Raw genomic sequence first — 57671 nt, 5'->3', positions numbered from 1 at the left:
CGGTGACCTCCTGGAGGGAGGCGGCGGACGCGGGCGCCGGGGTGATCAGGACGGCGAGGAGGGCCGTCAGGACGGTGAGAAGGGTCACGGCTCTGGTCTGCGTCATGGGGAGGGACCGTAGAACCGTGAACAACCCGCCGGTATGGCGCCGGACAACACAACGAGGGCCCGGCGGGTGTGTGGCCGCCAGGCCCTCGTGTACATGGGAATTGTGGAGATGGCGGGAATCGAACCCGCGTCCAACGGTGCAGAATCAGGGCTTCTCCGTGTGCAGTCTGGTACGAGTTTCTCAGCCCTCCGGATCACCCAGACAAGTCCGGAACGGGCTCAGTCACTGTTAGATTTCCCTCTTCACCCCGTGACCGGGATCAAGGTTTAGTTCCCTAGCTGATGCCAGGATCCGGGTCGGGAACAGCCCCGGGCTGACACTTCGCAAGTCGCTACTTAGGCAGCGAGGGCGAAGGAATCGCGCTTGGTGTTGGCGATTATTGTTTGCGACATATGGTTTACGAGATCATTGCCGCTTCCTCGACACGCTTCCCCTGCTTCGACATCCGCTGTCGAAACCGATCATCCCCATGTTGATTTTTCAAACCGCGCACCCTCGGTGAGGTGCAGGTGCCATCGTACGTGACCAACGCACCGGCGTGCCACCGTATTCCTACTGGCCCCGCTCCCTCCGCTTCGCCGCCGCGATCGCCCGGTCCGACTCCCGCCGGTCCTGCTTCTCCCGCAGGGTCTGGCGCTTGTCGTACTCCTTCTTGCCCCGCGCGAGCGCGATCTCGGCCTTCGCCCGGCCGTCCTTGAAGTACAGCGCGAGCGGCACGATCGTGTGGCCCGTCTCGTCGGCCTTGACCGCCAGCTTGTCGATCTCCTCGCGGTGCAGCAGCAGCTTGCGCTTGCGGCGCGCGGAGTGGTTGGTCCAGGTGCCCTGGGCGTACTCCGGGATGTGGGCGTTGTGCAGCCACGCCTCACCGCCGTCGATGTGGACGAACCCGTCGACCAGCGACGCCCGGCCCTGGCGCAGCGACTTCACCTCGGTACCGCTGAGCACCAGCCCGGCCTCGTAGGTGTCGATGATCGCGTAGTCGTGCCGGGCCTTCTTGTTCTGCGCGACGATCTTGCGCTTGCCGCCCTTCTCGCCGTCCCTGGCCTTGGCGGCCGCCCCGCCCTGCTTGGGCTGGGCCTCCTTCGGTACGTACATTCCCTTGCTCATAGTGCCGCCATTTTCGCACTAGAGAGGGGGCCCGGTACCAGTGCTTATCCGCGCGGGGCGCGGACTACCGGTCGCCGAGCCCGCCGAGCACGGTCCGCGCCTGCTCCAGGGCCTGATCCTCGGTCTCCAGGTCGGGCGTGATGCCCCGCCCGTCGACCTCCCGCCCGGACGGCGTCCGGTAGTGCCCCACGGTCAGCTCGGCGACCGACCCGTCCGGCAGCCGGCTGGGCATCTGCACCGAGCCCTTGCCGAAGGTGCGGGAGCCCACCACGACCGCCCTGCCGCGGTCCTGGAGGGCGCCGGTGAGCAGCTCGGCCGCGCTCATCGTGCCGCCGTCGACCAGCGTGACCAGGGGGCGGGTGGTGTCGCCGCCGGGCTCGGCGTGCAGGGCGCGCTGCTCGCCGTCCACGTCGTAGGTGGCGACCAGGCCGCCGTCGAGGAAGGCGGAGGCGGCGGTGACGGCCTCGGTGACCAGGCCGCCGGAGTTCCCGCGCAGGTCGAGGATGATCCCGCCGCCGCCCGGGGCCTGCCGTGCCGCGGTGCGCACCGCGCTGCCGGAGCCCTTGGTGAAGGAGTCGATGCGGATGACCGTGACGCCGCCGGCGATCCGGCGGGCGGTGACGGAGTCCGTGGACAGCTCCGCGCGGCGCACGGTGAGGGTCCACGCGCGCGTGCCGCGCTCCATGCCGAGCCGGACCGTCGTACCGGCGGAGGCGTCGGTGGCGTCGCCGCGCAGTAAGGAGACGACCTCGGTGACGGGCCGCCCGTCGACCTTCTCGCCGTCGACACTGCGCAGCCGGTCACCGGCCCGGATCCCGGCGGTGGCGGCGGGCGACCCGGCGCGCACCTTGGTCACTTCGATACGGCCGTCCCGCTCGCGCCGCGCCCGCAGCCCGACACCGGTGTAGCGGCCGTCGAGGGCTTCCTCGAACTCCTCGTACTCGCCCGGGGAGTACACGGCGGCCCAGCGGTCCCCGCTGCGGCTGACGGCGCGCTCGGCGGCCTCCATGGGCGACTTGCCGTCGGCCATGGCCTCGGCGGCGGCCTCGGCGACCTGCTCGTGGCGGGCCGCGGTGGTCGAACGGACCGCTCCGGGGGCCGACTTCCGGTCGGGTCCGGGCAGCGATCCGGTGGCCGCTCCGGCGACCAGCACACTGGTGAACACCAATGTCAGGGCGGCCCCGCGGCGCATGCGGCGGGGCTGACAGAACAGGTCACGGCCTGACATGCCGGTGAGTCTAGGACAACGCAAGGGGCCGTACGGCCGGTTGACCGGACGGCCCCTCTTGGCAAGAGTCACACCTTCAGGTACTTGCGCAGCGCGAAGAACGCGGCCAACGCCGGCATCACGAAGCTCGTCGCGAGGATGAGCGGCAGGTACTTCAGCACCGCGTCCCAGCCGATGAAGTTGATCAGATTCAGCTTCTCGGACAGCGCGAGTCCGTGGTCGATGATGAAGTACCGCGCCACCACCAGGAATCCGCAGGCGACCGCGCCACCGATCAGCCCGGCGACCGCGGCCTCCATGATGAACGGCGCCTGGATGTAGAAGCCCGAGGCACCGACCAGGCGCATGATCCCGGTCTCGCGCCGCCGGCTGAACGCCGAGACGCGCACGGTGTTGACGATCAGCATCAGCGCGACCACCAGCATCAGCGCCATCACCGCGCGGGCGGCCCAGTTCATGCCGTTGAGCAGTTCGAAGAGGTTGTCGAGGATCCCCTTCTGGTCCTGCACCGACTGCACCCCGTCGCGCCCGTCGAAGGCGGTGGCGATGACCTGGTACTTCTCCGGGTCGGTGAGCTTGATCCGGTACGACTCCTGCATCTGGTCCGGCGTGAGGGAGCTGGCCAGCGGGGAGTCGCCGAACTGCTCCTTGTAGTGCTTGTACGCCTGGTCCTGGGACTCGTACGTCACCGTGTCGACGACCGTCATCTTCTTCAGGTCGGCGAGGATCTCCTTCTTCTGGTCCGAGGTCACCGCGCCCTTGGCGCAGTTGGGGTCGGACTCGGCGTCGCTCTTGTTGCAGAGGAAGACCGAGACGTTGACCTTGTCGTACCAGTAGCCCTTCATGGTGCTGACCTGGTCGCTCATCAGGAGCGACCCGCCGAACAGGGCGAGCGACAGGGCGACGGAGACGATGACGGCGAACGTCATCGTCAGATTGCGGCGGAGACCGACACCGATCTCGGACAGTACGAACTGGGCGCGCATGGCGTCTGCTTCAAGCCTTTCCGTGGAACTCGCTGCGGTCTCAGTGCTGGTAGCCGTAGACGCCGCGGGCCTGGTCGCGGACGAGGCGGCCCTTCTCCAGCTCGATGACGCGCTTGCGCATCTGGTCCACGATGTTCTGGTCGTGCGTCGCCATCACCACGGTCGTGCCGGTCCGGTTGATCCGGTCCAGCAGCTTCATGATGCCGACGGAGGTCTGCGGGTCGAGGTTGCCGGTGGGCTCGTCGGCGATCAGCAGCTTGGGCCGGTTGACGAAGGCCCGCGCGATGGCGACGCGCTGCTGCTCACCGCCGGACAGCTCGCCCGGCATGCGCTCCTCCTTGCCGCCGAGCCCGACGAGGTCGAGCACCTGCGGCACGGACTTGCGGATCTCCCCGCGTGACTTGCCGATCACCTCCTGCGCGAAGGCGACGTTCTCGGCGACCGTCTTGTTGGGCAGCAGCCGGAAGTCCTGGAAGACCGTGCCCAGCTGGCGCCGCATCTGCGGGACCTTCCAGTTGGACAGGCGCGCGAGGTCCTTGCCCAGAACGTGCACCTGGCCGTGGCTGCACCGCTCCTCGCGGAGGACCAGCCGCAGGAAGGTGGACTTTCCGGAGCCGGAGGACCCCACGAGGAACACGAACTCGCCCTTCTCCACTTCCAGGGAGACATCCCTGAGTGCGGGGCGGGTCTGCTTGGGGTAGACCTTGGATACGTTGTCGAATCGGATCACGGATGCACCACGGGTCGCCGGGGGTAGATGAGCGTGACCTTACGCGAGTCGGGTGCGGGGGCGCAGGCGCCGGTCAGGGTTGCACCACGGATGTGCGTATTTGTACCGGGCTCCGGCCGCCCCCTTTCCCGGCGCCCAGGCAGCCTCCGGAGGAACCTGGCACAGTAGGTGGGGGAACGTTCTGCGCTCCTGAGACGTTCTCCCCCTGGAACCACTCACAAGAAGGGCGAGGCGCATGACGTACGACCGGCTGGTGTGCGCGAACTGCGCGGCGCCCGTGAACGAGGGCCGCTGCCCGGTCTGCCGGGCGAACCGCGAACGGCTGCAGCAGGACAACCCGCTCGGGAACCTGACCCCGATGACGCTGATCGCACTGCTGGCGGTGCTGATCGCGGCGCTGGCGCTGCTGGCGCACCAGACCGCGTAGAGCGGCCTCGCACGACCTGCGCGAAGACATACGAGAAGACATACGAAGGGCCCGGAGCGTTGCTGCGCTCCGGGCCCTTCGTCACGCACTGTGAGCGCGGGCGGCTACCGTCAGGCAGCCGCACCGCCCCGGCCGCCCACCAGGCGCGGAAGCACCCGGAAGCCGACGCCACCGGCGATCATCGTGGCGGCGCCGATGATCAGGAAGGTGGTCTGCGCGGCACCGGTCTCGGCCAGCTCCTCACCACTGCCCTGGGCGGAGGTGTCGGAGGCGGTCTCCTCACCGGTGTCGGTCAGGGAGGAGGAACCCTCCTGCTGGGCGGAGTCACCGGAGCCGCCGTCGGGGTCGGTGTTGTCACCGCCAGCGTTGCCGCCGCCGTTTCCGTTGCCATTCCCGTTGCCGTTGCCGTTCCCGTTGCCCGGGTCCTCGGTCGGCTCGGCGGTGGGCTCCGGGTCCTCGGTCGGCTCCGTCGGCTCCACGGTGGGCTCCGGCGGGTCGGTCGGCTCCGGCTCCCCGGTGGGCTCGGTCGGGATGACGGTCGGCTCGGTGGTGGAGGGCTCCGGTTCCGGCTCCTCGGTGGTGGGCTCCGGGTCCGGCTCCGGCGTGACACAGATGCCGAGCAGGCCGCAGTCCTCGCCCGTGTCTGCGGCAGCGACGCCGGCGGCAGTGAGCGAAGCGCCGGCCGCGATCACGGCACCGGCCGCGATCCGCGCGACACGGATCCGCGTCTTCTTGGTCATGTGGTTGCTACCCCCAGTAGCTCATCGTCAGTGAGGCGGCGCTCGGGGGCGGTGATCGACGGAAGGAGCTGAACTCGAGCCCCCCGGTTCACATGCGCCCCGGAGATACGCATGCCACGCCGCACCCTTCCGATTTTTCAAAGCAACGTCAAGGCCGTTGCGTACGCGATGTCCTGGTACGGGTTCTTTGCCGGAGGAGAACGCCTGTGAGTGTGATGTAAAACCCAGACATCGGGCACAGAAAAGGCAACTGCCGCCCCGAAAGCGGCAGTTGCCTTGTCGACAAAACGCTTCGCTTACTTCTCCTGCTGCTTGCGCCAGCGAATTCCGGCCTCCAGGAAGCCGTCGATCTCACCGTCGAGCACGGCCTGCGGGTTGCCCACCTCGAACTCCGTCCGCAGGTCCTTGACCATCTGGTAGGGGTGCAGGACGTACGAACGCATCTGGTTGCCCCAGGAGTTGCCGCCGTCGCCCTTGAGGGCGTTCATCTTGGCCTGTTCCTCCTGGCGGCGCCGCTCCAGCAGCTTGGCCTGGAGGACGTTCATGGCGGTGGCCTTGTTCTGGATCTGCGACCGCTCGTTCTGGCAGGAGACGACGATGCCGGTGGGGAGGTGGGTGAGGCGCACCGCGGAGTCGGTGGTGTTCACGCCCTGGCCGCCGGGACCGGACGAGCGGTACACGTCGATGCGCAGCTCGGACTCGTCGATCTCGATGTGGTCGGTCTGCTCGACCACCGGAAGCACCTCGACGCCCGCGAAGGACGTCTGGCGGCGGCCCTGGTTGTCGAAGGGCGAGATCCGCACGAGGCGGTGCGTGCCCTGCTCGACGGAGAGCGTGCCGTAGGCGTACGGCACCTGTACGGAGAAGGTGGTCGACTTGATGCCGGCCTCTTCCGCGTACGAGGTCTCGATCAGCTCGGTCCTGTAGCCGTGCCGCTCCGCCCAGCGCAGGTACATGCGCTGCAGCTGCTCGGCGAAGTCGGCGGCGTCGACGCCACCGGCCTCGGCGCGGATGTTCACCAGCGCCTCGCGGGAGTCGTACTCCCCGCTGAGCAGGGTCCGGACCTCCATCTCGGCCAGCGCCTTCTTGACGGAGGTGAGCTCGGAATCGGCCTCGGCGCGAGTGTCCGGGTCGTCCTCCTCCTCGGCCATCTCGAAGAGCACGGCGAGATCGTCGATGCGACCGCGCAGGGTCTCGGCCTTCCGCACCTCGGCCTGGAGGTGGGAGAGCTTGCTGGTGATCTTCTGCGCCTCGTCCGGGTTGTCCCACAGGGACGGCGCGGCCGCCTGCTCCTCGAGCACGGCGATGTCTGCCCTCAGCTTGTCGAGGTCCAGAACGGCCTCGATCGACTCCATGGTCGAGGAGAGGGACTTGAGCTCTTCGGATACATCGACGACTGCCACGCTCCCAGCGTAACGGCTCCGTCGAGCACCGAGGGCCGGTGGCCGCCCGGCGCCCGTGCGACCGGCTCCGGCGGGCCGCCGAGGGCCGTCGCCTCGCGGTCAAGAAGTCCCGGGCGCCGAACTCCCGCGAGCCACCGCAGGCAGCCGCCTCGCGGTCAGGGAGTCTCCGGTGCCGAGTTCTCCATGTCGTCGCGCGGAGTGGCCCCCGGGTCGTCCCCCGACGTCGCCAGCCAGGTACCGGCGCCCGCCGCGGCCACCAGGGCCACCGCCGCCGCCCCCAGGGCCAGCCGGCGCCGCCGGGTCGCCGCGCGGTGCCGGGCCGAACCCGGGCGTGGGGCGCCCGAGGCGCGGGGCACCCGGGCCGTGCCGCGGGCGCCGCCCGCCAGCTCGTCCGGGCCCGGCACCCTCATCGACGTATGGGTGTCGCGGTTGGAGTCGGCCGGCTTCGCGCCCGGCACCAGGGGCACCGCGCCCCGGCGTACCGGACCCGAGGGCGCCGGGGCCTGCGGTGCCGTCTCCTCCTCGACCGGCTCGGTGTCGGGCTCGTCCACGTCCAGCGGCGGCATGCCCGTCAGCATCGGCAGCAGCTCGCGCAACCGCGCCCCCAGCTCCGAGGCGCGCAGCCGGGAGGCCGGCGCCTTCGCCAGGCACTGCACGATCAGCTGCCACAGCTCGTCCGGGATGCCGGGCAGCGGGGCGACCGTCTCCGTCACATGGCGGCGCAGCACCGCCCCGGGGTGGCCGCCGCCGAACGGCGTGAAGCCCGCCAGCAGCTCGTACAGCACCGTGGCCAGGGCGTAGATGTCCACCGACGCCCGCGGCGGCAGCCCCTCCACGATCTCCGGCGCCAGGTAGTCCGGCGTGCCGATGATCTTCGTGGCCCGGGTCCGCTTCGGGGAGTCGATCAGCTTGGCGACGCCGAAGTCGGTCAGGAGCGCGGGGTGCGCGCCGCCGGGGCCCAGCGGGCCCTGCATGTCCAGCAGGACGTTCTCCGGCTTCACGTCGCGGTGCACGACCCCGGCGGCGTGCGCCGCCGCGAGACCGTCCGCCACGTCCGCCACGATCGCCACCGCGGCCTCCGGCGCGAGCCGCTTGTCCCGGTCGAGGCGGGTGCGCAGATCGGTGCCCCGGACCAGGTCCATGACCAGCGCGAGGTCGTTGCCGTCGACGACCAGGTCGCGCACGGAGACGACCCGCGGGTGCTCGAGGCCGAGCAGCGCCGTGCGCTCCTGCACGAAGCGTCCGACGAGTTCCTGGTCGGACGCGAGATCCTCGCGCAGCAGCTTGATGGCGACGGGACCCTCGGGTCCCTCGCCCAGCCACACCGTGCCGGCGCTGCCCCGGCCCAGGATCTGGTGGGCGGTGTACCGGCTGCCGATCTTGCGTGCCAAGACTGCTCCTACAGACGCGTGTTGCCGACAAAACTACGCGTCCGGAGAGCCGGCCTTCACCGCGGAGGCGGAAATCACCCGCCGGGTGTCGACAAATCCACAGAGTCGCTACCGACCTCGCTACTGACCGGAGGACCCGCCGCTCAGCTCGCCGATCCATCCCGTCACCGTGGTGAACCAGTCCGTGAGCTGCTCCCAGTACCCCTTGCCCGTACCGATCCAGTCCTGCAGCGGGCTCAGCTCCCACACCAGCCATCCGGCCACGAACAGGATGACGAGCGTGAACAGGCAACCCTTGAGGCAGCCGAGACCGGGGATCCGCATCGGGTTGGCGCTGCGCTGCCGCGGCTGACGCGGCTCCCGCTGTGGCCGCTGGGGCTCGGGGGCGGGCGGCGGCGCGTACCGCTGCGGCTGCTGGGGGCGGGGCTGCTGCTGGGGTCGCGGCTGCTGCTGCGGGGCGTACTGCTGCGGCTGCTGCCCCTGCTGCGGATAGCCGTAACCGGGCTGCTGCTGGGGCCGGCGCTGCGGCGGCTGCTGCGGGCGCGCGACCTGCCGCTGGGGGCGGCGGCGCAGCGGGTCCTGGCTGGGGTCGAGGTACTGGACCTGCGTCTGCTCGTTACGGTCGCGCGCGGCCCGCAGCTGGTTCTGCCAGGGATGCGGATCCTCGGGCGAGGGACCCCCTTGCCCGCCCTGCGGGACGGGCGGCAGGACGGCGGTGGGGTCGGCGGCGCCGGACGGTCCCCCGGTGTGCGGCAGGACGCTGGTGGCGGCGTTCGGGTCGTAGCCTCCGGCGCCGTGCGGCAGCACCTGCGTGGGGTCGGCCGAGCCCGGGACCGGGGCGGGCGCCGGGTCGGGCGCGAGCAGCGCGGCGACGCCGTCGGCGGCGGCGATCTGCGCGGAGTTCGCGTGCACCCCGATGCCCTCGGCGACGACGCGCAGGCCGCGGGCGAGGTTCTCGGCGCTGGGGCGCCGGTCGGGGTCCTTGGACAGACAGCGCTCGATCACCGTCCACAGCGGGTCGGGGACCGTGGAGGGGCGGCGCGGCTCGGCGCTCAGGTGCTGGTGCAGGACTTCCAGGGCCGAGCCGCCGGAGAACGGGGGCCGGCCGGTGACCAGCTCGTACAGCAGGATGCCGGCGCCGTAGATGTCGACGGCGGAGGTCTGCGGGCGGCCCTCGGCGGACTCGGGCGCGACGTAGGCGGGCGTGCCGACGAACTCGTGGGTGCGGGTCAGGCCCGGGGAGTCGGCGAGGCGGGCGATGCCGAAGTCGGTGAGCATCGGGTGCATCCGGCCGCCGTCCTGCTTGAGCAGGACGTTCGCCGGCTTCAGGTCGCGGTGCACTACGCCGTCGGCGTGGCTCGCGGCGAGGGCGTCGGCGATCTGGGCGGTGAGCAGGGCGGCGGCGACCGGGGTGAGGGGGCCGTTCTCGCGCAGGTAGCGGTGCAGGTCGGGGCCGTCGACGAGGTCCATGACCAGCGCCAGCAGCTCGCCCTCGACGACCAGGTCACGGACCCGGACGATGTTCGGGTGGGTCAGCCGGAGCAGGACGGACCGCTCCCTGAGGAACCGCATGACGATGTCCGCGTCGCTGGCCAGCTCCTCCTTGAGGACCTTGATCGCGACGGTCTCCCCGGGCTGGCCCGGCACGGCCGCCTCGGCGCCCGCGGTCTCACGCTGGCGGGCTCGCCAGACGGTGCCCGTGGCGCCGCGTCCGAGCGGCTCCTCGAGCAGGTACTTGCTGCCGACTGGCCGCACGTCACGCGCTCCCTGCTGATTGCCTGAAAGTGTTGCGATGTTCCGACCCACTGTAGTGCCGGGCGGATCGAAGCAAAGGTTCGCAGGAAAGACGCTCGGGCCGTTCTGTTTGGTTGCCCGAGCCGTGCGTGACCGATCTCAAGTGATCGTGAGCGCGTCAGGTATCAGGCATTTTTGCGGGCAGAGCCGACCAATCAAGATCACTTGTCTGCGGGCGGCGGGCGTGTTGTCAGTGGCAGGTGCGAGGATGCCTTCCGTACTGGCCGATGTGCTCGTGTGGCGGTGGGGGAAGTCCGCGGTGGGGGGACCGCGGGGCGTCGTCCCCGTTCGCGGGTGCCCGCGCAGAAGGGACCGCTGACGGCGATGCAGATCCGGCTGACCGTCGTAGACCCGCTGGGCCCGCCCCCCGCCGCCGCGCGGGGCCGCGCCGCGAGCTGCGACGTGCTGGTCACGGCGCCCGCCGGCACCGCCCTGGCCGCGGTGGCGTCGGCGCTCGCCTCGGCGGTCTCGGCGGGCGAGGGCCCCGTGGTGGTGTACGCGGGCGCGGAGCGGCTCGACAGTGCACGCAGCACCCTGGGCGAGCCCCCGCTGATCGACGGCGCGGTCCTCTCCCTGGGCGCCCCCGCCGAGCCCGAGGCCCATCCCGAGTTCGACGACGCCCCGACCCAGCTCCATGTGGTGGCGGGCCCCGACGCGGGCGGCGTCCACCTCCTGCACGGCGGCCGGATCGAGGTCGGCCGCTCCGCCGACGCCGATGTGCCCCTCGACGACCCGGACGTCTCCCGGCTGCACTGCGCGGTCACGGTCGCCGACGACGGCCACGTCTCGGTCGCCGACCTCGGCTCCACCAACGGCACCACCCTGGACGGCGCCCGCGTGGGCACCCGCCCGGTCCGCCTCGCGCCGGGCGCGCTGCTGCGCATCGGCGAGTCGGCCCTGCGGCTCGCCCCGGCCGGCGGACCGGGGGCCCGGGTGGCGACGGTGCCGGACGGCGAGGGCCACATCCGCCTGTCCGGCGCCCACCCGCGCGGGGAGTCGACGCCGGGCGCCTACGAACCCACCGGGGAGACCCGGCACGGCTACGGCTCGGCCGCCTGGGGGGCGTCCTCGGCCACGCCGGGGGCGCAGCAGCACGGTCCGGTCGTGCCCGGTCAGGGCGGCGCGCCGCGACAGGGCGGTGCGCCCGGGCAGGGCGGTGCGCCCGGGCAGGGCGGTGCGCCCGGGCAGGGCGGTGCGCCCGGGCAGGGCGGTGCGCCCGGGCAGGGCAACGCACCCCGGCAAGGCAGCGCGTCCCGCACCGAGGACCGCGGGTCACGTGTCCCGGCTCCGCGCGGGGGTGACACCCACGGTGCGGGCTTCCCGGCGGATGGGGCCTCTCGCGGGGGCACTCCGGCGGACAGGCACCCTCGTGGGGGCACTCCGGCGGGCGGGCAGCCTCGGGTAGGCGCTCCGTCGGACGGCCGCCCTCGTGGGGGCGCTCCGGCAGACAGGTACCCTCGCGGGGGTGCTCCGGCCCCGGGTGACCGTCCGGCGGGCGGGCCCGGGCTCGGGGGGACGTACGCGTCCGGCGGCCGTGCCTTTGGGGACGGTAACCGCGCGGGCCTCTCGGCCGACGCCCACACCCGCGAGGCGCCCCGGGACGCGCTCGGCGGAACGTACGACCCCGACGGCCGCACCTCCGCGGACGGCCACCGCGCGGGCCGCGAGGCCCCCGGCTCCGCGCACAGCGACCGCGCAGGCCTCCCAGCGGAGGGCCACACCCGCGAGGTCCCCGGGGACGCGCTCGGTAGGACCCACACGTCCGGCAGCCGTACCTCCGCGGACAGCCACCGTGCGGGCCTTCCCGCGGACGGCCACCCCCGCGGGGGCGCTCCGGCTGACGCACGCGGCGAGACGTACGCGCCCGGCAGCCGCACCTCCGCGGACAGCCACCGCCCGGGCCGCGAGGCCCCCGGCTCCGCGTACAACGACCACGCAGGCCTCCCAGCCGACGGCCACCCGCGCGGGGGCGCTGCGGGCACGCCCGGGCTCGGCGGGACGTACACGCCCGATGGCCGTACCTCCGCAGACAGCCACCACGCGGGCCTCCCGGCCGACGCCCACACCCGCGAGGCCCCCCGGGACGCGCTCGGCGGGACGTACGCGCCCGGCAGCCGCACCTCCGCGGACAGCCACCGCCCGGGCCGCGAGGCCCCCGGCTCCGCGTACAACGACCGCGCAGGCCTCCCCACCGACGGCCACCCGCGCGGGGGCGCTCCGGCTGACGCACGCGGCGAGACGTATGCACCCGGCAGCCGCACCTCCCCGGACAGCCACCGGCCAGGCCTCCCGGCCGATACCGACGCGCTCGGCGGGACGTACGCGCCCGGCAGCCGCACCTCCCCGGACAGCCACCACGCGGGCCTCCCGGCCGACACCGACGCGCCCGGCAGCCGTACCTCCGCGGACGGCGACCACGCGGACCGCCGCGGCGGTGGCCGGAGAGGCGGGCCGGCGCGCGGCGCCGAGGGCCCGCAGGGCGGGCGCAGGCGTGGGGGGCTCGGCGCCTGGGCCCGGCGGCTGACCGGCGGACGCGGCGAACCGGCCCCGCCCGAAGCGGAGTCCTACGACGATCAGGGCCCCGAAGCGACCGAGCACCCGTCCGTCGCCGCCGCCCGGCTCCCGGAGACCTGGCCGGACCCCGCCGCCCTGCTGCTCACCGCCCTGGGCCCCGGGCCCCGTCTGTGGGAGCGCGGGCCGGACCACCCCGAGGCGCTCACAATCCGCCTCGGCACCGCCGACCGCCCGGCCCCCGACGGCGCCGGACTGCTGCCCGCCGTACCGGTGACCGCCGATCTGCGCGAGACCGGCGCCCTGGGCCTGGCCGGCCCGCGCGCCCGACTCACCGGCCTGGCCCGCGCGGTGGTGGCCCAGCTCGCCGCGCTGCACTCGCCGGACGCCCTGGAGATCGTGCTGATCAGCGCGGACCGCTCCCGCCCGCTGGAGGAGCGCGCCGCCGACTGGTCCTGGCTGGGCTGGCTCCCGCATCTGCGCCCGTCCCACGGCCAGGACTGCCGCCTGCTGCTGGCCCACGACCGCGAACAGGCCACGGCCCGCACGGACGAGTTGCTGCGCCGGCTCGACGACCACCCGAACCACGGCGAGCAGCCCTCCGCGCGCCCCGCCCACCGCCCCTCCTGGGCCCAGGACGACCCGGCGGCCCCCTTCCCCGGCCCGTACACCGTGGTCGTGGTGGACGGGGACCCCGGCGCCGCCGACGTCCGGGACGCCGTCGCACGGCTGGCGTCGGACGGCCCACGGGCCGGAATCCATGTGGTGTGCCTTGCCGAGACACCACCCGCCTCGCCCGCCTCTCCGGTCACCGAGACCTACCGGGCGGCCTGCGCGGCGGCACCGGTGTTCCGGGAGTGCGGCGCGGTCGCCCTGCTGAGCGGCGATGTGGCGACCGCGCTGCGGCTGATGCGGGTCGCCCGTGCCGCCGGGGCGGACGCCCACGCCGACCCGGCCCCCGCCGCCCCCGGCACCGTGGCGACCGTGGACGCCGTCTCGCTCGCCTGGGCCGAGCGGTTCGCCCGGGCCCTGGCACCGCTGCGGCCGGACGGCACCGTGGCGGAGCGGCAGCCGCGGGTCTCCGCCCCGCTGCCCCAAGCAGCGCGGCTGCTGGACGAGTTGGGCCTGGCCCGGGCCACCCCGGCTTCCCTGATGGCCCGTTGGGCGGACGCGGCCGACGACGCCGAGGCGCTCGGCGGACGCGCGTGCGTCGTGCTGGGCGCCGGTCCGCGCGGCCCGGTCTCCGCGGACCTCGCGGCCGACGGACCGCATCTGCTGATCGAGGGCCCCGCGGGCAGTGGCCGTACGGAGCTGCTGCGGGCGCTCATCGCCTCGCTCGCCGCCGCCGAGCGGCCCGACCGGCTGACCATGGTCCTGATGGACGGCCGGGACAGCGCGGGCGGCAGCGGCGGCGACGGACTGCGCGTGTGCACCGACGTCCCGCATGTCACCACCCACCTCACCGCCAACGACCCGGTCCGGATGCGGGAGTTCGCACAGTCCCTGAGCGCCGAGCTGAAACGGCGCGCCGAGCTGCTGGGCCGCTCGCACTTCACGGAGTGGCACGCGGGCCGGATGGTCTCGGGCCGCATGGTCGCCCAGCGCACGGGCACCGGCGCCGGCGGAGCCGCCGACCTGGACACCCCGCCCAGTTCCACGCTGCGGCTGCGCCCGGCGGCGGCCCGCCGGCAGACGGAGGCCGCACCGCCGCTGCCCCGCCTGGTCGTGGTCGTGGACGACCTCGACGCCCTGGTCTCCCCGGCCCTCGGCTCCCCCGGCCGGCCCGCCGCGGGCTCGGTCGTGCGCGCCCTGGAGGCGGTGGCCCGGGAGGGCGAGCGGCTCGGCGTCCACCTGGTGGCCGCGACGGGCGCGGACGGCCGTACCGCCGAGTCGGAGACGGCGCGCCGGGCCACCCTGCGGGTCACCCTCGACGCCCCGGCCACCGGTCCGGACGAACCGGCGCCCGGCCGCGGCCGGTTGGCCTGGGCGGACGGTCGAGTGACCGCCTTCCAGGGCGGCCGGGTCACCGGCCGCATCCCCCGCACCGCGACCCTGCGCCCCACGGTCGTCCCCCTGGAGTGGCACCGCATGGGCGACCCCCCGGCCCGCCGCCCGGTCCGCGAACTGGGCAACGGCCCGACCGACCTCGCCCTTCTGGCCAGCGCGCTGGAGCGAGCGGCGAAGGAGGTCTCGGCCGCCGAGGTGCCGTCGCTGCTCTAGGAGGAGTGGAGCCTCAGTCACGACGCGGTCACGATCGCCTACTTGACACCGCAGGCACTCTTGCCGACCTCCGGGACCCGGCGTAGACCAAACGAGAACAAGACAGCGCTCGAACGTTCGACGAGGCAACGAGGCAACGAGGCACGAAGAACGGGGCAGTGATGCGCACGAATCGCACCATCCGGATCGCCATGGCCACCGTCGGCGCGCTCGCGCTGGCCCTCACCGGCTGCGGCGGAGACGACGACGACAACGGCGACGGAGGAGGCGGCGGCGGAAAGGAGACCGGCGCCAATTCCACCGTCCAACTCCCCAAGCTCGACGGACAGACGCTCGAGGTCGCGGCCGTCTGGACCGGCCCCGAGCAGGAGAACTTCACCAAGGTGCTGGACGAGTTCGAGAAGCGCACCGGCGCCACGGTGAACTTCGTGCCCACCGGCAACAACACCTCCACCTTCCTCGGTACCAAGATCCAGGGCGGCCAGCCACCGGACGTGGCGTTCCTGCCGCAGGTCGGCGTGTTGCACCAGTTCGCCCAGAAGGGCTGGGCCAAGCCCCTCGGCAGCGAGACCCAGGCCCAGCTGGACAAGAACTTCTCCACGGGCTGGAAAGAACTCGGGGCCTACGAGGGCAAGCAGTACGGCGTCTACATGAAGGCCGCCAACAAGTCCCTCATCTGGTACAACACCGCCGCCTTCGAGGCCGCCGGCATCACCGAGGAGCCGAAGACCTGGAAGGACTTCCTGGCCACCGCCCAGACGCTCTCCGACGCCGGGTCCCCCGCCGTCTCCATCGGCGGCGCGGACGGCTGGACGCTGACCGACTGGTTCGAGAACATCTATCTCTCGCAGGCCGGCCCGGACAAGTACGACCAGCTGGCCAAGCACGAGATCAAGTGGACCGACCCCTCGGTCAAGGAGGCCCTGACCACGCTCGCCGAGCTGTGGGGCAAGGACGAGCTGATCGCGGGCGGCCGCTCGGGCGCGCTGCAGACGGAGTTCCCGAAGTCGGTCACCCAGACGTTCTCCGGTGACACCCCGGCCGCGATGGTCTTCGAGGGCGACTTCGTCACCGCGACCATCAACGCCGACACCGACGCGAAGATCGGCACGGACGCCAAGGTGTTCCCGTTCCCGGCGGTCGGCGACGAGTCGCCGGTGGTCAGCGGCGGTGACGTGGCCGTGGCGCTGAAGGACGGCAAGGGCGCGCAGGCACTGATGACGTTCCTGGCCTCGACCGACGCGGCCGAGATCTGGGCGGCGCAGGGCGGCTTCATCTCGCCCAACAAGGAGATGGACCAGGGGGCGTACAAGGACGACGTCACCCGGGACATCGCCAAGGCGCTGACCGCGGCGGGCGACGACTTCCGCTTCGACATGTCCGACCAGGCGCCGGCGGCGTTCGGCGGCACCCAGGGCATCGGCGAGTGGAAGAGGCTGCAGGACTTCCTGAAGAATCCCGGCGATGTGGCGGGCGCCCAGCAAAAGCTGGAGGCGGACGCCGCCAAGGCGTACAAGACCGGCTGACGGATGTCGGCCGTCGTGAACGAGAGTGCCGGCACCGCGCCGGCACCGCGCAAGGGCGTGACGGGCACCAAGGTGTGGGTGGCGGTGCTGTTCCTGCTGCCCGCCCTGGTGCTGCTCGGCGCGCTCGTGGTCTACCCGATCGGGTACTCGGTCTGGCGCAGCCTGTACGACGCGGGCGGGGACGGCTTCGTCGGCCTGGACAACTACGTCGACGTCTTCACGGACGACGCGACCCTGACCGCCGTACGCAACACGGCGATCTGGATGGCGGTCGCGCCCGCCGTGGTCACCGTGCTGGGACTGATCTTCGCCGTGCTCACCGAACGGGTGCGCTGGGGCACGGCGTTCAAGCTGATCATCTTCATGCCGATGGCGATCTCCATGCTCGCGGCCGGCATCATCTTCCGGCTGGTGTACCAGGCGGACCCGGACCAGGGCGTGGCGAACGCGATCGTGACCTCGGTGCACGACACCTTCGCCGACTCCTCCGTCTATCCGAAGGCCCGCCCGAACGCCCAGGTGAGCGATCTGAAGCCGTCCGGCGGCGGTGCGTTCACCACGACGGGCACGGTCGAGGCGGGCACCCCGGCGCTGCTCCCCCTCGTCGGTATCGCGCCCGACAAGGTGCCGGGCTCCCCCGAGGACGCCAGGGCGGCGACCGGTGACGGCGTCACCGGCACGGTCTGGCTGGACTTCAAGCTGGGTGGCGGCGGCGAGAAGGGCCAGGTCGACGCGGGCGAGAAGGCGCTGGAGGGCGTGAAGGTCGAGGCTGTCAAGGACGGCGAGGTGGTGGCCTCGGCGACCAGCGGCGCGGACGGCACCTTCACCCTGCCCGACTCCGCCGACGGCGCCCAACTACGTCTGCCGGGCTCGAACTTCGCGGCGGCCTACAACGGCGTCGACTGGCTCGGCCCGACCCTGGTGACCCCGGCGATCATCGGGGCGTACGTCTGGATGTGGGCGGGCTTCGCGATGGTGCTCATCGCGGCCGGGCTCGCCGGAGTCGACCGCAACCTGCTGGAGGCGGCGCGCGTCGACGGCGCCAACGAGTGGCAGGTGTTCCGCAGAATCACGGTGCCGATGCTGGCACCGGTCCTGGTCGTCGTCCTGATCACGCTGATGATCAACGTGATGAAGATCTTCGACCTGGTCTACATCATCGCCCCGCAGCCCACCCAGGACGAGGCCAACGTGCTGGCGCTGCAGCTGTTCCTGTCGTCGTTCGGCGGCGGGGGCAACTACGGCATGGGCAGCGCGATCGGCATCATCCTGCTGCTGCTCGTGATCCCGGTGATGATCGTCAACATCCGCCGGCTCAGGAAGGAGCGCGAGCGGTGACCGCACTCGATTCCCCCGTGCGCGGCAAGCGGTCGTGGGCCTCCCGGGTGGCGAGCGGCGCCGCCGGCGGGGCGCTGCGCGCGTTCCTGCTGCTGGTGGCGCTGTTCTGGCTGGTGCCGACCTTCGGGCTGCTGGTGTCCTCGTTCCGGGAGCCGACCGACATCGCCTCCTCGGGCTGGTGGCGGGTCTTCACGGCACCGGCCGAGCTCACCGCCGAGAGCTACAGCACCCTGCTGGAGAACGACGACATCACCAGCGCGCTGTTCAACACCGTGTGGATCACCGTCCCGGCGACCCTGCTCGTGGTGATCATCGGCGCGATGGCCGGGTACGCCTTCGCGTGGATGGACTTCAAGGGCCGCGACTGGTGGTTCATGGTGGTGATCGCGCTGCTGGTGGTGCCGGTGCAGGTGGCGCTGATCCCGCTGTCCGAACTCTTCGGCGAGCTGGGGATCTTCGGCTCGATCACCGGTGTGGTGCTGTTCCACGTGGCGTTCGGACTCCCGTTCGCGATCTTCCTGTTGCGCAACTTCTTCGCGGAGATCCCCAAGGAGCTGCTGGAGGCGGCGCGGCTGGACGGCGCCGGTGAGGCCCGGCTGTTCACGACGGTGGTGCTGCCGCTGGGCGCCCCGGCCATCGCGTCGCTGGGCATCTTCCAGTTCCTGTGGGTGTGGAACGACATGCTGGTGGCGCTGGTGTTCTCCGACTCCGGCTCCCAGCCGCTGACGGTCGCGCTCCAGCAGCAGGTACGGCAGTTCGGCAGCAATATCGAGGTGCTGGCGCCCGGCGCGTTCATCTCGATGGTGATCCCGCTGGCGGTGTTCTTCGCGTTCCAGCGGCAGTTCGTGTCCGGGGTCATGGCGGGCGCGGTGAAGTAGCCCGCGGTACAGGCGGATCGAGGGGCCGGCCGGGATTCACCGGGCGGCCCCTTCCCGTGCGGCCGGGCGTCCCCCGTATGCCGCAACGCCGCGTAACCAACTCACTCCATCGGCCGTTCCCGGGCCAGGCGTCGCGGGGCAGGCGGGAATGGTCAGGCAGGCCCTGGGGCCCACCCCCTCACCACCCGCACCGACCGATGGATGTCCCCCTTGCCCAGGTTCAGTGTCATCGTCCCCGCGTACAAGGTTCAGGCGCATCTCCACGCGTGCCTGGAATCGGTGCTCTCCCAGTCGTGTGCCGATCTGGAGCTGATCGCGGTGGACGACGCCTCGCCGGACGCCTGCGGTGCGATCATCGGTGAGTTCGCCGCCCGCGACCCCCGGGTACGGCCGGTGCGCCTGGCCCGCCGCCAGGGGCCGGGCCCCGCCCGCAACGCCGGGATGAGCGAGGCGACCGGCGACTGGCTGCTGTTCCTCGACGGCGGCGACACCCTGACCCCCGGCGCCCTCCAGGCCGTCGCCGACCGCCTGAAGGAGACCGGCGAACCCGACGTCCTGGTCCACGACCACGCCCGCGTCCTGCGGACCGGCGAGACGGTCCGCGACGCGGCCTGGGTCCAGCTCACCGAGCAGGGCCCGGCGCCCTTCCGACTCGAGGACCGCCCGAGCCTGCTGCGCCTGCCGGCGGTCGCCTGGAACAAGGTGTGCCGCCGGGAGTTCGTCGAGCGCGAGGGCCTGTCCTTCCCGCCCGGCTCCCACGAGGGCGCCCCCTGGGCGTACCCGGTGCTGATGACGGCGGAGTCGATCGCGACCCTCGACCGGGTGTGCGTGCACCACCGCCGGCGCCGCGAGGACGGCACGAGCCGCCGCCCCTTCGACGTCTTCGAGCAGTACGACCGCCTCTTCGCGTTCCTCGACGGCAGGCCCCGGCTCGCCCGGTGGCGGCCGGTGCTGTTCCGCGGCATGGTCGACCACCTGGCCGCCGTGTCCGCCCGCGTCGGCCGCCTCCCGCGCGGCAGCCGCGCCGAGTTCCTGCGGCTGGCCCGCGCCCACTGCCGCCGCCACCGCGCCCCGGGCGCCCCCGTCCGGCTGCGCGACCGCCCACGGCACGCCCTGGTCCGGCTGGGCCTGCACCGCACCTTCCGCGTCCTGCGCCTGGCCGCCGCCGGGCACCACCGGGCGGTCAAGTTCACCGCGAAGACCGCGGGCGCCCTGCGCTCCGCCGCCCTGCGCCTGCACTACCGCGTCCAGCTCCGCCTGCCCCTGCGCCGGGACCGGGCCGTGTTCTGCGCGTACGGCGGCCTGGGCCACGGCTGCAACCCGGGGGCCCTGGAGCGGGCGTTCCGCACCCACGCCCCGCACATCCGCACGGCCTGGATCGCGCACCCCGCGCACCACCACACCGTCCCGCCCGCCACCCGCCGCATCACCCCCGGTACGGCCGCCTACTGGACGGCGCTGGCCCGCTCCGCGTACCTGATCGACAACGCCGGCCTCGACCACCGGCTGGTCAAACGCCCCGGCCAGACCGTCGTCCAGACCCAGCACGGCACCCCGCTCAAGCACCTGGGCCTGGACCTGCGCGAACGCCCCGCGGCCGGCGCCGGCACGGACTTCGGCGCCCTCCTCGACACCGTGGGCACCTGGGACTACGTCGTCTCCGCCAACCGCCACTCCACCCTCGTCCAGGAACGCGTCCACCCCGGGACGTACAAGACGCTCGAATACGGCCAGCCGCGCAACGACGTGTTCCAGCAGGCCACTTCGGCGGACGTGACCCGGCTGCGCGAGACGCTCGGCATCCCCGAGAACGCGGTGGCGGTCCTGTACGCCCCGACCCACCGCGACTACCGCCGCACCCAGCGCGCCCCCTTGGACCTGGACCGGCTCGCGAGCCGCCTCGGCCCGCGCTTCGTGATCCTGGCCCGCGCACACCGCCGCCACGGCGGCCCGCTCGCCCCCGAGGCGACCTCGCCGCGGGTCATCGACGTCACCGCCCACCCGAGCGTGGAGTCCCTGTGCCTCGCCTCGGACGCGCTGCTCACCGACTACTCGTCGATCATGTTCGACTACGCCGGCCTGGACCGCCCGATCGTCTTGCACACCGAGGACCTGGAGGCGTACGAGGCCGCCCGCGGCACCTACTTCGACCTGCGCTCCTTCCCGCCGGGCGCACTCGCGCGCAGCGAGGACGAGCTGATCGACATCTTCACCACCGGCCACTGGCGCGGCTCCCGCTCCGCCCAGCTGCGCGCGGCGTTCCGCAGGCGCTTCTGTCCCTACGACGACGGCCGCGCCGCCGAGCGGGTCGTACGGCATGTGGTGTTCGGCGAGAAGGGCCTGCCGCCGGTCGTGCCGCTGGACGAGCGGCATCCGGTGCCGTCGGCGGCCGCGTCCCTCACCCGCTCCCCGCTCATCGCGTCACCGCGGCCCGAGTCACCCCTAACCCTCACCGACCGTCTCTGAACGCCGTTCTCATCCAGGGGAGTTCCCATGCCCTCCAGCCCGTCGCGGCCCACCCCGAGCCGGCCCCACACCTGGCGTCCGGCCGGGCGGCCCGGTGGCCGACGCGTCCCCGGCCGGCACGTGGCCTCATGAGGCCGCGCACCTGGGTCCTGCTCCTGGCCGCCCTGTTCGCCGCCCTGCAGCTGGCGAACGTCTCCGGGCGGGACACCCCCGACTCCAGGAACTACCTCTCCTACGCCCTCGGCCTGCGCGGCGACAGCAAGCGGGAGGCGGCCATGGCGACGATCGAGCACTACTGCGCGGGCAAGGCCGCGCTCGCGCACCGCGACCAGAACGTGCACGTGGTCCGCTTCCACCGCCCCGACCCCGCCCCGGCCGTGCTGGCCAGGTGCCGGGCAACGGAGTGGTCCGAGGTCGAGCAGCGGCTGGCGGCGGGCCACACGGCCGGTCACACCGTCCCCTTCGCCTCGGAACGCTTCATGCGGATCTTCGAGGCGCGACCTGGCTACCCGGTCTTCCTGGTGCCGTTCGTGACGGTGCTCGGCGCGACCTGGGGGCTGTGGGCGGCCGGGGTCACGGTGGCGGCGGGGGGCGGGGTGCTGGTGTTCCTGATCCTGCGCACCCTGTCGGTACCGCTCCCGCTCGCGCTGACCGGTCAGGGGCTGTACTACGTGCTGCCGTGCGGGGCGATCGCCATGCGGCCCATGACGGAGGGCCTGCTGATGGACCTGACGCTGGCGGCGGTGTGGGGCTGTGCGCTGGTGCTGCGGGGGCGGCGGGCGGGACTGGCGCTGATCGCGGGCGCGCTGGCCGCGCAGTTCACGGTGAAGCACTCGCAGGCGCTGTTCCTGGGGGTGTGTCTGGCGGGGGCGGGCGCGCTGGTCGCCGTGGCGCGCCGGCGGGCGGGGCGGGCGCCGGGCCGGGGCGTCGCGGCGATCGCGGGGCTCGGTCTGGGCGCGGCGGTGGGCTCGGTCGCCCTGGCGAAGCTGCTCGGCCACCCGTCGGCGTCCGAGAGCGTGCAGGATCTGCTGGCCGACCACTTCACCCGCCCCGACCGGGCCGACCCCTGGCCGGAGTTCCTCCAGCTGTCGCTGAACTTCTGGGCGGAGTGGCTGCGCCGGCAGTTCTGGGAGCCGCTGTTCCTGGCGGCGCTGGGCGCGGGGCTGTGGGGCGCGCTGCGCAGGCCGACGTTCGGCGCCTTCCTGATCGCGGCGGCGGCCACCGGCGTCCTGACCCAGGCCGGGCACCCGGACATCAACATCTGGGGCGGCCGGCTGATCGCCCTGGCCTGGCTGCTCCCGGTGGTCGGCGTGCCGCTGCTGCTGGAACACCTGCTGCGCGCCCAGGTGTCGCTGCCGGCCCAGGGGCACGCCGACCGGGCTCACTCCTTGCGGTGACGCGCCTACTCGATGACGAGGTCGACGTCTATGTTGCCGCGGGTGGCGTTGGAGTAGGGGCAGACCTGGTGGGCCTGCTCGACGAGCTTCCGGCCGGTCGCCTCGTCCACGGTGTCGGGCAGTTCGACGCGCAGGGTGACCTTCAGGCCGAACCCCTCGCCCAGCTTGCCGATGCCGACCTCGCCGGTGACGGCGGCGTCGGTGACGTCCACCTTGGCCCGGCGGCCGACCAGGCCGAGGGCGCTGGCGAAACAGGCGGCGTACCCGGCGGCGAAGAGCTGCTCGGGGTTGGTGCCCTGGCCGTTGCCCCCGAGCTCCACCGGCGGCGCCAGCTGGAGGTCGAGCGTGCCGTCGGAGCTGATGGCACGGCCCTCACGGCCGTGAGTGGCGGTGGCGACGGCGGTGTAGATCGCGTCCATGGATGAACCATCCCTGTTCGAGAAGTCGGGGCTCGCTGACGGGCTCAGTAGAGCACACAATTAAATTGTGCACAATTAAATGGCGGGCAGGAGCTACCCTGGACCCATGAACCGGACCGGGACACCCGCCACCGCGCCCCAGGAGGAATGGCTCCGCCTGGACCGCCAGATCTGCTTCTCCCTGCACGCGGCCGCACGCGCCTTCAACGGCGTCTACCGCGTGATCCTCAAGGACCTCGGGCTGACCTATCCGCAGTACCTGGTGCTGCTGGTGCTGTGGGAGCACGGCGATCTGCCCGTCAAGAAGCTGGGCGAGCACCTGCGGCTGGACTCCGGCACACTCTCCCCGCTGCTGAAGCGGCTGGAGAGCGCGGGCCTGGTCCGCCGGGAGCGCAGCGCGCGCGACGAGCGGTCGGTGCAGGTGCGGCTGACCGAGGAGGGCTCGGCCCTGCGCGAGCAGGCGCTCCAGGTGCCGCGCCGGATCGCCGCGGCCACCGGCTTCGACGTCGACGAGATCAACGCCCTGCGCTCCCGCCTGGACGACCTCACCAGCGCTCTCGACGAGGCGGCCCGGTCAGCGGCAGCACCGTAGCCGGGCGCCGCTCGTAGAGCCGCAGGGTCACGCCCCCGCGTACGTACTGCTCGCACGGGACGAAGTCCTCCCACATGGCCGCGATCTTGGCGCGCTCCCTGAGGTTGCGCGGGCGCCAGTCCGAGCGCAGCGTGTACGGCTCGGCCACCACCCACACCCGGTCCACCCCCGCGAGCCTGCGGCGCAGCTCATCGGCGTCGGTCTCCCGGCCGTACAGCGTCCCGGAAGCGGGTCCCGGCCGGCTGAGCGCGATGTCCCGGGCCTGCCGGAACCCCTCCGGGTAGGCCACCGCCGCCCGTCGGCCGATGGAGGGCACGAACAGCACCGCGTCGCCGCGGCGGATCTGGCCCGCGGCGAGGGCGGAGACGGCGGCGAGGTTGTCGGGCCGCCGCTCGGGGGCGCGTTCCTGGCGGTGCAGGGGCAGGTGGTGCACGAAGGCGACGAGGACGGCGAGGGCTCCGGCCAGCGGCACGTACGGCATCCGGCCCACGATCCAGGCTGCCAGCCGGTCGGCGCCGGCCGCGATCAGCAGCGGCGCCCCGGCCAGCGCGTACAGGACGTACCGGTCGTCGTACATCGGCCGGACCTGCGAGACCAGTATCAGCAGGGCCGGCGGCACCGCCATCAGCGGCACGGCCACGGCGGCCACCCGGCGGGCCGCGAGCCCCACGAGCATCAGCACCACGCCGGTCTCGAACACCACCCCCTTGGGCGCGAGGACGAAACCGCGCAGCACCCGCTCCACGCTGCCCCAGCCCGGCTCCGGCAGCCACTCCACCTGCCCCGACTGCGCCTGGGAGACCAGCACCAGCGGCAGCAGGACCAGTGCGGTGCCGGCCACCGCTCCGCCCCACCGGGCCCAGGTCCGCCGGTCCACTCCCGACACCGCCAGCGTCACCGCGTGCGCGCACAGCACCAGGACGGCGAACTCGTGCAGCAGGCAGGTCACGGCGACGACACCGGTGTACGCGAGCCAGGTCCGCCCGCCGTCCAGCGCCCGCACCAGCAGCAGCGTCGCGCCCGCCACTCCGGCGCCGACCAGGGCGTACGAGCGTCCCTCCTGCGCGTAGTGGCCGGTCAGGGGCGTGACGGCGTACATCAGACCCGCCCACAGCCCCACCCGCGGACCGGCCAGGCGCATCCCGAGCGCCGCGACCAGGCCCGCCGCGGCGGCGGTCCCGCAGACCGAGGGGAGCCGGAGGACGACCTCGTCGGGGCGCAGGGCGAGAACGGCGTGCATGAGGAGGTAGTACAGGCCGTGCACCGCGTCCACGCCGTGCACGAGCCGCCAGATCTCCGGCACCGACCTGCGCGCCACCTGGAAGGTGACCGCCTCGTCGCGCCATATGCCGCCGCGGTCGATGCCCCACAGTCCGAGGGCCAGCACCAGGGCGGCAGGCAGGCCTACCGCCAAGGCCCGGAATCGGCCGTCCGTTTCCGTCTCCCTACTCACCACATCTCAGATCTTGTGCTATTAACCGATGATTCCTGTTCATTGACGGCGAATCGGAGTGGTTATGCTCCACGCACGGGCCAACTGACGAGGGGACGGCCACCTATGACCTGGCTGATCACGGGCGGTGCCGGATACATCGGGGCGCATGTCGTACGGGCGATGTCCGAGGCGGGCGAGCGGACGGTGGTCTACGACGATCTGTCCACCGGGCTGTCCGAGCGCGTGCCCGACGGTGTCCCCCTGGTCGTGGGCTCCACCCTGGACGCCGAGCACGTGTCCCGCGCCCTGGCGGACCACCGGATCACCGGGGTCGTGCACCTGGCGGCGAAGAAGCAGGTCGGCGAGTCGGTGGAGCAGCCGCTGCGCTACTACCGGGAGAACGTGGAGGGCCTGCGCGTCCTGCTGGAGGCGGTGACGCGGGCCCGCGTTCCCTCGTTCGTGTTCTCCTCCTCGGCCGCGGTCTACGGCATGCCGGACGTGGACCTGGTCACCGAGGAGACGCCGTGTGCCCCGATGTCGCCGTACGGCGAGACCAAGCTGGCCGGCGAATGGCTGGTGCGGGCCACGGCGCGGGCGACGGGCCTGTCGACGGCCTGCCTGCGCTACTTCAACGTGGCGGGCGCGGCGTCCCCGGAACTGGCCGACGCCGGCGTTCACAACCTCATCCCGATGGTCTTCGAGAAGCTCACCGAGAACGAACCCCCGCGCATCTTCGGCGACGACTACCCGACCCCGGACGGCACCTGCGTCCGGGACTACATCCACGTCGTCGACCTGGCCGAGGCCCATGTGGCGGCGGCCCGGACGCTGCGGTCCTCCCCCGGCCGCGACCTCACCCTCAACATCGGCCGCGGCGAGGGCGTCTCGGTCCGCGAGATGATCGACCGCGTCAACGCCCTCACCGGCCACGACCGCCCCCCGACGATCACCCCCCGCCGCCCCGGCGACCCGGCCCGCGTGGTCGCCTCCGCCGACCGGGCAGCCACCGAACTGGGCTGGAAGGCGAAGCACGACGTCCAGGACATGATCACCTCGGCCTGGGAGGGCTGGGTACGCCTCCACCCGTCAGCAGCACGCGGTTAACGGGCGGGACCCGCAGCGTCTGCCCCGCCAGCGGCACGCGGTGAGCGGGCGGGGCGGCGCACAGCATCTACCCCGCCAACGGCACGCAGTTAGCGGGCGGGACCCGCAGCACCTGCACCGCCAGCCGCACGCGACTGGCCCGCGGGGGCCGTGACGCCTCGACCCGTCAGCAGCACGCGGCTAGCTTGCCGGGGGCCGCAACACCCACAGCCGCACACCACCAGCCCGCCGGGGCCGCAGCGCCCGCACCACAGTGGCACGCGACTGCGCCGCGGGAGCCCCAGCACCTGCACCGCCAGCGGCACGCGACTAGCCCACACGCCCGCACCGCAGCAACACACGACTAACCCACCGCGGAGCCGCAGCACCCGCACCCGCCAGCCGCACGACCTCACCGTGCCAAAGCCTGGCCGCCACGCGCTGCGCTACCGGCTCCAGCCCTCCGGGGCCGCAACCTGCACCCGTCAACCCCACGCCACCAGCCTGCCGGGGCCGCAAACGCCCGCACCACAGCAGCACACGGCTAGCCCTCCGAGGGCCGCAGCACCCGCACCGCCAGCCGCACGCCACCGACCCGCGGGGCCGCAGGCCGTAGGGGCTGTGGGCCGACACCTGCCCCCGTACGAGGTGCGGCACAGGTGCCGGGCCCGCCGCCGGCGGCGGGACGTCAGCCCCCGACCACACGCCCGCTCACAGCGCCCGCAGCGCCCCCGCCGTAGCCCGTGCCAGCGACGCCAGGTACCCCTTCGGCAGCTTCGGGCTCCGGATCACCACCGCGCGCCAGTACAGCGGCCCGGAGATCAGGTCCAGGGCCAGTTCGTGGTCGACCCCCTCGCGGAGCTCCCCGCGCCGCTCCGCCGCCGCCACGATCCCGCTGGCGACCCCGTCCTGCCCTTCCCGCAGCGCCTTCTGCATCGCCTCGGCGATCTCGGGATTGCGCGCGGCCTCCGCTTGGAGGTCCGGGATGATCTGGGAGGCGACCGGGTGGCGCAGCGCGCGTGAGGTGACCTCGTACAGGAGCCGGAGGTCACCCTCCAGCGAACCCGTGTCCGGCGCCGGCAGCCCCTGCACCGCCAGGGCCGACACCACGTCGAGCACGAGGTGCAGCTTCGAACGCCACCGCCGGTACACCGCCGTCTTGCCGACGCCCGCCCGCCGGGCGATCCCCTCTATCGACATCCGGGCGTAGCCGACCGCCGCGAGTTCCTCGAACACGGCCGCCCGGATGGCTTCCGTCACGTCCGCCCGCAGCACGGCCGCCCCCGCGGGGGCCCGGCGGCGCGGACGCGGCTGGGGTCCGTCGGCGTTCGTCGTCATGCGAACCAGCATAGGGCGTTACGACGAAACGGTTGCGTTCCGACGTCCGCTCGGCCTACGCTCGCGTTGCGACGATACGGTCCCGTCCCGACGTAAGCGAACAGGAAGAGTCCGGTGGGCGAACGCCGGGCGCCGGACCGCGCACCCCACCCCCCGAGCGAAAGCAGCGGATGTGAGCCAGGTCCTCGACACACCGCCCCCGACGACGGCCCCGACGACTCCCGCCGACGTCGACCTCGCGGCCCTCGCCGCCCGCCACGGCCTCTCGGTCAGCGGTGCCCGCCCCACCCTCCCCGAGTACGTCCGCCAGCTGTGGGATCGGCGTCACTTCATCGCCGCGTTCTCCACGGCCAAGCTGACCGCCCAGTACAGCCAGGCCAAGCTCGGGCAGCTCTGGCAGGTGATGAACCCGCTGCTGAACGCGGCCGTCTACTTCCTGATCTTCGGCGTGCTGCTCGGCACCAGGAACGGCGTGCCGGACTACGTCCCGTTCCTGGTCACCGGCGTGTTCATCTGGACCTTCACCCAGAGCTCGATCCTCGCGGGCACCCGCGCCATCTCCGGCAACCTCGGTCTCGTCCGCGCCCTGCACTTCCCGCGGGCCGCGCTGCCGATCTCCTTCTGCCTCCAGCAACTGCAGCAGCTGCTGTTCTCCATGGGCGCCCTGGTCGTCATCCTGCTGGCCTTCGGGGTGCCGGTCGCCGCCTCCTGGCTGCTCGCCCTGCCGGTCCTGGTACTCCAGTTCACCTTCAACGCCGGCGTCTCGCTGATCATGGCCCGGGTGGGCGCGAAGACCCCGGACATCGCCCAGCTGATGCCGTTCGTGCTGCGCACCTGGATGTACACCTCGGGCGTGATGTGGAGCATCGACCATCTGCTGGCCAAGCACGGCGACTGGCCGGCCTGGGTCGGCCCGGTGCTCCAGGCCAACCCGCCCGCCGTCTACATCGACCTGATGCGCTTCGCCCTGATCGACAGCTTCCACGCGAGCCAGCTCCCGCCGCACGTGTGGGCGCTCGCCACCGGCTGGGCCCTGCTCGCCGGCATCGGCGGTTTCATCTACTTCTGGAAGGCTGAGGAGACGTACGGCCGTGGCTGAGAACCCGAACGAACCGACCCCCACCGTCATCGCGGACCGCGTCGACATCGTCTACCGCGTCAACGGCACCGGCGCGGGCCGCGGCTCCGCCACCGCCGCCCTCAACCGCATCGTGCGGCGGAAGCAGACCGAGAAGGCGTCCGGCGTGCGCACGGTGCACGCGGTGCGGAACGTGTCCTTCGTCGCCCGCAAGGGCGAGGCCATCGGCCTCATCGGCACCAACGGCTCCGGCAAGTCCACCCTGCTCAAGGCGGTCGCGGGCCTGCTGCCGGTGGAGAACGGCGCCATCTACACCGACGGCCAGCCCTCCCTGCTCGGCGTGAACGCGGCCCTGATGGGCGACCTGACCGGTGAGCGCAACGTCTACCTCGGCGGCCTCGCCATGGGCATGTCCCGCGAGCAGATCAAGGAGCGCTACCAGGAGATCGTCGACTTCTCCGGCATCAACGAGAAGGGCGACTTCATCACCCTGCCGATGCGCACCTACTCCTCCGGCATGGGCGCCCGGCTCCGCTTCTCCATCGCCGCCGCCAAGGACCACGACGTCCTGCTCATCGACGAGGCCCTCGCCACCGGCGACCGCTCCTTCCAGAAGCGCTCCGAGGCCCGGATCCGCGAACTGCGCAAGCACGCGGGCACGGTGTTCCTGGTCAGCCACAACAACAAGTCCATCCGCGACACCTGCGACCGGGTGCTGTGGCTGGAGCGCGGCGAACTGCGCATGGACGGCCCGGCGGAGGACGTCCTCAAGGAGTACGAGGCCTTCACCGGCGACAAGAAGCCCAAGGCCAAGCCGAAGCCGAAGGTCGCCGTATAGCTGCCGCGACGCGCAGGGCGCCCCGTGCCTTCCCGGCCCGGGGCGCCCTGTCCGTCGTACCGCCTACGGACTCGTACAGCTACGAACTCATGCCGCTCATGTATGCGTCCGCAGGAGCGTGCGCATCGTCCGCATGGCCACCGACAGGTTGGCGAGGTCGAACGTCTCCGAGCCCTGGATCTCCTCCAGGGTGGTGCGCGCCCGGCCCAGGATCGCCGCGTTCTTCTCCTCCCACCGCTCGAAGCGCTGCTCCGGAGTGGAGGAGCCGTTGCCGACCGCGAGGACGTCCGAGGTCAGCGCCGCGTGGGCCGCGTAGAGGTCCTCGCGGATGGAGGCGCGGGCCATGGACTGCCAGCGGTCGTTGCGGGGCAGCTCGATGATGCGGTCCATGAGCTGGGTGATCCGCAGCCGGTCGGCGAGGTCGTAGTAGACCTCGGCGACGTCCAGCGGCTCCTTGCCCATGCGGTCGGCCACCGAGACGATGTCGAGCGCCGGGAAGGCGGACGAGAAACCGGCCACGCGCGTGGCGAGTTCGCCGGTGACACCGGCGGCGGTCAGCTCGTCGTGGATCTGCTGGTACCACTCCAGGTCCGCGCCGCGCAGCAGCTTCGGCAGCTGCTGCCACACCTGCTCGACCCGCTCGCCGAAGAACTCGACGTTCTCGGTGAGCTGGATCGGCTGCGGACGGTTGTTGAGCAGCCAGCGCGTGCCGCGCTCGACCAGTCGGCGCGAGTGCAGCCGGATCCGGGTGAGCACGGCGGCCTCGACCTGGTTGTCCAGGGCCTCGACCGCGTCCCACACCGGCGCCGAGCGGAAGATCGCGCGGGCCGCGGTCTGCGCCCGGACGATCTCCTCCAGCGAGGCACCGGTCTCCTCGCGCAGCCGGTGCAGATAGGTCGTACCGCCGGTGTTGACCGTGTCGTTGACCAGGACGGTCGTGGTGATCTCCCGGCGCAGCGGGTGGCTGTCGATGTGCTCGGAGAACCGCTCGCGCACCGCGCTCGGGAAGTACGTGTACAGCAGCCCGCGCAGATAGGGGTCGTCGGGGAGCGAGGTGTGCAGCAGCTCCTCGGCGACCGTGATCTTCGTGTACGCCATCAGCACGGCCGTCTCCGGGCCGGTCAAGCCGTCTCCGGCGCCGAGCCGCTCACGGATCTGGCGGTCGGTGGGCAGGAACTCCAGGGCGCGGTCCAGATGGCCCTCGCGGACCAGGTGGCGCAGGTACCGGTGCTGGGCGTGGAGCATGTCCTTGGACTGGGCCAGCGCGTTGGCGATCGCCGTGTTCTGCGCGTAGTTGTTGCGCAGGACCAGCCGGCCGACCTCGTCGGTCATCTCCGCGAGCAGCTTGTTGCGCTGCTTCACGGTCATGTCGCCGTCCCGCACCAGGCCGTTGAGCAGGATCTTGAGGTTCACCTCGTGGTCGGAGGTGTCCACGCCCGCGCTGTTGTCGATGGCATCAGTGTTGATCTTGCCGCCCTGCCGGGCGAACTCGATCCGGCCGAGCTGGGTCAGACCCAGGTTGCCGCCCTCGCCGACGACCTTGACCCGCAGGTCGGCGCCGTCCACCCGGATCGGGTCGTTGGCCTTGTCACCGGCGTCGGCGTTCGACTCGGTGGACGCCTTGACGTACGTCCCGATGCCGCCGTTCCACAGCAGGTCCACCGGCGCCAGGAGGATCGCCTTCATCAGGTCGGCCGGCGTCATCTTCGACACCTTGCCCTCGATGCCGAGCGCCTCGCGGATGTGCGCGTTGACCGGGATCGCCTTGGCGGTACGCGGGAAGACGCCGCCACCGGCCGAGATCAGCCCGGTGTCGTAGTCGGCCCAGCTGGAGCGCGGCAGTTCGAACAGGCGGCGGCGCTCGGCGTAGGAGGTCGCCGCGTCCGGGGTCGGGTCGATGAAGATGTGCCGGTGGTCGAAGGCGGCCACCAGCCGGATGTGCTCGCTGAGCAGCATGCCGTTGCCGAACACGTCCCCGGACATGTCACCGATGCCGACGACCGTGAAGTCCTCGCTCTGGGTGTCCAGGTCCAGCTCCCGGAAGTGCCGCTTGACGGACTCCCAGGCGCCGCGGGCGGTGATGCCCATGCCCTTGTGGTCGTAACCGGCCGAGCCACCGGAGGCGAAGGCGTCACCGAGCCAGAAGTTGTACTGCTCGGCGACCTCGTTGGCGATGTCGGAGAAGGTCGCGGTGCCCTTGTCGGCGGCGACCACGAGGTAGGTGTCGTCCTCGTCGTGGCGGACCACGTCGGCGGGCGGCACGACCTCACCGGCCACCATGTTGTCGGTGATGTCGAGCAGCGCCGAGATGAACGTCTTGTAGCTGGCGATGCCCTCGGCCAGCCACGCGTCCCGGTCCACCGACGGGTCCGGCAGCTGCTTGGCGACGAACCCGCCCTTCGCGCCGACCGGCACGATGACGGTGTTCTTCACCATCTGCGCCTTCACCAGACCGAGGATCTCGGTCCGGAAGTCCTCCCGCCGGTCGGACCAGCGCAGACCACCGCGCGCGACCTTGCCGAAGCGCAGGTGCACACCCTCGACCCGCGGCGAGTACACCCAGATCTCGTACGCCGGACGCGGCGCCGGCAGATCCGGGATGGCCTGCGGATCGAACTTCATGGAGACGTAGTCGTGCGGGCGCCCGCCCGCGGCCTCCTGGAAGAAGTTGGTGCGCAGCGTCGCCTTGATGACCGTGAGGAAGGACCGCAGGATGCGGTCCTCGTCCAGGCTGGCCACCTGGTCGAGCGCCGCGTCGAGCTCTTCCAGCAGGGCGTCCACGATCTCGTGTCCGGCGCGCTGGCGGTCCGGGGACATCCGCGCCTCGAACAGGGAGACCAGCAGCCGGGTGGTGTGGACGTTGTTGCGGAGGGTGTCCTCCATGTAGTCCTGGCTGAAGGTGGACCCGGCCTGGCGCAGGTACTTGGCGTACGCGCGCAGCACCATCGCCTGCCGCCAGGTCAGCCCGGCGCTCAGCACCAGGGCGTTGAAGCCGTCGTTCTCGGCCTGTCCGGTCCAGGTGGCGGCGAAGGCCTCCTGGACCCGCTCCCGGGCGTCGTCGCCGAGGTAGTCGGTGCCGCCACCGGCAAACTGCGGCATGCGCAGGCCGAAGTCGTAGATCCAGGCGACCGAGCGGTCCGAGGAGCGCAGCTCGTAGGGGCGCTCGTCGACGACCTCGACGCCGAGCCGGCTGAGCACCGGCAGGACGGCGGACAGGGAGATGGCCGCGCCCTTGCGGTAGATCTTGAAGCGGCGCTCCTCGGGGGCGGCGCCGACCGGCTCGTAGAGGCTGAGCTCGAAGTTCTTCTGCTCGCCGAGCTCTTCGAGGTTGACGAGGTCGGCGACCGCGGCACGCGGGGTGTGGTCGGCCTTGTAGCCCTCGGGGAAGGCGTTGCCGTAGCGGCGCAGCAGCTCCGCGGCCCGCTCCTCGCCGAGTTCGGCGTTGAGCGCCTCGGCGAAGCCGTCGGCCCAGGACCGCGCGGCCTCGACCAGACGGCCCTCGATGCGCTCCTTGTCGGCGTCGCTGAGCTGCGCCAGCTCGGTGCCCTGCGGGACCCGGACCACGAAGTGCAGCCGGGACAGGATCGACTCGGTGTTCCAGGCGGTGAAGTCGACGCTGGTGCCGCCGAGTTCCTCCTTCAGGATGTCGATGATCCGCAGCCGGACGCCGGTGGTGTAGCGGTCGCGGGGCAGGTAGACGAGGGCGGAGTAGTAGCGGCCGTACTCGTCCTGGCGCAGGTAGAGGCGCAGGCGCCGGCGCTCCTGGAGGTACAGGACGCTGGTGACGATCGACTGGAGCTCGGCGACGGGCGTCTGGAAGAGCTCGTCGCGCGGGTAGGTCTCCAGGATCTGGAGCAGGTCGCGGCCGTCGTGGCTGTTGGGCGAGAACCCGGCGCGCTTGAGCACGTCGGCGACCTTGCGGCGGATGACGGGGACGCGGCGGACGGACTCGGTGTAGGCGGCGGAGGAGAACAGTCCGAGGAAGCGGCGCTCGCCGACGACATTGCCCTCGGCGTCGAACTTCTTGACGCCGATGTAGTCCAGGTACGACGGCCGGTGCACGGTGGCGCGGCTGTTGGCCTTGGTCAGCACCAGCAGCTTGTGCTCGCGGGCCTTGGCGCGGGCGTCGGCGGGCAGCCGCTCGAAGGAGGGGCTGACGGGGTGGGCTTCCTCACCGGCGTGGTGCGGGTCGGAGCGCAGGATGCCCAGGCCGGTGCCGGGGACGGCGGCGAGCGAGTCGTCGGCGCGCAGTTCGTACTCGCGGTAGCCGAGGAAGGTGAAGTGATCGGCGGCGAGCCACTGGAGCAGCTCGCGGGCCTCCTCGACCTCCGGTCCGGGCAGATCGCCGGGGACGTGCTCCTCGGCCAGGCTCTCGGAGAGCCGGATCGAGGCGTCCCGCATCTTCTCCCAGTCCTCGACGGCCTCGCGGACGTCGGACAGGACGCGCAGCAGGTCGGCGGTGATCTGCTTCAGGTCGGCGCGGTCGGTCTCGCGGTCGATCTCCACGTGGATCCAGGACTCGGTGTGCGCGTCGTGCGGGCGCTCGCCGGGGGCCGGGGGAACGGTGAGTACCTCGACGAGCTTGCCGGTGACATCGCGCCGGACGACGACCTGGGGGTGGATGACGACGTGGATGCCCCGTCCCTGACGGGTCAGCTCATTGGTGACGGAGTCGACGAGGAAGGGCATGTCGTCGGTGACGACCTCGACCACGGAGTGGCTGCATGTCCACCCGTTCTCTTCCACCGTCGGTGTGTGGACCCGCACATTGGCCGTACCCTGCGGTCGGGTCTCGGCCAGCCGGTAGTGCGAGAAGGCGGCTCCGAAGACATCGACCGGGTCGCGGTCGGTGAGGTCCTCCGGGGCGGTGTGCAGGTAGTAACGCTGGAGGTACGAGAGCACGGTGTCCCGGTCCGGGGTGGTCTCGCCCGTGGTCCCAGTCGGTAGGTGCCCCCCGGCCGGGCTGTTCTCAGCTACCCGGGCGGCCCTCTCGAGCAGCTCGGCCTTTGCTTCGTCCAGCTTGGTCTGCATTGTCCTCTGGCTCCTGTCGCGCGCCGTTGCGTGACGTAGAAGGAAGTACGGTCTCGTGCCCTCCGGCGTAACGTCGCGACGCGGGGTGTCCGGTCTGCTTCGACGCTATGCCGCGAGGTGAGATGAGCGGGGGGATATCAGCCAAAATCGGCCCGGCCGTCGGGTGTGACACTGCTCTCCGCACTGTCGTCACCGAGGGATTGCGCGCCGTCGTCCGCCCGCGAGGATCAGCGACCGCCGCCCGGCCACGGATGTCATCCGTGCTCACCGGGCGCAGGGCAGGGGCGGCTTTGCCCCCGCGAGCTATCGCGCTGATCACGCCACCAGGCTATCGCTGATTACCGGGGGCCCGTCATGAGCCGTATGTGTACAAAACCGGGGGTGGAAGTTTGACGTTCTGCACAGTGCGGGCGCCCGCCGGATCCGGTGTGTGACACGACGGGCCGACCCGGTCCCGCCGTGGTCACGGCCCGGCTCACGACGCCAGGCGCTCCGCCTCGGCGACCGCCTCCTCCAGGGTGTCCACCACCGGCACGCCGACCCCCTCCAGGCTGGCCCGGCTGTGCGACCCCCCGGTGTACAGCACCGCCCGCGCCCCCACGTGCAGGGCCGCCACGGCGTCGTCGGCCGCGTCCCCGATCACCACGGTCCGCGCCGGGTCCACCCCGGCCAGCGCCTCCAGGTGCCGCACCATGTGCTCGGCCTTGCTCCCACCGGACGGCCCGGTGCGCCCGTCCACCCGTATGAAGTACGCGTCGATGCCGAACCCCCGCACCAAGGGCAGCAGGTCGTCATGCCCGTACATGCTGAGGATCGACTGGCTGCGCCCGCCCGCCCCCCAGCCGGCGAGCAGCTCGGTCACCCCCGGGGTCAGCCCGCACCCCACCCGGTGCTCGGTGTAGTACCGGTGGAAGGTCTCGTCCATGACCTCCCACTCGGCGTCGGTCGGCAGCCTTCCCAGCAGCCGCTCGTAGAACTTCGGCACCGGCACGCAGTACAGCGACCGGTACTGCTCGATCGTGATCGGCTCGAGCCCCAGCTCGCCGAAGGCCGCGTTCGTGGCCCCGATGATCGCGTCGTTGTCGTGGAACAGCGTCCCGTTCCAGTCCCAGACGATGTGCGCCCCTGTTCGCATCCCCATGCCCAAAAACGTACCCGCCCGCACTGACAATCAAGAGAACCGCAGGTCAAGACAGAGGAAGCCGCAAGCGGCGGTCCTGCTTCATCCCGCGAGCCCGACCAGGTTCGGGATCTCCTGCGTCGCGAACCACAGCAGCTCGTGGTCCTCGGCCCCGTCCACCACGAACTGGGCGTCGTCGTCCCCGCCGTCCGCCGCCTCCAGCGCCTGGACCGCGGCGGCCACGTCCGCCTCCGCGTCGCCGCCGTCGACATGTACGGCGGCCGCCTTCTTCAGCGGCACCGCTCCCGCGACCCGCACCTCGCCGAGCGCCGCCGGGTCGAGGCCCCGGTCGGGATCGGCCGTCGCCGTGCCGTCGGGCACGTCGACCGCGACCACCACGCGCCGCCGCACCGCCCCGGCATCCGCCGCCAGCAGCCGCAGCGAGGCGACCGCGGCCCGGTTCAGCGCCGCGTACTCCAGCTCCTCGATGTCGTCCGAGAGGTACCACTCGCGCAGCGCGGGCGTGACGGCGTAGGCGAGCAGCGGCCCGCTGCCCAGTTCGCCCGTCTTGTACGCCTCGGCGAGACCGGGGAGGGTCAGGGGGACGTAGACGCGCATGGCTGGCCGCTTTCGTGGTCGGAGGCTTCCGCAACAGTCCCGGAGAGGGCGTTCCCGCACCTCCGGATGGGCCTTCAGGATACGTGCGGCCGTCCCCTTTCGAGCCCCCGCCCGCGCCTGAGGAGCCGTCCACCCGCGTCCGGCAACTCACCCGGCACACCCCCGCGCCTACGGGGCCGGGCACCCCCGACGTAATCCGGATAGGTGAACATTCCGGACCCCCCGACAGACCCCCGCCGCCGCTTGATGCCCCGCCCGACACCCCGTACAAGATCCCCAACCACAAAGTTACCGCTCGGTAATCCCGGGCCGACCCAACGGGGGCACCCATGAACAAGGTCATGACGCGGGCGAGGAACCACCCCGGCGCCCGCCCGCCGGTCCGCCGCGACTCCCGCCGCCCCGGCGGCACCCCGGTCCCCCGTTCCCCTGCCGGCGCGCGCGGCACCGAGCAGGCGGTCCACGTCGTACCGCCCCAGACTCCGCGCCGCCCCGTCACCCAGCCCCGGCCCACCGATGTCTTCGCCGACCGCCTGCTCGCCGTCCTGAGCGGCCAGCGCCCGGTCCACTGCATGCTCCGCCACACCGCCGGCCGCGCCTACGACGATCTGGCCTGGCTCGCCGAGTTCGGCCCCCTGCGCGCCTCTCGCGGTACGCCCGGCAGCCGCCCGGTGATCCGCGACATCGGCTACTACGTGCCCTCCCCGGGCGCCATCGAGGCCTTCGCCCGCATCGGCGCCGGCGACCGCCTGCGCGCCATGGCCTTCCGCCTGGAACAGGGCCGCGACCTGCGCTGGCGCTGCACGGCAGTAGAACTCGGCGGCCCGTCCCGCCCCCGCACGGACGACGACTGAACCCACCACAACGAACGGCGCCCCCACCATGCCGCAAACCAGACCACCACCACACGACACCGCCGACCCACGCCCCCGAAGGCACGGGCCTCACAGACCACAAGGCCCACGAGGCCCACAAGGCCAGCAGGCCCCAGGCCCCAAGGCCCCCAGGCCGGTGGGCCGCAGGGACCGCAGGGCCCCCAGGCCGGTGGGCCGCAGGGACCGCAGGGCCACAGGCGCCAGGCCGAAGGGCCACAGGCCGCCAGGCCGAAGGGGCCAGGAACACAAGGCCAGCAGGCCCCCTGGCCCCTGGCCCCTGGCCCCTGGCCCCTGGCCCCTGGCCACAAGGCTGGCAGGCGGCCGCAGTCCGCAAGGCCGCTGGGCCGCACGCCGCAGGGCCACAAAGCCGCTGAGCCGCACGCCGCCGGGCCGAAGGGTCACAGGGCCGCCAGGCCGAAGGCGGCCAGGCCGAAGGCGGCCAGGAACACAAGACCAGCAGGCCCCCTGCACCCCTGGCCGCCTGACCGGCAGCCGGCCGCTGGGCCGCACGACCGCTGGGCCGCCCGCCGCCAGGCCGAAGGGCCACCGGCCGCCAGACCCCCATGTCGAAGACCAGCAGGCCGGCCGCAAGGCTGAACAGGCGGCCCTCAGGCTCCCACGGCCGGCAGGACGCCAGAACGCCAGGCGGCGAGGCGGCAGGCCCCAGGCCCCAGGCCCCAGGCCCACAGCCCGCCCGACCCGGCAAGCCCTCATGCCGAAGGGCCGGACACCCGAACGGTGACCCGGCCCTTCCACGGCCTCCGCACGGCCACACGGCCGCCAGGCCGACAGCCCTCCAGGGTGCGAGGCCACAGGCGCAGGCCCGGGCCACAGGCCGCCAGGCCCCCGGGCGGAAGCCGCAGGCGCTGGGCGGAAGCCGCAGGCGCCGGGCCCCGAGCTCAAGGCCCACAGCCCGCCCGACCCGGCAAGCCCTCATGCCGAAGGGCCGGGCACCCGAACGGTGACCCGGCCCTTCCACGGCCGCCGCGGCACGCCCTCGCGGGCGCGGCGGGTACCTCGGAACCCCTACTTCTTACGGCGCCGTCCACCCCGCGCCTGCTTGCGCCGCTCCGCGCGCGTGAGGCCGTCCGCCTCGGAGCGCACCGGCTCCTCGTCGTCGGACCACTCCCGCTCGACGGTGCCACCGGCGCCGTCGACGGTCGGCGCGGACAGGTGCAGGTTCCGCCGCTGAGGGGCGTCGAGCCCCTTCGCGCGGATCTCCGGCCGCGCACCCGCCTGAGCGGGAACCGCGTCCTGCGGGCCCTTCTCCAGCGTCGGCTTGGCGTCCTCGACCGGGACCTCCTCGACCTGCTGCTCGACCTGGACCTCCAGGTTGAACAGGTAGCCGACGGACTCCTCCTTGATGCCCTCCATCATGGCGGTGAACATGTCGAAGCCCTCGCGCTGGTACTCGACCAGCGGGTCCTTCTGCGCCATCGCGCGCAGGCCGATGCCCTCCTGGAGGTAGTCCATCTCGTAGAGGTGCTCGCGCCACTTGCGGTCCAGCACCGACAGCACGACCCGGCGCTCCAGCTCGCGCATGATCTCGGAACCGAGCTGCGCCTCGCGCTCCGCGTACTGGGCATGGATGTCGTCCTTGATGGACTCGGCGATGAACTCGGCGGTCAGCCCCGCCCGGTCACCCGCCGCCTCCTCCAGCTCGTCGACGGTGATCTTCACCGGGTAGAGCTGCTTGAAGGCGCCCCACAGCCGGTCCAGGTCCCACTCCTCGGCGAACCCCTCGGCGGTCTCCGCCATGACGTACGCGTCGATCGTGTCGTCCATGAAGTGCTGCACCTGCTCGTGCAGGTCCTCACCCTCCAGGACGCGGCGGCGCTCGCCGTAGATGACCTCACGCTGGCGGTTGAGGACCTCGTCGTACTTCAGAACGTTCTTACGGGTCTCGAAGTTCTGCTGCTCGACCTGCGACTGCGCGGACGCGATCGCGCGCGTGACCATCTTGTTCTCGATCGGCACGTCGTCCGGGACGTTCGCCATCGACATCACGCGCTCGACCATCTGCGCCTTGAACAGACGCATCAGGTCGTCGCCCAGCGACAGGTAGAAGCGGGACTCGCCCGGGTCGCCCTGACGGCCGGAACGACCGCGCAGCTGGTTGTCGATCCGGCGCGACTCGTGCCGCTCGGTGCCGAGGACGTAGAGCCCGCCGAGCTCCTTGACCTCCTCGAACTCGGACTGCACGGCCTTCTCGGCCCGCTCCAGAGCGGCGGGCAGCGCCGCGGCCCACTCCTCGATGTGCTCCTCGGGGTCGAGGCCGCGCTGACGCAGCTCCGCCTCGGCGAGGTCCTCGGGGTTGCCACCGAGCTTGATGTCCGTACCACGGCCGGCCATGTTGGTGGCCACGGTCACGGCGCCCTTGCGGCCGGCCTGGGCGACGATGATCGCCTCACGGTCGTGCTGCTTGGCGTTGAGCACCTCGTGCTGGACACCGCGCTTGCTGAGCTGCTGCGAGAGGTACTCGGACTTCTCGACCGACGTCGTACCGACGAGGATCGGCTGGCCCTTCTCGTGCTTCTCGACGATGTCGTCGACGACCGCCTCGAACTTCGCGACCTCGGTGCGGTAGATCAGGTCCGACTGGTCCTTGCGGATCATCGGCCGGTTCGTCGGGATCGGCACCACACCGAGCTTGTAGATCTGGTGGAACTCGGCGGCCTCGGTCATCGCCGTACCGGTCATGCCGCACAGACCCGGCTGTTCCTTGCCGTCGTGGTCGTGGCGCTTGTAGAGGCGGAAGAAGTTCTGCAGGGTGATCGTGGCGAGCGTCTGGTTCTCGTCCTTGATGTCCACCCCTTCCTTCGCCTCGATCGCCTGGTGCATGCCCTCGTTGTAGCGGCGGCCGGCGAGGATACGGCCGGTGTGCTCGTCGACGATCATGACTTCGCCGTCCAGGACGACGTAGTCCTTGTCCTTCTTGAAGAGCTCCTTGGCCTTGATGGCGTTGTTCAGGTAGCCCACCAGAGGCGTGTTCACCGACTCGTAGAGGTTGTCGATGCCCAGCCAGTCCTCGACCTTGGCAACACCGGACTCGTGGATCGCGACGGTGCGCTTCTTCTCGTCGACCTCGTAGTCGCCGGTCTCCTCGATGCCCTTGAGCTGGTTGCCCGGCTCGCCCCTCTTCAGGCGGGTGACCAGCTTGGCGAAGTCGCCGTACCACTTGGTGGCCTGGTCGGCCGGGCCGGAGATGATCAGCGGCGTACGGGCCTCGTCGACGAGGATGGAGTCGACCTCGTCGACGATGGCGAAGTTGTGGCCGCGCTGGACGAGTTCGTCCTTGGACCACGCCATGTTGTCGCGCAGGTAGTCGAAGCCGAACTCGTTGTTCGTGCCGTACGTGATGTCGCAGGCGTACTGCTCGCGACGCTGGGCCGGCGTCATGTTGGCGAGGATGCAACCCACGTTCAGGCCCAGGAACTTGTGGACGCGGCCCATCATTTCGGAGTCGCGTTCGGCCAGGTAGTCGTTGACCGTGATGAGGTGGACGCCCTTGCCGGACAGCGCGTTCAGATACGCGGGCAGGGTGCCGACGAGGGTCTTGCCCTCACCGGTCTTCATCTCGGCCACGTAACCGAGGTGGAGGGCGGCGCCGCCCATGATCTGCACGTCGTAGTGACGCTGGCCGAGGGCGCGCTTGGCGGCCTCGCGGACAGTGGCGAAGGCCTCGGGGAGGAGGTCGTCGAGAGTCTCACCATCGGCGTACCGCTGCTTGTACTCCTCGGTGAGGGCCCGCAGCTCGGCGTCGGAGAGGTCGACGAAGTCCTCTTCGATGGAGTTGACCTGGTCCGCGATGCGGTGCAGCTTGCGCAGGATTTTGCCTTCGCCTGCACGCATGAGCTTCGAGAGGACGGACACGGGGGTTGGTCTCCTTGCCGGTCGGGCCTGGGACGGTCGGTTTCCATTTGACTTGACTGAGCAACGGCCATCGTATGCGAGGACCCCGCCACGCCGGGAGGCCTGCCGAGACGGCGACCTTCCGCTGCTTCACATCTCTTCGAAAGGGACAACGGACGGGCGCCGCGGATGGTGCCGTCCGGTGCGACGAATTACGCGAATTGTGATCGCCTGCTCACGCACGGCACATACTTGGCGTCCGTGGCCGTCCGCGAGCAGAATCGCCCGATGGACCCCGTGACGCTGACCACCGACCGCCTCCTGCTGCGCACGGTCGGCCCGTACGACACCGACGCTGTGTACCGCGCCGTCCAGGACCCCGACATCCAGCGCTGGACGACGATCCCCTCGCCCTACCTCCCCGAGCACGCCAGAAGCTTCACCGAACAACTGGCCCCCGACGGCTGGGCGGACGGCAGCATGTTCACCCTCGGCGTCTTCCTCTCCGAGGGGGAGGACCTGGCGGGCATGCTCGGCCTGACGATGCGCGCCCTGGGGGTGGCCGAGATCGGCTTCTGGACGGCGAAGGAGCACCGCGGCAAGGGCTACACCTGCGAGGCGGTCCTGGCCGCCGCCCGCTGGTCCTTCACCGCGGCCTGCGTCGACCGCCTGGAGTGGCGGGCCGAGGTCGGCAACACCGCCTCCCGCGCGGTGGCGGAGCGCACCGGCTTCACCATCGAGGGCACCCTGCGCTCCGCGATCAACAACAAGGGCGTACGACGGGACTGCTGGGTGGGCTCGCTCCTCCCCTCGGACCTGGGCCTGCCGTCGACGGCCCCGTATGTGCCGGCGAGGAGCTAGCGAATCCCCGGCTCACCCCCCACTGTCAGTGCCACCCCCTATCGTGCGAACCATGACGACCCCGCGCCCCAGCACCGAGCTCTCGGCAGACGAGGCCCGCCGTATCGCCCTGCGCGCCCAGGGCCTGCTCGGCACCCCCGACCGCAGATCCGGCGTCCGCGGCGTCCTGCGTCATCTGGGCGCGGTCCAGCTCGACACCATCTCGGTGCTGGCCCGCTCCCACGAGCTCATCCCGTACGCCCGCCTGGGCGCGGTGGGCCGCAAGACCGTCGAGGACGCCTACTGGAAGGACACGCACGCCTTCGAGTACTGGTCGCATGCCGCCTGCATCCTCCCGGTGGAGGAGTGGCCCCACTTCGCCTTCCGCCGCCGCGCCTACCGCAACCGCCCCCACTGGGGCCATGAACTCCCCGACGGCGCCTACGACCAGGTGATCAAGCAGCTCACCACCGAAGGCCCCCTCACCGCCACGGAGTTGGGCGGCGCGAAGAAGACCAGCGACTGGTGGGACTGGTCCGGCTCGAAGGTCGCCGTGGAGCGCGCCCTGATGTACGGCGAGGTCGTCTGTGTGGAACGCCGGGGCTGGAAGCGCGTGTACGACCTGGCGGAGCGCGCCATCCCGGCTGCCCTGCTGCACGACGAACTCGACGACACCGAGTGCCTGCGCCGCCTGGTCCGGCTGGCCGGCCGGTCCCTCGGCGTCGGCACCCGCGCGGACATCGCCGACTACCACCGCCTCAAGGGCGAGCAGGTGGCCGCGGTGATCGCGGACTCCGGCCTGGTCCCGGTCACCGTCGAGGGCTGGGCCAAGCCCGCCTGGGCTGACCCGGAGGCGCTGGCCGCTCCACCCCGCGGGCGGCACCGCACGACGCTGCTGTCCCCGTTCGACTCCCTGATCTGGGAGCGGGCACGCACCGAGCGCATCTTCGGCTTCACCCACCGCCTGGAGGCCTACGTCCCCCGCCAGAAGCGGGTCTACGGCTACTTCGCGATGCCGGTGCTGGCGGGCGGCCGGCTCGTCGGCCGCGTGGACCCGGCCCGCGAGGGGAGCACGCTGGTGGCCAAGCAGGTCACCCTGGACGGCCCGAAGGCGGTCCCGGCGGTGGCCCAGGCCCTGGTGGAGGCGGCGAGCTGGGTGGACTGCACGGACGTACGGGTGGAGCGGGTCGACGCCCCGGAGCTGCGCGAGCCCCTCGCCCACGCGCTCAGCGGGCTGCTGGCCTGACCCCGCCTACCGGATCTCGAGGATCTTCTCCCGCATCGCGTACACCACGGCCTCCATCCTGGAGTGCAGCTGCAGCTTCTCCAGGATGTTGCGCACATGGTTCTTCACGGTGTTCTCGGAGATGAACAACTCCTTCGCGATGTCGCGGTTGTTCATCCCCGTGGCGACCAGCTTGAGCACCTCGAGCTCTCGGTCGGTCAGCCGCGGCGCCGGCACCAGGCGGCGCTCGTCCGTCCGCTGGATCATCGACTTGAACTCGGTGAGCAGCTTCGACGCCATCGACGGGCTGATCTGCGACTGCCCGTCGGCCACGGCGCGGATGGCGGTGGCGACCTCGTCGGTGGAGATCTCCTTGAGGAGATAGCCGGTCGCGCCCGCCTTGATCGCGTCGTAGAGGTCGGCCTCCTCGTCGCTGATCGTCAGCATGATGATCTTCGCGCTGGGTGCCACCTCCTTGATGGAGGTGCAGGCCTCGATCCCGCCCCGCTTCGGCATCCGCACATCCATCAGCACGATGTCGGGCAGCAGATCGGCGGCCTTGTCCACCGCCTCGGCGCCGTCGCCGGCCTCCCCGACGACCTGGATGTCCTCCTCGGCCGCGAGCACGATCTCCAGGCCACGGCGGAAGAGGGCGTGGTCGTCCACGACGAGGACTCTGATCGGCTCCTTGCGTGGAGAGCCCGCGTCCGGGCCCATGCCGACGACACTTGCGTCGGCATCCTCGTCCCGCATCGGTCCGAAGGTGTCCGCCATCGTTCCTCCCCCTGAAGGCTGTGGCTGGTCAGGTGCCATCGCCAACCCAAGGCAGCGGCCCACCGGTTGGGCCGGTGCGGCCATGATTTCATGCCGGGACGACAGCGCGGTGACAGAGCGGGGCGCGAAGTGGTCGCACACCGGTGCCCCTGGGGGCGCACACGCGCTCCAGGGGCACCCGCTCGCTTCTTGGCCGGGCGGATCAGCCGCCCAGCGTGCCACCGGCCGCCTGGCTCTCCCCCTCGGCGACCATCGGGTCGGTGTTGAGGTGGATGACGCCGTAGTCGTAGGCGTGCCGTCGGTAGACGACACTCGGTTCCTTGGTCTCGGAATCGATGAACAGGTAGAAGTCGTGCCCGACCAGTTCCATCTCGTAGAGGGCCTGGTCCAGGGTCATCGGGGAGGCGACATGCGTCTTCTCGCGAACGACGAGGGGTCCCTCGCCCTTCACTTCCAGCGAGCCGATCCTCTTGACGGGAACGCCGTCCGAGTCTTCCTCCTGGAAGGTGCCGTTCCCGTTGAGCGTCGCCGCGTCCGGGACGTGGTCGGGGACCTCGGCCGCCGTCAGCCGGCGCGCGCCCCGCCGCGAGTAGCGCTTGTCGTGCTGCTTGCGCAGCCGCGCGTCGAGCTTTTCCGCCGCCAGGTCCAGCGCCGCGTACGGATCACTGGCCGCTGCCTCCGCCCGGATCACCGGACCGCGGGAGCGGAGCGTGATCTCCACTCGGTCACTGCGGTCGGCCTGTCGGGGGTTGGGCTCCTTGGACACCTCGACGTCGAGGCTGATCACCTTGCCGTCGAGCTTCTGGATCTTCTCCAGCTTCAGCTTCTCGGCCACGTGCTTGCGGAACCGCTCGGGCACCTCGGTCTTGCGGCCCTTGACGACGATGTCCACGCAGAACTCCGTTCCCGGATCGCTCCGCTGCAGCGGCGGAGCATCTCCCTTTTGCACCAGGCTCCGGCGATTCCCGGAACCTCGGACTCGGTGACGTCCACCTCCTCCTCCCCCATGGGCAAGATCTCCACCCCACCGGCTCGGGTGAATACGGAAAACCCGCAGCCCGGCATTCAGGTATGAGAGGGATGGCCTGCGCCTTTCTCTCACAACCGAACATATCTCGCCCGGACGGATGTCGTCACCCTCTACAGCGGCGTACCTCCGTTCAGGTGAATTGCTCTTCTCATTACCTGCAACGACGCAAGTAGACAGTCAGTTCCGGTTTATTTCGAAAGCATCCGGTGGGGCCGCCACGACGGCCGCGCACAGCACGTCACCTGCGCGGATGCCGCCCGCCATGCCCGGTACTCCGGGCATCCGCACCGCCTCGGCCCTCACTCCCGTCCTCCGTTCCCCTCTGTCTTCCCGAGTTACCGCTCCGCACACCGCGTTCGCCTCATCACCATGGCCAACCGGCCGTACCGCCCCGGCCGCCCCCGTCCGCAGGTCCGCCACCTCTTCCCGTACCGCCCGCGCCGCCTCCGCCAAGGAGGCACCGGTCGTCATCAAGTCGTCGACGAGCACCACCGAGCCACTGCCCAGCAGCCGCTCACCACCGGGCGCCACCCGCAGCGCGCCCGCCAGATTGTCCATCCGCTGCCGGGAGTTGAGCCCCGACTGATCGGCCACGGCACGCCGCTGCCGCAGCACGGCGAGCACCCGCGTGGGGGTCCCGGTCCGCCGCAGCTCGGCCGCCGCGGCGAGCGCGATCCGTCGCGCCGGGTCATGCCCCCGCGCCCGCACGGCCCGCCGCGCCGACGGCACGGGCACCAGCAGCACCGGCGCGCCCCCGCCGCCCTGCCGGCCCACCAGGAGCCCCGCCCGCACGGCTCCCGCCAGCGCCACCCCGAGCGGTGCCGCCAGGGCCAGCGCGCCCCGCTCCTTGTGGGCCAGCAGGGCGGCACGCACCTCGTCCGTGTAGGGTGCCGCGGCGTGCGCCACGGGCAGCCCGGGCGGCTCCGGCACCGGTCGCACCCGGCGCGGTGCGGCCCCGCTCAGGGCCGTACGGCACTCCGGGCAGAGCACCGCACGAGGCCTTCCGCAGCCTCCGCACTCGGCCGGCAGCACCAGATCTGTGAGGTCCCGCCACCACCCCCGCATGCCCACCACTGTGCCAACCCGGGGCGCCCACCGGCCACCCCTGTGGATAACCACCTGTGGATAACTCCGGACGGTGACCTCGCCGGGCCGGGGAAGCACCCCTCGAAGGGCGCTTTCCGAGAAAGGAAACGGCCACCTCCGTCGGAAGCGGCCGTCCTGCACCCTCGGGCGGGCACTCACCCCGGATAAACCGGCGCGGTCCCGTCCGTCACGACCTTCTGCCACTGCGCCCCCGCTTGCAGGCGCACGATCCCGTCCTCCGAGTACGCCACCAGCGGCAACCGGTCGTCCTCCGCCGCGGCGATCTCCTCCACCCCGGTCAGCGCGGCGGGGGCCGGTCCCTCCGGAGTGGATCCGTCGACCTGGACGTACCGCACCGTCTGCACGCCGTCCTGCTCGCGCCCGACCACCACGAGCCGGCTGTCACCCGCCCACGACACGGTGGTGACCTCCTCCAGCTCCGGCGTCGCGGACCGCAGTTCCTGCACCGTCACGAGCGGCCGGTCCTCGCCCGGCTTGTTCTCGCGCTCGATCCGCCCGATGAGCAGGGCGGACGTGTCGCCCTTGGCCACGACGAGCGCGATCCGCACTCCGTCCGCGGCCACCCGTACCGACTCGATGCGCCCGTCGAGTCCCGGGGTCTGCACCTCGAGCGGCTCGCCCGCGCCGTTCTCCAGCAGCAGCAGGCGGGGGTCCTCCGGGTTGCGGTCGGCGACCCACAGGTCGTGCCGGGAGTCCCAGCTCGGCGTCGTCAGCCGGTCCTCGGCCGTCTTGCCGGTACTGCGCAGCACGGGCTCCCCGAGCGATGCCCCGGACACCAGGGAGCCGACGTACAGCTCCTTGCCCTCGACACCGACCCCGGCCGCCATGTGCTCGTCCCGCGAGACCGCCGCGGACCGCAGCTGTGTGTTCCCCTCGCCCAGCGCGCCGGGGACCGGATCCGGCGTCCGGGCGCCGTCCTCGGCCGCCGCCATCCGCACCAGCCGGTGCTCGTCGTCGACGTAGTACAGGTACTCCACGTCCTCGGTGGACCCGCGCGCGGCAGCGCCCGCGGATGCCTCCTCGGCGAGCGAGCACAACTGCTTGCCGCCCGACTCCAGCTCGACCTCCTCCAGCGACGGAGTGAGGCTGCGCAGGGTGAACAGGAGCTGGGCGGCCATCTCGGTGCACTTGCTCAGGCCGACCCGGGCCGCCCGGTCGTTGAGCGGCACGGTCAGCTTGTTCTGCTCGTCGGGCGTCAGCGTGGTGACGCCCTTCTGCAGCGCGGTCCCGGTGGGAAAGCTCGTCCTGACCACGGGGCTGAGCCAGGTGGTGGGCCCGTTCAGCAGGGAACGCACCATCTGCTTCATCGGATCGACGCGCGCACGGACGTAGACGGGATCGGCGACCGCCGCCGTCCGACCGCTGCCCCCGGCCACGGTGTTGGAGGCGAAGTAGTACTTGTTGACCGACGTGTAGTTGCGCTCGAAGTCGCCCTGTCCCATGACGACGCCCTGGGGCAGCTTGCCGATGCGCCACTGCTTGGTCTTGGGATCCTGGGTGAGATGCAGCAGCGACTCGTACACCCCCTCCGCCGGGGCGTACGACTGCTGCTCGTCCACCGTGGCGACCTTGGTGCCGCTCAACGCGAACGAGGTCTCCCCGGTGTCCTCCCGCCCTCGCGATCTGGGCAGCTCGAAGGCGTCCGGACCGTCCGCGAGGACCGTCGTGCCGGTCTTGGGCCGCCAGGTCTTCGCCGCGTCCTCGGTCAGATACTGGCTGGCGATCTCATAGTTCGGATCGTCGCTGGTCAGCGCCTCCAGGAAGCCCTGGACGAGCTGGGTGGGCGTGGCGTCCTCCGAGGGCGGCATCGCGAAGACCCGCACCTGGGTGTCCTGCCGCGCGGTGGGGTCCACCCCGCTCAGATCCCCGCTGTCGGGCATCGAGGCGCACCCGGCCAGCAGTACGGCGCCGCAGGCGGCGTACGCCGCCGCGCGCCCCGGTCCGCGCCGGGCGCCCCCCTCGCGGTCAGCGCCCACGGAATGCCTCCCCTTGCCTGCTCGGGCCCTCGGGCGGCCCGGCGTCCTCGCCGCGCGCCCTCTCACCGGCGGGCGCGTCGTCCTGTCGTCGCGGCCCCGACGCGGGCCGGGGCACCACGCGCGCCCCATTGCCCGGCAGCGCCGTCGGATCGGCCGTGGGGGCCGCTCCGTTGAGCCGCTGGGCTATCGGGTCCCGTGACGTCATCGCGGACGCCTGGTCACCCGTCTGCTGCGCCGGCACGGTCGCGCTCTTCTCCCCGCGCGGGAGACCGGCGTCGTCCAGGCCACGGTTGCGGCGCGAGTCCTTCGGCTCCAGCGGTACCGGGGAGCCCCGCAACGGCTCGTCCGCGGTCCGCGGCAGCGTCAGCCGGAACTGCGAGCCACCGCCCGGCTCGCCCCACGCCTGGAGCCAGCCGCCGTGCAGCCGGGCGTCCTCCAGGGCGATGGACAGCCCCAGACCCGTTCCGCCGGTGGTACGCGCGCGTGCCGGGTCGGCCCGCCAGAAACGGCTGAACACGCGCGTGGCCTCGCCGGGCTTGAGTCCGACGCCGTAGTCGCGCACCGCGACCGCGACCGCCCCGCCCGCCGAGGCGAGCTTGACGACCACGTCCCGGCCATCACCGTGCTCCACGGCGTTGACCACGAGATTGCGCAGGACCCGTTCCACCCGCCGGGCGTCCGCCTCGGCGACGACGGGCTGCTGGTCGCCCACCACCCGGATCGTCGTGCCCTTGCGCTCCGCGAGCGGCTCGGCCCCGCTGACCACGCGCCGCACGACCTCGCGCAGATCGATCGGCTCGGCCTCCAGCGCCGCCGCCCCCGCGTCGAACCGGCTGATCTCCAGCAGATCCGCGAGCAGCGACTCGAAACGGTCCAGCTGATCGGCGAGCAGCTCCGCCGACCGCGCGGTCACCGGATCGAAGTCCTCCCGCGCCTCATGGATCACATCGGCGGCCATCCGTACGGTCGTCAGCGGCGTCCGCAGCTCGTGCGACACGTCGGACACGAACCGCCGCTGCATCCGCGACAGGTCCTCCAGCTGCTGGATCTTCAGCTGAAGGTTCTGCGCCATCTTGTTGAAGGCCTCGCCGAGCCGCGCGATGTCGTCCTCGCCGGTGACCTTCATCCGCTCCTGCAGCCGCCCGGCGGACAGCCGCTCGGCGATCCCGGCCGCCATCCGCACCGGCGTGACCACCTGCCGCACGACCAGCCAGGCGATGGCGCCGAGGAGTACGACGACGAAGAGCCCGGCGGTCGCCAGCGTGCCCTTGACCAGGCTCAGCGACTTCTCCTCCTGCGTGAGCGGGAAGAGGTAGTAGAGCTGGTAGGGGTCGCCGTTGGGGTCGTTGACCTGCTTGCCGATGACGAGGGCCGGCTGGGAGTCCTTGTCGGCGTTGTAGACGATGCGCGTGTAGCTCTGGGCCGCCGCGGTGCTGCTGTCGACGCGCTCGCGCAGGTTCTCGGGCACGCTCGCGGTCGGGTCGACGTAGTTGGAGGCGCGCGGACCGCGCCCGCCGCCGCTGTCCCCGCCCGCGGGCAGCGTCACCACTTCGAAGGCGCCCTGGCCGCCGCTGGAGAGCTGCTCCACCAGGTCGCTCATCCACTGGATGACGTTCTGGTCCAAGCGGCCGTCCGTCGCGGTGCCGTCGTCGCCGGGCCCTGCCGCCCGCGTCTCGTCGGCCGTGGTCTTGGCCGCGGCGAAGCCGCCGGTGGCCTGGCTCTGCGAGGCCTTCACCTTGGCGTCCAGCAGGCCGTTGCGCACCTGGCCGATGACCACGAAGCCCAGCAGCAGGACCACGCCCAGCGACATCAGCAGGGTCGTGACGACGACCTTGAGCTGGATGTTGCGCCGCCACAGCCGCATGACGGGCAGCAGCGGCCGGCGCACCCAGCGCATGAACAACCGAAGGACCGGACTGCCCTGGACACCGCCCTGGAGCAACCCGCCCTCCAGGAACCGTCGCCAACGGGAGCCTGCCGTCCCCCGGCCGACAGGCCGCCCCCCGCGAGCCCCGGACCGGCCGGGCGCCGAAGCGGCACTGTCACCGGACATGTCAGCTCGGTCCCGCCTTGTAACCGACACCACGGACGGTCACCACGATCTCCGGCCGCTCCGGGTCCTTCTCGACCTTGGAGCGCAGCCGCTGCACATGAACATTGACCAGCCGGGTGTCGGCGGCGTGCCGGTAACCCCACACCTGCTCCAGCAGGACCTCGCGGGTGAACACCTGCCACGGCTTGCGCGCCAGCGCGACCAGCAGATCGAACTCCAGCGGGGTGAGCGCGATCGACTGCCCGTCCCGCTTCACGGAGTGACCGGCCACGTCGATGACCAGATCGCCGATGGCGAGCTGCTCCGGCGCCGGCTCCTCCGACCGCCGCAGCCGCGCCCGGATCCGGGCGACCAGTTCCTTCGGCTTGAACGGCTTCACGATGTAGTCGTCCGCGCCCGACTCCAGGCCCACGACGACATCGACGGTGTCGCTCTTGGCCGTGAGCATGACGATCGGCACGCCCGACTCCGCCCGGATCAGACGGCAGACCTCGATGCCGTCCCTTCCGGGCAGCATCAGATCGAGCAGCACCAGATCGGGCTTGGTCTCACGGAAAGCGGCCAGCGCCTTGTCGCCGTCGGCTACGAAAGACGGCTCGAAACCTTCACCACGCAACACGATGCCGAGCATCTCGGCCAGTGCGGTGTCGTCGTCGACGACAAGGACTCGTCCCTTCATAAACGACATCATCCCATTCTCGTAACAGTGACCGGGGCGCTGGTGAGAAGGGTCACTGGCCTGTGACGATAGTCGTACCGAGCCGTCACTGTCTGCCCTGGCCCCACCCAGGCGCCCGGGTGACACCCCCGAGCGGGCCGTGCCCGGCGATGATCCCGGTCGTTCCCCTGCACATGCGCAAGATCATCACGACTGCCGTCCTGACCGCGGCCACCCTGGCCCTGGCCGCCCCCGCCCACGCCGACACCGGCGAGGACTTGGGCAACGCCCTCAACGCGGCGAGCAACGGAAACTTCACGGCAGCAGCAGTCTGCCTCCACGAGGCGGCCGTCGTGCCTTTCCTCGGCGACTCGACGGGCGACCACGTCAACAACTGCTCCGACGGTAACGTGATCGACCACTCGGGCCGCTGACCGGACACCGCCCCCGCCGGGCCGCCACACATCGCGGCCCGGCGATCCGGCCCGGCCTAGCCGATCGTCACCTCCCGCGACCTGGCACACACCTCCGCCAGCGCCTCGGCGGTCACCGGCGACACCACACCCTCTTCCGTCACGATCGCCGTCACCAGCTCCGGCGGCGTCACGTCGAAGGCCGGGTTGTACGCCTGCGTCCCCAGCGGCGCCACCGGTATCCCGCCGCCCGGCCCCGTCAGCGGCACCTGCGGCGCGGTCAGCTCGGTCACCTCGTACCCGCCCCGCTGCTCCACCTCGATGGACGCCCCGTCGGGCGTCTCCGGGTCCACCGTCGTCACCGGAGCCACCACGATGAACGGCACATGGTGATACCGCGCCAGCACCGCGAGCGGATAACTCCCCACCTTGTTCGCCACCGACCCGTCGGCGGCGATCCGGTCCGCCCCGATCAGTACGGCGTCCACTTCACCGGCCGCGAACAGCGACCCCGCCGCGTTGTCCGTCAGCAAGGTGTACGCCATCCCGCTGCGCGCCGCCTCGTACGCCGTCAGCCGGGCACCCTGCAACAGCGGACGCGTCTCGTCCACCCACAGCCGCCGCAGCTGCCCCACGCGATGCGCGGCCAGCGCCACCGCGAACGCCGTGCCCTCCCCGCCGGACACCAGCGACCCGGTGTTGCAGTGGGTGAGAATCCGGTGCCCGCCGCCGGGCAGCAGCTCGTCCAGCAGGGCCAGCCCCCGCTCGGCCATCCGCGCGCTGGCGTCGGCGTCCTCCTCGTGCAGCTTCCGCGCCGCGGCCAGCGCCGCCTCGGCCGCCTTTCCCGAATCACCGCTCCGGGCCAGCTCGGCCCGGTGCGCGGCCTGCGCCCGGCGCACCCCGACGGCGAGATTCACCGCGGTGGGACGGGCGCCCGCGAGTGCGTCCGCCGCGTCGTCCACATCGAAGCCGCGCACGGCGGCCAGCGCGACACCGTACGCCCCCGCGATCCCGAGCAGCGGCGCCCCGCGCACGGCGAGCGAGCGGATCGCCTCCACCAGCACCGGCGCATCCGTACAGACCAGTTCGACCTCCTCTGCGGGCAGTCTCGTCTGGTCGAGAAGGACCAGTACGGGGCCTTCGGGCGGCTCCTCCCACCGGATCACCGGTATCTGGGTCGGCCGCTTGTCCTCGCCGGATTGCGCGTGCTGATCAGCCATGCGGTCAGTCTGCCCGTTATCCGGCGGACAATTGAAGGTGTGCAGCCCATACCTTGGCCGGTCCCCGGATGACCACCCCATGGCACGATGGCTGCCAACCTGCCGCCGCGACCCGCGGACGGGCACCGTGAAGGAGCGACGATGAACGACACTCCGGGCTGGGCCTCGCCCGGATCCGCCCCGTCCGACGGACAGGAGCCCGGCACGTCCGGCCCTGACCGGCCCGCCGACCGACCGGAATCCGAGCAGCCCGCGGACCAGTCCGGCCCGCAGCCGCAGGACTCCGGCCCGAAGTGGTCCAAGGAGCAGCCGCCACCGGCCCAGTGGTCCGCACCCACCGGCCCCGCGGCCCCGGAACAGACCCCACCGCCCCCGCCCCCCGGCCCGGGCTGGGGCAGCCACCCCTCGGCCGGCCACGGAGGCTACGCAGGCCCCGGCGGATACGGCTCCTGGGGCGGCGGTTGGGGCGGCCCCCCGCCCGCGGCCAAGCCCGGCGTCATCCCCCTGCGCCCGCTCGGCGTCGGTGAGATCCTCGACGGCGCCGTCTCCACCATGCGCGCCTACTGGCGCACGGTGCTCGGCATCGCCCTCACCGTCGCGGTCCTCACCGAGATCGTCGTCGTCCTGCTCCAGGGCTTCTTCCTGAACGACCGCATCGACACCGACGCCCTCAACGACCCCAGCGCCACCTTCAGCGAACTCAGCCGCGCCATGGGCGACGCCATGCTCAGCTACGGCGTCATCTCCGTGATCTCCCTGATCGGCACGATCGTGGCGACCGCCCTGCTCACCACCGTCACCAGCCGCGCCGTCCTCGGCAAGTCGGTGACCATCGGCGAGGCCTGGACCGACGCCCGCCCGCAGATCGCCAGGCTCTTCGGCCTGATCTTCCTGCTGGTGCTCATCGCCTTCGGCATCGTCGCCGTGGGCGTCCTGCCGGGCATCCTGGTGGCCGCCTCGGGCGCCGGTGAAGCGGGCGCCGCCCTCACCGCCCTGGGCAGCCTGTGCGCCATCGTCGTCGCGATCTGGCTGATGCTGCGCTTCTCCCTCGCCTCGCCGGCGCTGATGCTGGAGAAGCAGAGCATCGTGAAGTCGATGAGCCGCTCCGTGAAGCTGGTCCGCGGCTCCTGGTGGCGGATCTTCGGCATCCAGCTGCTGGCCATGCTCATCGCGAGCATCCTCGCGTCGATCATCGCCATCCCGTTCGCCTTCCTGGCCGACGCCTTCAGCGGCGACAGCGGCAGCGGCCTCCTCGACAGCAGCGGCGACCTCGGCTGGACGTACCTCATCGTCAGCGGCATCGGCTCGGTGATCGGCTCCATGATCACCTTCCCGATCTCGGCGGGCGTCACCGTGCTCCTCTACATCGACCAGCGCATCCGCCGCGAGGCCCTCGACCTCGAACTGGCCCGCGCCGCCGGCGTCCAGGGCTACGGATCCGACACCCCGGGGAGCTGAATCGGTGAGCCTGGCGGGGGGAGTTCTCACCGCGGCGCCGGCCCTGCCGCGCGGCGCCGTACGGATGTCCCTGCATGCCGGGGACGCGCTGTCACGCGCGCGCTCCGGCGACGAACCACCGGTGACGATCCCGCGCGACCCCGCCCGGGAGGCCGCGCGGCGCGAGCTGTCCAAGCGGATGTACCACGAGAACGAACCCGGCCTGTTCCAACGCGCCCTCGACGCCTTCTGGGGCTGGGTCGGCGACCTGTTCAGCAGCGCCTCGGCCGTGACCCCCGGAGGCGCGCTCGGCCTGGTCGTCGTCATCCTCGCCGTACTCGCCGTCCTGGGCGCCCTGTGGTGGCGCCTGGGCACCCCGCGCCGCGAACCCGCCTCCGCCGCCGCCCTGTTCGACGACCGCCCCCGCAGCGCCGCCGAACACCGCGCCGTCGCCGAGGCACACGCCGCCCAGGGCCACTGGAACCAGGCCGTCCAAGAACGCATGCGGGCCATCGTCCGCGCGCTGGAGGAACGCGCCCTCCTCGACGTCCGCCCCGGCCGCACCGCCGACGAGGCAGCCGCCGAAGCCGGCCGAGCCCTGCCCGACCACACCGACCGACTGCGCACCGCAGCACGGGACTTCGACGATGTGACATACGGCGGCCGAGCCGCGACCGAGCCGTCGTACCGGCGCATCGCCGAACTCGACCACGACCTGGAGCGCACCAAGCCCCGGCTCACCAGCAGCGCCCACAGCACGGCGCCCCACACCCGCCAGGGAGCCGCCCAGTGACCACCGAGGCCACGCTCCCGTCCACCTCGGTCTCCCCCACCGCCCGCCAGGTGTGGACCCGCGCGCGAGGCATCGCCCTCGCCCTCGTCATCCTCCTGGTGGGCGCCGTCGCCATCGCGGTGGTCCGCTCCGACGCCCGGCACGGCACCCTCGACCCACGCTCCGCCGACGCCCAGGGCAGCCGCGCCCTCGCCGAACTCCTCGCCGACCGAGGCGTGTCCACGCGCGTGGTCACCACCCTCGACCAGGCACGCGCCGCGACCGGCCCGGACACCACCCTCCTGGTCGCCGTCCCCGACCTGCTGACCGAGCGTCAACAGACCTCGCTGCAGTCCGCGGTCGCCGACAGCGACGGCCGCACTCTCCTCGTCGCCCCCGGCGTCCGGTCCGTCGAACGGCTCGCCCCCGACGTCGTCGCCGACCCCGCCAAGAGCCTGGACTCCACCCTCCAGCCCGACTGCGACCTCCCCGAGGCCCGGCGCGCCGGCGCCGCCGACACGGGCGGCATCCGCTACACCACCACCCACCTCCAGGCAGACTCCTGCTACCCGAGCAAGCGCCTGGCCACCCTCCTGCGCATCCCCAGCTCCTCCGGGGACGGCGACACCGTGGTCCTCGGCGCGCCCGACATCCTCTACAACGACCACCTCGACGAGCAGGGCAACGCTTCGCTCGCCCTCCAACTCCTCGGCTCCCGCCCCCATCTGGTCTGGTACCTCCCCTCGCTCTCCGACTCCACCGCCGCCAGCCCCGAAGGTGAGCGCGACTTCTTCGACCTGCTCCCCTCGGGCTGGCTCTGGGGCACCCTCCAGCTCTTCATCGCGGCAGCCCTGGCCGCCCTCTGGAGGGCACGCCGACTGGGCCCCCTCGTGCCCGAGAAACTCCCCGTGGCGATCCGCGCATCCGAGACCGTCGAAGGCCGCGCCCGCCTCTACCGCAAGGCCGACGCCCGTGACCGCGCAGCCGCCGCTCTTCGCTCCACCACCCGCACCCGCCTCGCCCCCCTCGTAGGCGTCCCCGTCACCCAGGCGCACGCGCCCGAGGCCCTGCTCCCCGCCCTGTCCGCGCACCTCCGCGGCGACGGACAGCCCCTGCACAACCTCCTCTTCGGCCCGCCGCCCGGCGACGACGCAGCCCTCATCTCCCTCGCCGACCAACTCGACGCCCTCGAAAGTGAGGTACGCCGTCCATGATGGACCCGACCACTGACAACGCCGGGCAGAGCGGGGACCGGCCCGATTCCCGGGCATCCCTGGAAGCCCTGCGCGCCGAGATCGCCAAAGCCGTGGTCGGCCAAGACCCCGCCGTCACCGGCCTCGTCGTCGCCCTCCTCTGCCGCGGACACGTTCTCCTAGAAGGAGTCCCTGGGGTCGCCAAAACGTTGCTCGTCCGCGCCCTCGCATCCGCACTCGAACTCGACACCAAGCGCGTCCAGTTCACCCCCGACCTCATGCCGAGCGACGTGACCGGCTCCCTGGTCTACGACACCCGCACCGCGCAGTTCTCCTTCCAGCCCGGCCCGGTCTTCACCAACCTCCTCCTCGCGGACGAGATCAACCGCACGCCCCCCAAGACCCAGTCGTCCCTCCTCGAAGCCATGGAGGAACGCCAGGTCACCGTGGACGGCACCCCCCGCCCGCTCCCCGAGCCCTTCCTGGTCGCGGCCACCCAGAACCCGGTCGAGTACGAGGGCACCTACCCCCTCCCCGAAGCCCAACTGGACCGCTTCCTCCTCAAGCTCACGATCCCCCTGCCCTCCCGCCAGGACGAGATCACCGTCCTCACCCGCCACGCCGAGGGCTTCAACCCACGCGACCTGCGCGCCGCCGGCGTACGCCCCGTAGCCGGCCCCGCCGACCTCGAAGCCGCCCGCGCGGCCGTGGCCAAGACGACGGTCTCCCCCGACATCACGGCCTACGTCGTCGACATCTGCCGCGCCACCCGCGACTCGCCGTCCCTCACTCTCGGCGCCTCCCCGCGCGGCGCGACGGCCCTCCTCGCCACCGCCCGCGCGTGGGCATGGCTGACCGGCCGTGACTACGTCACCCCCGACGACGTGAAAGCGCTTGCCCTGCCCACCCTCCGGCACCGCCTGCAACTCCGCCCGGAAGCGGAAATGGAAGGCGTGACGGCGGACTCCGTCATCAACGCGATCCTCACCCACGTCCCCGTTCCCCGCTGATGGCACTCACCGGACGCGCCGCGCTCCTCGCAGCCCTGGGCTCCCTCCCCGTCGGCATCTGGGAACCCAGCTGGATGGGCATCCTGGCCGTCAACGCCCCACTCGCGGTCGCCTGCGCCTGCGACTTCGCCCTGGCCGCCCCCGTACGCCGTCTCGGCCTGACCCGTTCCGGCGACACCTCCGCACGCCTCGGCGAAACCGCCGACGTGACCCTCACCGTCACCAACCCCTCCGGCCGCCCCCTGCGCGCCCACCTGCGCGACGCCTGGCCGCCGAGCAGCTGGCGGCCCGGCACGGAAATCGAGGCCTCCCGCCACCACCTGACGGTCCCGCCCGGCGAACGCCGACGCCTCACCACGCGTCTACGTCCCACCCGCCGCGGCGACCGCCATGCGGACCGCGTGACCATCCGCTCCTACGGCCCGCTCGGCCTCTTCACCCGACAGGGCACCCACAAAGTCCCCTGGACGGTCCGTGTGCTGCCCCCCTTCACCAGCCGCAAGCACCTCCCCTCCAAGCTCGCCCGCCTCCGCGAACTCGACGGCCGCACCAGCGTCCTCACCCGCGGCGCAGGCACAGAATTCGACAGCCTCCGCGAGTACATCCCCGGCGACGACACCCGCTCCATCGACTGGCGCGCTACGGCCAGACAGTCCGCGGTCGCCGTACGCACCTGGCGCCCCGAGCGCGACCGCCACATCCTCCTGGCCCTCGACACCGGCCGCACCTCAGCCGGCCGCGTGGGCGACGCCCCACGTCTCGACGCCTCCATGGACGCGGCACTCCTCCTGGCGGCCCTGGCCTCCCGAGCCGGCGACCGCGTGGACCTCCTCGCCTACGACCGCCGGGTCCGCGCGCTGGTCCAGGGCCGAACGGTCGGCGACGTACTGCCGTCCCTGGTCAACGCCATGGCGACACTGGAACCCGAACTCGTCGAGACCGACGCCCGCGGCCTGACCGCCACAGCACTCCGTACGGCTCCCCGGCACGCCCTCATCGTCCTGTTCACGAGCCTCGACGCGGCCCCGATCGAAGAGGGCCTGCTCCCGGTACTCGGTCAACTGACCCAGCGCCACACCGTCCTCGTGGCATCCGTGGCAGACCCGTACGTCGCCCGCATGGCCAAAGCCCGGGGCAACACCGATTCCGTCTACGAGGCGGCAGCCGCGGCGCAGGCCCAGAGCGAACGCCACCGCACAGCGGACCAACTCCGCCGTCACGGCGTCACAGTGGTCGACGCGACCCCGGACGAATTGGCCCCCGGTTTGGCAGACGCCTATCTGGCGCTGAAGACCGCAGGACGCCTCTGAGCGGGTGGGGGAAACCGAAAGGACGGCTAAACGCAGAAAACCCCCGTACCGAATAAACGGTACGGGGGTTCTCTCACAATTTGTTCGGCGGTGTCCTACTCTCCCACAGGGTCCCCCCTGCAG

The 57671-nt window shown here is 71.9% G+C and carries 43 protein-coding genes and 1 other RNA gene (1 of these 44 running past the window's edge); 20 read left to right on the top strand and 24 right to left on the bottom strand.

The features are described from left to right. From ACWD11_RS10105 to ftsE, 6 genes are all read right to left on the bottom strand, one after another. On the bottom strand, positions 1-106 hold the 5' end (the start) of the coding sequence (locus tag ACWD11_RS10105) for an extracellular catalytic domain type 1 short-chain-length polyhydroxyalkanoate depolymerase (protein WP_451282382.1). 866 nt of this gene lie to the left of the window's left edge; the window shows 106 of its 972 coding nt (coding positions 1-106); the start codon lies at positions 104-106; its stop codon lies beyond the left edge, outside the window. A gap of 103 nt (positions 107-209) precedes the next feature. Further along, positions 210-578: a transfer-messenger RNA gene (gene ssrA / locus ACWD11_RS10100) on the bottom strand. Between the two features lie 83 nt (positions 579-661). Then, on the bottom strand, positions 662-1204 hold the full coding sequence (gene smpB, locus ACWD11_RS10095; protein ID WP_389416418.1) for an SsrA-binding protein SmpB: 543 nt from the start codon (positions 1202-1204) through the stop codon (positions 662-664). A gap of 76 nt (positions 1205-1280) precedes the next feature. Beyond that, complete coding sequence (locus ACWD11_RS10090) at positions 1281-2444, bottom strand: S41 family peptidase (RefSeq protein ID WP_389415692.1); 1164 nt, start codon at positions 2442-2444, stop codon at positions 1281-1283. Between the two features lie 68 nt (positions 2445-2512). Then, on the bottom strand, positions 2513-3430 hold the full coding sequence (gene ftsX, locus ACWD11_RS10085) for a permease-like cell division protein FtsX (RefSeq protein ID WP_389415691.1): 918 nt from the start codon (positions 3428-3430) through the stop codon (positions 2513-2515). A 40-nt stretch (positions 3431-3470) separates the two neighbouring features. After that, a complete protein-coding gene (gene ftsE, locus ACWD11_RS10080; RefSeq protein WP_130436517.1) occupies positions 3471-4160 on the bottom strand; it encodes a cell division ATP-binding protein FtsE in 690 nt (229 codons plus the stop codon). Positions 4161-4395: 235 nt separating this feature from the next. On the opposite strand from ftsE, the gene ACWD11_RS10075 reads away from it, so the two are divergent. Then, positions 4396-4587 carry a hypothetical protein gene (locus ACWD11_RS10075; RefSeq protein WP_389415690.1) on the top strand — a complete coding sequence of 64 codons (192 nt, stop codon included), beginning with the start codon at positions 4396-4398 and terminating at the stop codon, positions 4585-4587. A 110-nt stretch (positions 4588-4697) separates the two neighbouring features. On the opposite strand, the gene ACWD11_RS10070 is transcribed toward ACWD11_RS10075, so the two are convergent. The 4 genes from ACWD11_RS10070 to ACWD11_RS10055 form a co-directional block, all read right to left on the bottom strand. Further along, positions 4698-5327 carry a hypothetical protein gene (locus tag ACWD11_RS10070; protein WP_451282379.1) on the bottom strand — a complete coding sequence of 210 codons (630 nt, stop codon included), beginning with the start codon at positions 5325-5327 and terminating at the stop codon, positions 4698-4700. A gap of 296 nt (positions 5328-5623) precedes the next feature. Then, positions 5624-6730, bottom strand: coding sequence for a peptide chain release factor 2 (prfB, locus tag ACWD11_RS10065; RefSeq protein ID WP_389415688.1), 1107 nt, complete (start codon positions 6728-6730; stop codon positions 5624-5626). Between the two features lie 155 nt (positions 6731-6885). Beyond that, entirely contained in the window at positions 6886-8121 is a 1236-nt protein-coding gene (locus ACWD11_RS10060) for a serine/threonine-protein kinase (protein WP_389415687.1), read from the bottom strand. 120 nt (positions 8122-8241) lie between these two features. Further along, positions 8242-9876: a serine/threonine-protein kinase gene (locus ACWD11_RS10055; RefSeq protein WP_451282377.1), complete on the bottom strand. Its 1635-nt coding sequence runs from the start codon at positions 9874-9876 to the stop codon at positions 8242-8244. 363 nt (positions 9877-10239) lie between these two features. Between ACWD11_RS10055 and ACWD11_RS10050 the strand changes: the two genes are divergently transcribed. The 6 genes from ACWD11_RS10050 to ACWD11_RS10025 all read left to right on the top strand — a co-directional run bounded on the left by ACWD11_RS10050 (position 10240) and on the right by ACWD11_RS10025 (position 22251). After that, positions 10240-14646: an FtsK/SpoIIIE domain-containing protein gene (locus ACWD11_RS10050; RefSeq protein WP_451282741.1), complete on the top strand. Its 4407-nt coding sequence runs from the start codon at positions 10240-10242 to the stop codon at positions 14644-14646. Between the two features lie 161 nt (positions 14647-14807). Further along, the gene (locus ACWD11_RS10045) at positions 14808-16172 is read left to right on the top strand and encodes an ABC transporter substrate-binding protein (RefSeq protein ID WP_451282375.1); all 1365 of its coding nucleotides are present in this window, start codon (positions 14808-14810) and stop codon (positions 16170-16172) included. A gap of 57 nt (positions 16173-16229) precedes the next feature. Then, positions 16230-17510, top strand: a complete 1281-nt coding sequence (locus ACWD11_RS10040; RefSeq protein WP_389416416.1) for a carbohydrate ABC transporter permease — start codon at positions 16230-16232, stop codon at positions 17508-17510. Continuing rightward, complete coding sequence (locus ACWD11_RS10035) at positions 17507-18388, top strand: carbohydrate ABC transporter permease (RefSeq protein ID WP_451118984.1); 882 nt, start codon at positions 17507-17509, stop codon at positions 18386-18388. Before ACWD11_RS10040 ends, ACWD11_RS10035 begins: the two co-directional genes overlap by 4 nt. A 210-nt stretch (positions 18389-18598) precedes the next feature. Next, positions 18599-20854, top strand: a complete 2256-nt coding sequence (locus ACWD11_RS10030) for a bifunctional glycosyltransferase/CDP-glycerol:glycerophosphate glycerophosphotransferase (RefSeq protein WP_451282373.1) — start codon at positions 18599-18601, stop codon at positions 20852-20854. Between the two features lie 128 nt (positions 20855-20982). Next, complete coding sequence (locus tag ACWD11_RS10025; protein WP_451282371.1) at positions 20983-22251, top strand: hypothetical protein; 1269 nt, start codon at positions 20983-20985, stop codon at positions 22249-22251. Between the two features lie 5 nt (positions 22252-22256). Here ACWD11_RS10025 and ACWD11_RS10020 read toward each other — a convergent pair whose 3' ends face one another. Beyond that, a complete protein-coding gene (locus tag ACWD11_RS10020) occupies positions 22257-22670 on the bottom strand; it encodes an organic hydroperoxide resistance protein (protein WP_389415681.1) in 414 nt (137 codons plus the stop codon). Between the two features lie 106 nt (positions 22671-22776). Between ACWD11_RS10020 and ACWD11_RS10015 the strand changes: the two genes are divergently transcribed. Then, positions 22777-23262, top strand: a complete 486-nt coding sequence (locus tag ACWD11_RS10015; protein ID WP_451282368.1) for a MarR family winged helix-turn-helix transcriptional regulator — start codon at positions 22777-22779, stop codon at positions 23260-23262. Here the strand turns inward: ACWD11_RS10015 and ACWD11_RS10010 are convergent. Next, positions 23216-24676, bottom strand: coding sequence for a glycosyltransferase family 39 protein (locus ACWD11_RS10010; RefSeq protein WP_451282366.1), 1461 nt, complete (start codon positions 24674-24676; stop codon positions 23216-23218). The two genes, ACWD11_RS10015 and ACWD11_RS10010, sit on opposite strands and share 47 nt — an antisense overlap. A gap of 144 nt (positions 24677-24820) precedes the next feature. Between ACWD11_RS10010 and galE the strand changes: the two genes are divergently transcribed. Continuing rightward, the gene (gene galE / locus ACWD11_RS10005) at positions 24821-25801 is read left to right on the top strand and encodes a UDP-glucose 4-epimerase GalE (protein WP_389415678.1); all 981 of its coding nucleotides are present in this window, start codon (positions 24821-24823) and stop codon (positions 25799-25801) included. A 690-nt stretch (positions 25802-26491) separates the two neighbouring features. Here the strand turns inward: galE and ACWD11_RS10000 are convergent. Continuing rightward, a complete protein-coding gene (locus ACWD11_RS10000) occupies positions 26492-27118 on the bottom strand; it encodes a TetR/AcrR family transcriptional regulator (protein ID WP_389415677.1) in 627 nt (208 codons plus the stop codon). Between the two features lie 172 nt (positions 27119-27290). On the opposite strand from ACWD11_RS10000, the gene ACWD11_RS09995 reads away from it, so the two are divergent. Further along, complete coding sequence (locus ACWD11_RS09995; protein WP_451118971.1) at positions 27291-28217, top strand: ABC transporter permease; 927 nt, start codon at positions 27291-27293, stop codon at positions 28215-28217. Continuing rightward, entirely contained in the window at positions 28210-29034 is an 825-nt protein-coding gene (locus tag ACWD11_RS09990) for an ABC transporter ATP-binding protein (RefSeq protein WP_451282364.1), read from the top strand. Before ACWD11_RS09995 ends, ACWD11_RS09990 begins: the two co-directional genes overlap by 8 nt. Before the next feature lie 96 nt (positions 29035-29130). Here ACWD11_RS09990 and ACWD11_RS09985 read toward each other — a convergent pair whose 3' ends face one another. The 3 genes from ACWD11_RS09985 to ACWD11_RS09975 form a co-directional block, all read right to left on the bottom strand. Beyond that, the gene (locus ACWD11_RS09985) at positions 29131-34065 is read right to left on the bottom strand and encodes an NAD-glutamate dehydrogenase (RefSeq protein ID WP_389415674.1); all 4935 of its coding nucleotides are present in this window, start codon (positions 34063-34065) and stop codon (positions 29131-29133) included. 475 nt (positions 34066-34540) lie between these two features. Next, on the bottom strand, positions 34541-35206 hold the full coding sequence (locus ACWD11_RS09980; RefSeq protein ID WP_451282362.1) for an HAD family hydrolase: 666 nt from the start codon (positions 35204-35206) through the stop codon (positions 34541-34543). 81 nt (positions 35207-35287) lie between these two features. Then, a complete protein-coding gene (locus ACWD11_RS09975; RefSeq protein WP_389415672.1) occupies positions 35288-35803 on the bottom strand; it encodes a DUF6912 family protein in 516 nt (171 codons plus the stop codon). Positions 35804-36132: 329 nt separating this feature from the next. Here ACWD11_RS09975 and ACWD11_RS09970 point away from each other — a divergent pair, with 329 nt between their 5' ends. Further along, positions 36133-36657, top strand: coding sequence for an Rv3235 family protein (locus ACWD11_RS09970; protein WP_451282360.1), 525 nt, complete (start codon positions 36133-36135; stop codon positions 36655-36657). Between the two features lie 1047 nt (positions 36658-37704). Here ACWD11_RS09970 and secA read toward each other — a convergent pair. After that, complete coding sequence (gene secA / locus ACWD11_RS09965) at positions 37705-40551, bottom strand: preprotein translocase subunit SecA (RefSeq protein WP_389415670.1); 2847 nt, start codon at positions 40549-40551, stop codon at positions 37705-37707. A gap of 267 nt (positions 40552-40818) precedes the next feature. Here secA and ACWD11_RS09960 point away from each other — a divergent pair, with 267 nt between their 5' ends. Continuing rightward, positions 40819-41391, top strand: coding sequence for a GNAT family N-acetyltransferase (locus ACWD11_RS09960; protein WP_389415669.1), 573 nt, complete (start codon positions 40819-40821; stop codon positions 41389-41391). Between the two features lie 52 nt (positions 41392-41443). Then, positions 41444-42616 carry a winged helix-turn-helix domain-containing protein gene (locus ACWD11_RS09955; RefSeq protein ID WP_451282357.1) on the top strand — a complete coding sequence of 391 codons (1173 nt, stop codon included), beginning with the start codon at positions 41444-41446 and terminating at the stop codon, positions 42614-42616. Positions 42617-42622: 6 nt separating this feature from the next. On the opposite strand, the gene ACWD11_RS09950 is transcribed toward ACWD11_RS09955, so the two are convergent. The 6 genes from ACWD11_RS09950 to mtrA form a co-directional block, all read right to left on the bottom strand. After that, the gene (locus ACWD11_RS09950; RefSeq protein ID WP_389415667.1) at positions 42623-43369 is read right to left on the bottom strand and encodes a response regulator; all 747 of its coding nucleotides are present in this window, start codon (positions 43367-43369) and stop codon (positions 42623-42625) included. A 202-nt stretch (positions 43370-43571) separates the two neighbouring features. After that, positions 43572-44261, bottom strand: coding sequence for a ribosome hibernation-promoting factor, HPF/YfiA family (gene hpf / locus ACWD11_RS09945; protein WP_451282355.1), 690 nt, complete (start codon positions 44259-44261; stop codon positions 43572-43574). Between the two features lie 315 nt (positions 44262-44576). Beyond that, a complete protein-coding gene (locus tag ACWD11_RS09940; RefSeq protein WP_451282353.1) occupies positions 44577-45464 on the bottom strand; it encodes a ComF family protein in 888 nt (295 codons plus the stop codon). A 176-nt stretch (positions 45465-45640) separates the two neighbouring features. Continuing rightward, entirely contained in the window at positions 45641-47482 is a 1842-nt protein-coding gene (locus ACWD11_RS09935) for an LpqB family beta-propeller domain-containing protein (RefSeq protein WP_451282351.1), read from the bottom strand. After that, entirely contained in the window at positions 47472-49535 is a 2064-nt protein-coding gene (mtrB, locus tag ACWD11_RS09930) for an MtrAB system histidine kinase MtrB (RefSeq protein ID WP_451282349.1), read from the bottom strand. The genes ACWD11_RS09935 and mtrB overlap by 11 nt, the downstream gene beginning before the upstream one ends. Before the next feature lies 1 nt (position 49536). Next, the gene (gene mtrA / locus ACWD11_RS09925) at positions 49537-50226 is read right to left on the bottom strand and encodes a two-component system response regulator MtrA (protein WP_015659998.1); all 690 of its coding nucleotides are present in this window, start codon (positions 50224-50226) and stop codon (positions 49537-49539) included. 161 nt (positions 50227-50387) lie between these two features. Here mtrA and ACWD11_RS09920 point away from each other — a divergent pair, with 161 nt between their 5' ends. Next, the gene (locus ACWD11_RS09920; RefSeq protein ID WP_451282347.1) at positions 50388-50627 is read left to right on the top strand and encodes a hypothetical protein; all 240 of its coding nucleotides are present in this window, start codon (positions 50388-50390) and stop codon (positions 50625-50627) included. 56 nt (positions 50628-50683) lie between these two features. Here ACWD11_RS09920 and mtnA read toward each other — a convergent pair whose 3' ends face one another. Further along, on the bottom strand, positions 50684-51826 hold the full coding sequence (mtnA, locus tag ACWD11_RS09915) for an S-methyl-5-thioribose-1-phosphate isomerase (protein ID WP_451282346.1): 1143 nt from the start codon (positions 51824-51826) through the stop codon (positions 50684-50686). Between the two features lie 141 nt (positions 51827-51967). Between mtnA and ACWD11_RS09910 the strand changes: the two genes are divergently transcribed. The 5 genes from ACWD11_RS09910 to ACWD11_RS09890 are packed head-to-tail and all read left to right on the top strand — an operon-like array spanning position 51968 to position 57548. Continuing rightward, positions 51968-53284, top strand: a complete 1317-nt coding sequence (locus ACWD11_RS09910; RefSeq protein ID WP_451282344.1) for a glycerophosphoryl diester phosphodiesterase membrane domain-containing protein — start codon at positions 51968-51970, stop codon at positions 53282-53284. Positions 53285-53288: 4 nt separating this feature from the next. Beyond that, entirely contained in the window at positions 53289-54056 is a 768-nt protein-coding gene (locus ACWD11_RS09905) for a DUF4129 domain-containing protein (protein WP_451282342.1), read from the top strand. Beyond that, positions 54053-55249, top strand: a complete 1197-nt coding sequence (locus tag ACWD11_RS09900; protein WP_451282340.1) for a DUF4350 domain-containing protein — start codon at positions 54053-54055, stop codon at positions 55247-55249. Before ACWD11_RS09905 ends, ACWD11_RS09900 begins: the two co-directional genes overlap by 4 nt. Further along, positions 55249-56238: an AAA family ATPase gene (locus tag ACWD11_RS09895; protein WP_451282739.1), complete on the top strand. Its 990-nt coding sequence runs from the start codon at positions 55249-55251 to the stop codon at positions 56236-56238. Before ACWD11_RS09900 ends, ACWD11_RS09895 begins: the two co-directional genes overlap by 1 nt. Then, positions 56238-57548 carry a DUF58 domain-containing protein gene (locus tag ACWD11_RS09890; protein ID WP_451282338.1) on the top strand — a complete coding sequence of 437 codons (1311 nt, stop codon included), beginning with the start codon at positions 56238-56240 and terminating at the stop codon, positions 57546-57548. Before ACWD11_RS09895 ends, ACWD11_RS09890 begins: the two co-directional genes overlap by 1 nt. The last annotated feature ends 123 nt before the right edge of the window (positions 57549-57671 follow it).

The sequence above is a fragment of the Streptomyces sp. NPDC002776 genome, assembly GCF_053592195.1.
This window is presented reverse-complemented; position numbering and strand designations above follow the sequence as displayed.

Coding starts and splice junctions, on each gene's coding strand:
- ACWD11_RS09960 (WP_389415669.1), top strand. CDS start 40,819: ATGGACCCCGTGACGCTGACCACCGACCGCCTCCTGCTGCGCACGGTC.
- ACWD11_RS09940 (WP_451282353.1), bottom strand. CDS start 45,464: ATGCGGGGGTGGTGGCGGGACCTCACAGATCTGGTGCTGCCGGCCGAG.
- ACWD11_RS10020 (WP_389415681.1), bottom strand. CDS start 22,670: ATGGACGCGATCTACACCGCCGTCGCCACCGCCACTCACGGCCGTGAG.
- ACWD11_RS10025 (WP_451282371.1), top strand. CDS start 20,983: ATGAGGCCGCGCACCTGGGTCCTGCTCCTGGCCGCCCTGTTCGCCGCC.
- ACWD11_RS09950 (WP_389415667.1), bottom strand. CDS start 43,369: ATGGCGGACACCTTCGGACCGATGCGGGACGAGGATGCCGACGCAAGT.
- ACWD11_RS09920 (WP_451282347.1), top strand. CDS start 50,388: ATGCGCAAGATCATCACGACTGCCGTCCTGACCGCGGCCACCCTGGCC.
- ACWD11_RS09985 (WP_389415674.1), bottom strand. CDS start 34,065: ATGCAGACCAAGCTGGACGAAGCAAAGGCCGAGCTGCTCGAGAGGGCC.
- ACWD11_RS10015 (WP_451282368.1), top strand. CDS start 22,777: ATGAACCGGACCGGGACACCCGCCACCGCGCCCCAGGAGGAATGGCTC.
- ACWD11_RS09890 (WP_451282338.1), top strand. CDS start 56,238: ATGGCACTCACCGGACGCGCCGCGCTCCTCGCAGCCCTGGGCTCCCTC.
- ACWD11_RS09980 (WP_451282362.1), bottom strand. CDS start 35,206: ATGGGGATGCGAACAGGGGCGCACATCGTCTGGGACTGGAACGGGACG.
- ACWD11_RS10075 (WP_389415690.1), top strand. CDS start 4,396: ATGACGTACGACCGGCTGGTGTGCGCGAACTGCGCGGCGCCCGTGAAC.
- ftsX (WP_389415691.1), bottom strand. CDS start 3,430: ATGCGCGCCCAGTTCGTACTGTCCGAGATCGGTGTCGGTCTCCGCCGC.
- ACWD11_RS10050 (WP_451282741.1), top strand. CDS start 10,240: ATGCAGATCCGGCTGACCGTCGTAGACCCGCTGGGCCCGCCCCCCGCC.
- ACWD11_RS10045 (WP_451282375.1), top strand. CDS start 14,808: ATGCGCACGAATCGCACCATCCGGATCGCCATGGCCACCGTCGGCGCG.
- ACWD11_RS09970 (WP_451282360.1), top strand. CDS start 36,133: ATGAACAAGGTCATGACGCGGGCGAGGAACCACCCCGGCGCCCGCCCG.
- mtrB (WP_451282349.1), bottom strand. CDS start 49,535: ATGTCCGGTGACAGTGCCGCTTCGGCGCCCGGCCGGTCCGGGGCTCGC.
- mtnA (WP_451282346.1), bottom strand. CDS start 51,826: ATGGCTGATCAGCACGCGCAATCCGGCGAGGACAAGCGGCCGACCCAG.
- ACWD11_RS09975 (WP_389415672.1), bottom strand. CDS start 35,803: ATGCGCGTCTACGTCCCCCTGACCCTCCCCGGTCTCGCCGAGGCGTAC.
- ACWD11_RS09955 (WP_451282357.1), top strand. CDS start 41,444: ATGACGACCCCGCGCCCCAGCACCGAGCTCTCGGCAGACGAGGCCCGC.
- ACWD11_RS09910 (WP_451282344.1), top strand. CDS start 51,968: ATGAACGACACTCCGGGCTGGGCCTCGCCCGGATCCGCCCCGTCCGAC.
- smpB (WP_389416418.1), bottom strand. CDS start 1,204: ATGTACGTACCGAAGGAGGCCCAGCCCAAGCAGGGCGGGGCGGCCGCC.
- ACWD11_RS10000 (WP_389415677.1), bottom strand. CDS start 27,118: ATGACGACGAACGCCGACGGACCCCAGCCGCGTCCGCGCCGCCGGGCC.
- ACWD11_RS09895 (WP_451282739.1), top strand. CDS start 55,249: ATGGACCCGACCACTGACAACGCCGGGCAGAGCGGGGACCGGCCCGAT.
- mtrA (WP_015659998.1), bottom strand. CDS start 50,226: ATGATGTCGTTTATGAAGGGACGAGTCCTTGTCGTCGACGACGACACC.
- galE (WP_389415678.1), top strand. CDS start 24,821: ATGACCTGGCTGATCACGGGCGGTGCCGGATACATCGGGGCGCATGTC.
- ACWD11_RS10090 (WP_389415692.1), bottom strand. CDS start 2,444: ATGTCAGGCCGTGACCTGTTCTGTCAGCCCCGCCGCATGCGCCGCGGG.
- ACWD11_RS10070 (WP_451282379.1), bottom strand. CDS start 5,327: ATGACCAAGAAGACGCGGATCCGTGTCGCGCGGATCGCGGCCGGTGCC.